At 44.4% G+C, this 57,671-nt stretch carries 49 protein-coding genes, 9 tRNA genes, 3 rRNA genes and 1 riboswitch (2 of these 62 cut by a window edge); of the genes, 12 read left to right on the top strand and 49 right to left on the bottom strand.

Translation table 11 applies throughout. The annotated features are described in order from the left end of the window. The 6 genes from MHI53_RS01195 to MHI53_RS01170 form a co-directional block, all read right to left on the bottom strand. Positions 1-574, bottom strand: partial view of an ABC transporter ATP-binding protein gene (locus MHI53_RS01195; protein WP_061143792.1) — the 5' portion only. 536 nt of this gene lie to the left of the window's left edge; 574 of the gene's 1,110 nt are visible here — the first part of the coding sequence; the start codon lies at positions 572-574; the stop codon falls past the left edge of the window. Positions 575-648: 74 nt separating this feature from the next. Next, positions 649-1,191 (bottom strand): XRE family transcriptional regulator, encoded by a 543-nt coding sequence (locus MHI53_RS01190; RefSeq protein ID WP_061143793.1) that lies wholly within the window; start codon positions 1,189-1,191, stop codon positions 649-651. 166 nt (positions 1,192-1,357) lie between these two features. After that, positions 1,358-2,743 (bottom strand): protoporphyrinogen oxidase, encoded by a 1,386-nt coding sequence (locus MHI53_RS01185; protein ID WP_340372591.1) that lies wholly within the window; start codon positions 2,741-2,743, stop codon positions 1,358-1,360. A gap of 275 nt (positions 2,744-3,018) precedes the next feature. Beyond that, a complete protein-coding gene (locus MHI53_RS01180; protein ID WP_340372590.1) occupies positions 3,019-3,330 on the bottom strand; it encodes a hypothetical protein in 312 nt (103 codons plus the stop codon). Positions 3,331-3,386: 56 nt separating this feature from the next. Next, positions 3,387-5,420: a Na+/H+ antiporter gene (locus MHI53_RS01175; protein ID WP_061143796.1), complete on the bottom strand. Its 2,034-nt coding sequence runs from the start codon at positions 5,418-5,420 to the stop codon at positions 3,387-3,389. Between the two features lie 375 nt (positions 5,421-5,795). After that, entirely contained in the window at positions 5,796-6,695 is a 900-nt protein-coding gene (locus tag MHI53_RS01170) for a diacylglycerol kinase family protein (protein ID WP_061143797.1), read from the bottom strand. A gap of 464 nt (positions 6,696-7,159) precedes the next feature. On the opposite strand from MHI53_RS01170, the gene MHI53_RS01165 reads away from it, so the two are divergent. Genes MHI53_RS01165 through yhfH (MHI53_RS01150) form a run of 4 tightly spaced genes read left to right on the top strand, consistent with a single transcriptional unit; the run spans position 7,160 to position 7,792 of the window. Next, complete coding sequence (locus MHI53_RS01165) at positions 7,160-7,294, top strand: hypothetical protein (protein WP_260320315.1); 135 nt, start codon at positions 7,160-7,162, stop codon at positions 7,292-7,294. A 27-nt stretch (positions 7,295-7,321) separates the two neighbouring features. Further along, a complete protein-coding gene (gene yhfH / locus MHI53_RS01160; protein WP_340372589.1) occupies positions 7,322-7,459 on the top strand; it encodes a protein YhfH in 138 nt (45 codons plus the stop codon). 24 nt (positions 7,460-7,483) lie between these two features. After that, positions 7,484-7,624 (top strand): protein YhfH, encoded by a 141-nt coding sequence (gene yhfH / locus MHI53_RS01155; protein ID WP_340372588.1) that lies wholly within the window; start codon positions 7,484-7,486, stop codon positions 7,622-7,624. Positions 7,625-7,651: 27 nt separating this feature from the next. Next, positions 7,652-7,792, top strand: a complete 141-nt coding sequence (gene yhfH / locus MHI53_RS01150) for a protein YhfH (RefSeq protein WP_081092535.1) — start codon at positions 7,652-7,654, stop codon at positions 7,790-7,792. 135 nt (positions 7,793-7,927) lie between these two features. On the opposite strand, the gene MHI53_RS01145 is transcribed toward yhfH (MHI53_RS01150), so the two are convergent. The 17 genes from MHI53_RS01145 to mmgD form a co-directional block, all read right to left on the bottom strand. Continuing rightward, positions 7,928-9,562, bottom strand: a complete 1,635-nt coding sequence (locus MHI53_RS01145) for a PucR family transcriptional regulator ligand-binding domain-containing protein (protein ID WP_340372587.1) — start codon at positions 9,560-9,562, stop codon at positions 7,928-7,930. Positions 9,563-9,788: 226 nt separating this feature from the next. Then, positions 9,789-10,004: a hypothetical protein gene (locus tag MHI53_RS01140; RefSeq protein ID WP_057915016.1), complete on the bottom strand. Its 216-nt coding sequence runs from the start codon at positions 10,002-10,004 to the stop codon at positions 9,789-9,791. A 17-nt stretch (positions 10,005-10,021) separates the two neighbouring features. Next, positions 10,022-11,500 (bottom strand): NCS1 family transporter, encoded by a 1,479-nt coding sequence (locus MHI53_RS01135; RefSeq protein ID WP_340372586.1) that lies wholly within the window; start codon positions 11,498-11,500, stop codon positions 10,022-10,024. A 44-nt stretch (positions 11,501-11,544) separates the two neighbouring features. After that, positions 11,545-12,963 carry a dihydropyrimidinase gene (hydA, locus tag MHI53_RS01130; RefSeq protein WP_340372585.1) on the bottom strand — a complete coding sequence of 473 codons (1,419 nt, stop codon included), beginning with the start codon at positions 12,961-12,963 and terminating at the stop codon, positions 11,545-11,547. Between the two features lie 14 nt (positions 12,964-12,977). After that, positions 12,978-14,264 carry an NAD-dependent dihydropyrimidine dehydrogenase subunit PreA gene (gene preA / locus MHI53_RS01125; RefSeq protein ID WP_061143801.1) on the bottom strand — a complete coding sequence of 429 codons (1,287 nt, stop codon included), beginning with the start codon at positions 14,262-14,264 and terminating at the stop codon, positions 12,978-12,980. Between the two features lie 26 nt (positions 14,265-14,290). After that, entirely contained in the window at positions 14,291-15,649 is a 1,359-nt protein-coding gene (locus MHI53_RS01120) for an NAD(P)-dependent oxidoreductase (protein ID WP_340373630.1), read from the bottom strand. A 660-nt stretch (positions 15,650-16,309) separates the two neighbouring features. Then, entirely contained in the window at positions 16,310-17,572 is a 1,263-nt protein-coding gene (hflX, locus tag MHI53_RS01115; RefSeq protein ID WP_340372584.1) for a GTPase HflX, read from the bottom strand. A 374-nt stretch (positions 17,573-17,946) separates the two neighbouring features. Continuing rightward, positions 17,947-18,678 (bottom strand): anti-sigma factor, encoded by a 732-nt coding sequence (locus tag MHI53_RS01110; protein WP_061143805.1) that lies wholly within the window; start codon positions 18,676-18,678, stop codon positions 17,947-17,949. Next, positions 18,671-19,234 (bottom strand): sigma-70 family RNA polymerase sigma factor, encoded by a 564-nt coding sequence (locus MHI53_RS01105; RefSeq protein WP_061143806.1) that lies wholly within the window; start codon positions 19,232-19,234, stop codon positions 18,671-18,673. Before MHI53_RS01105 ends, MHI53_RS01110 begins: the two co-directional genes overlap by 8 nt. Before the next feature lie 198 nt (positions 19,235-19,432). After that, positions 19,433-21,556, bottom strand: a complete 2,124-nt coding sequence (locus tag MHI53_RS01100; protein WP_340372583.1) for a heavy metal translocating P-type ATPase — start codon at positions 21,554-21,556, stop codon at positions 19,433-19,435. Beyond that, positions 21,549-21,917, bottom strand: a complete 369-nt coding sequence (locus MHI53_RS01095) for a metalloregulator ArsR/SmtB family transcription factor (protein ID WP_061143835.1) — start codon at positions 21,915-21,917, stop codon at positions 21,549-21,551. Before MHI53_RS01095 ends, MHI53_RS01100 begins: the two co-directional genes overlap by 8 nt. Positions 21,918-22,371: 454 nt before the next feature. After that, positions 22,372-22,572 carry a cold-shock protein gene (locus MHI53_RS01090; RefSeq protein ID WP_034304915.1) on the bottom strand — a complete coding sequence of 67 codons (201 nt, stop codon included), beginning with the start codon at positions 22,570-22,572 and terminating at the stop codon, positions 22,372-22,374. A gap of 446 nt (positions 22,573-23,018) precedes the next feature. Next, the gene (locus MHI53_RS01085) at positions 23,019-24,713 is read right to left on the bottom strand and encodes a methyl-accepting chemotaxis protein (protein WP_061143808.1); all 1,695 of its coding nucleotides are present in this window, start codon (positions 24,711-24,713) and stop codon (positions 23,019-23,021) included. 13 nt (positions 24,714-24,726) lie between these two features. Next, positions 24,727-25,896, bottom strand: a complete 1,170-nt coding sequence (locus tag MHI53_RS01080) for an ATP-grasp domain-containing protein (RefSeq protein ID WP_081092536.1) — start codon at positions 25,894-25,896, stop codon at positions 24,727-24,729. A 270-nt stretch (positions 25,897-26,166) separates the two neighbouring features. Continuing rightward, on the bottom strand, positions 26,167-27,075 hold the full coding sequence (prpB, locus tag MHI53_RS01075; protein ID WP_340372582.1) for a methylisocitrate lyase: 909 nt from the start codon (positions 27,073-27,075) through the stop codon (positions 26,167-26,169). Between the two features lie 13 nt (positions 27,076-27,088). Next, the gene (gene prpD, locus MHI53_RS01070; protein WP_340372581.1) at positions 27,089-28,525 is read right to left on the bottom strand and encodes a 2-methylcitrate dehydratase; all 1,437 of its coding nucleotides are present in this window, start codon (positions 28,523-28,525) and stop codon (positions 27,089-27,091) included. A gap of 90 nt (positions 28,526-28,615) precedes the next feature. Beyond that, positions 28,616-29,743, bottom strand: coding sequence for a citrate synthase (gene mmgD, locus MHI53_RS01065; RefSeq protein WP_340372580.1), 1,128 nt, complete (start codon positions 29,741-29,743; stop codon positions 28,616-28,618). A gap of 218 nt (positions 29,744-29,961) precedes the next feature. Next, positions 29,962-30,160: riboswitch (cobalamin riboswitch) on the bottom strand. Positions 30,161-30,376: 216 nt separating this feature from the next. Here mmgD and MHI53_RS01060 point away from each other — a divergent pair. From MHI53_RS01060 to MHI53_RS01050, 3 genes are read left to right on the top strand one after another with little or no spacing between them, the layout of a single operon-like run. After that, positions 30,377-32,122 carry an ABC transporter ATP-binding protein gene (locus MHI53_RS01060; RefSeq protein WP_061143812.1) on the top strand — a complete coding sequence of 582 codons (1,746 nt, stop codon included), beginning with the start codon at positions 30,377-30,379 and terminating at the stop codon, positions 32,120-32,122. Positions 32,123-32,149: 27 nt separating this feature from the next. Further along, positions 32,150-32,824: a response regulator transcription factor gene (locus MHI53_RS01055; protein ID WP_061143813.1), complete on the top strand. Its 675-nt coding sequence runs from the start codon at positions 32,150-32,152 to the stop codon at positions 32,822-32,824. Beyond that, positions 32,821-33,843: a HAMP domain-containing sensor histidine kinase gene (locus MHI53_RS01050; RefSeq protein ID WP_340372579.1), complete on the top strand. Its 1,023-nt coding sequence runs from the start codon at positions 32,821-32,823 to the stop codon at positions 33,841-33,843. Before MHI53_RS01055 ends, MHI53_RS01050 begins: the two co-directional genes overlap by 4 nt. Positions 33,844-33,960: 117 nt before the next feature. Here the strand turns inward: MHI53_RS01050 and MHI53_RS01045 are convergent, their stop codons facing one another. Then, positions 33,961-35,373 (bottom strand): PLP-dependent aminotransferase family protein, encoded by a 1,413-nt coding sequence (locus tag MHI53_RS01045; protein WP_340372578.1) that lies wholly within the window; start codon positions 35,371-35,373, stop codon positions 33,961-33,963. A gap of 106 nt (positions 35,374-35,479) precedes the next feature. On the opposite strand from MHI53_RS01045, the gene MHI53_RS01040 reads away from it, so the two are divergent. Both MHI53_RS01040 and MHI53_RS01035 read left to right on the top strand, forming a co-directional pair. Next, a complete protein-coding gene (locus tag MHI53_RS01040; protein ID WP_340372577.1) occupies positions 35,480-36,022 on the top strand; it encodes a pyridoxamine 5'-phosphate oxidase family protein in 543 nt (180 codons plus the stop codon). Between the two features lie 83 nt (positions 36,023-36,105). Beyond that, positions 36,106-36,825 (top strand): diphthine--ammonia ligase, encoded by a 720-nt coding sequence (locus tag MHI53_RS01035; RefSeq protein ID WP_340372576.1) that lies wholly within the window; start codon positions 36,106-36,108, stop codon positions 36,823-36,825. A 1,145-nt stretch (positions 36,826-37,970) separates the two neighbouring features. Here MHI53_RS01035 and MHI53_RS01030 read toward each other — a convergent pair. The 8 genes from MHI53_RS01030 to sigW form a co-directional block, all read right to left on the bottom strand. Beyond that, positions 37,971-38,381, bottom strand: coding sequence for a DUF4275 family protein (locus MHI53_RS01030; RefSeq protein ID WP_340372575.1), 411 nt, complete (start codon positions 38,379-38,381; stop codon positions 37,971-37,973). 152 nt (positions 38,382-38,533) lie between these two features. Further along, positions 38,534-40,336, bottom strand: a complete 1,803-nt coding sequence (gene glmS, locus MHI53_RS01025) for a glutamine--fructose-6-phosphate transaminase (isomerizing) (RefSeq protein ID WP_340372574.1) — start codon at positions 40,334-40,336, stop codon at positions 38,534-38,536. An 83-nt stretch (positions 40,337-40,419) separates the two neighbouring features. Then, the gene (locus MHI53_RS01020) at positions 40,420-40,614 is read right to left on the bottom strand and encodes a hypothetical protein (RefSeq protein WP_100530926.1); all 195 of its coding nucleotides are present in this window, start codon (positions 40,612-40,614) and stop codon (positions 40,420-40,422) included. A 189-nt stretch (positions 40,615-40,803) separates the two neighbouring features. Continuing rightward, entirely contained in the window at positions 40,804-42,153 is a 1,350-nt protein-coding gene (gene glmM / locus MHI53_RS01015; protein ID WP_061143821.1) for a phosphoglucosamine mutase, read from the bottom strand. 52 nt (positions 42,154-42,205) lie between these two features. Beyond that, complete coding sequence (locus MHI53_RS01010; RefSeq protein ID WP_340372573.1) at positions 42,206-43,561, bottom strand: CdaR family protein; 1,356 nt, start codon at positions 43,559-43,561, stop codon at positions 42,206-42,208. Next, positions 43,554-44,378, bottom strand: a complete 825-nt coding sequence (gene cdaA / locus MHI53_RS01005) for a diadenylate cyclase CdaA (RefSeq protein WP_061143823.1) — start codon at positions 44,376-44,378, stop codon at positions 43,554-43,556. The genes MHI53_RS01010 and cdaA overlap by 8 nt, the downstream gene beginning before the upstream one ends. Positions 44,379-44,601: 223 nt before the next feature. After that, positions 44,602-45,225 carry an anti-sigma factor gene (locus MHI53_RS01000; protein ID WP_061143824.1) on the bottom strand — a complete coding sequence of 208 codons (624 nt, stop codon included), beginning with the start codon at positions 45,223-45,225 and terminating at the stop codon, positions 44,602-44,604. Between the two features lie 16 nt (positions 45,226-45,241). Continuing rightward, positions 45,242-45,805, bottom strand: coding sequence for an RNA polymerase sigma factor SigW (gene sigW, locus MHI53_RS00995; RefSeq protein WP_100530923.1), 564 nt, complete (start codon positions 45,803-45,805; stop codon positions 45,242-45,244). Between the two features lie 172 nt (positions 45,806-45,977). On the opposite strand from sigW, the gene MHI53_RS00990 reads away from it, so the two are divergent. Then, positions 45,978-46,160, top strand: a complete 183-nt coding sequence (locus tag MHI53_RS00990; protein ID WP_061143826.1) for an aspartyl-phosphate phosphatase Spo0E family protein — start codon at positions 45,978-45,980, stop codon at positions 46,158-46,160. Positions 46,161-46,299: 139 nt separating this feature from the next. On the opposite strand, the gene rocF is transcribed toward MHI53_RS00990, so the two are convergent. The 14 genes from rocF to MHI53_RS00920 all read right to left on the bottom strand — a co-directional run bounded on the left by rocF (position 46,300) and on the right by MHI53_RS00920 (position 53,687). After that, positions 46,300-47,202: an arginase gene (gene rocF / locus MHI53_RS00985; protein WP_340372572.1), complete on the bottom strand. Its 903-nt coding sequence runs from the start codon at positions 47,200-47,202 to the stop codon at positions 46,300-46,302. 187 nt (positions 47,203-47,389) lie between these two features. Next, positions 47,390-47,465 (bottom strand) — tRNA-Ala (locus MHI53_RS00980). Between the two features lie 20 nt (positions 47,466-47,485). After that, a tRNA-Gly gene (locus tag MHI53_RS00975) sits at positions 47,486-47,557 on the bottom strand. A 3-nt stretch (positions 47,558-47,560) separates the two neighbouring features. Further along, positions 47,561-47,635, bottom strand: a tRNA-Gln gene (locus MHI53_RS00970). 103 nt (positions 47,636-47,738) lie between these two features. Next, positions 47,739-47,822, bottom strand: a tRNA-Tyr gene (locus MHI53_RS00965). Between the two features lie 18 nt (positions 47,823-47,840). Further along, a tRNA-Thr gene (locus MHI53_RS00960) sits at positions 47,841-47,916 on the bottom strand. A gap of 15 nt (positions 47,917-47,931) precedes the next feature. Further along, positions 47,932-48,007: transfer RNA gene (locus MHI53_RS00955), tRNA-Val, on the bottom strand. An 18-nt stretch (positions 48,008-48,025) separates the two neighbouring features. Next, a tRNA-Glu gene (locus tag MHI53_RS00950) sits at positions 48,026-48,100 on the bottom strand. 31 nt (positions 48,101-48,131) lie between these two features. Continuing rightward, positions 48,132-48,204: transfer RNA gene (locus tag MHI53_RS00945), tRNA-Thr, on the bottom strand. Positions 48,205-48,207: 3 nt separating this feature from the next. Next, positions 48,208-48,282: transfer RNA gene (locus tag MHI53_RS00940), tRNA-Asn, on the bottom strand. 45 nt (positions 48,283-48,327) lie between these two features. Beyond that, positions 48,328-48,443 (bottom strand): 5S ribosomal RNA (gene rrf / locus MHI53_RS00935). Between the two features lie 72 nt (positions 48,444-48,515). Beyond that, positions 48,516-51,448, bottom strand: a 23S ribosomal RNA gene (locus MHI53_RS00930). A gap of 171 nt (positions 51,449-51,619) precedes the next feature. Next, a 16S ribosomal RNA gene (locus MHI53_RS00925) occupies positions 51,620-53,170 on the bottom strand. The 16S, 23S and 5S rRNA genes sit together here with 9 tRNA genes alongside, the layout of an rRNA operon. Before the next feature lie 283 nt (positions 53,171-53,453). Further along, positions 53,454-53,687 carry a hypothetical protein gene (locus tag MHI53_RS00920; protein ID WP_340372571.1) on the bottom strand — a complete coding sequence of 78 codons (234 nt, stop codon included), beginning with the start codon at positions 53,685-53,687 and terminating at the stop codon, positions 53,454-53,456. Positions 53,688-53,819: 132 nt separating this feature from the next. On the opposite strand from MHI53_RS00920, the gene pdaB reads away from it, so the two are divergent. Further along, the gene (gene pdaB / locus MHI53_RS00915; protein ID WP_061141121.1) at positions 53,820-54,572 is read left to right on the top strand and encodes a polysaccharide deacetylase family sporulation protein PdaB; all 753 of its coding nucleotides are present in this window, start codon (positions 53,820-53,822) and stop codon (positions 54,570-54,572) included. A gap of 69 nt (positions 54,573-54,641) precedes the next feature. Here pdaB and MHI53_RS00910 read toward each other — a convergent pair whose 3' ends face one another. Beyond that, positions 54,642-55,325, bottom strand: coding sequence for a KinB-signaling pathway activation protein (locus MHI53_RS00910; protein WP_061141120.1), 684 nt, complete (start codon positions 55,323-55,325; stop codon positions 54,642-54,644). A gap of 137 nt (positions 55,326-55,462) precedes the next feature. Here MHI53_RS00910 and gerD point away from each other — a divergent pair, with 137 nt between their 5' ends. After that, on the top strand, positions 55,463-56,053 hold the full coding sequence (gene gerD, locus MHI53_RS00905; protein WP_061141119.1) for a spore germination lipoprotein GerD: 591 nt from the start codon (positions 55,463-55,465) through the stop codon (positions 56,051-56,053). 43 nt (positions 56,054-56,096) lie between these two features. Here the strand turns inward: gerD and MHI53_RS00900 are convergent, their stop codons facing one another. Together MHI53_RS00900 and cwlD are read right to left on the bottom strand one after the other, a co-directional pair. Beyond that, positions 56,097-57,155, bottom strand: coding sequence for an Mrp/NBP35 family ATP-binding protein (locus MHI53_RS00900; protein WP_061141118.1), 1,059 nt, complete (start codon positions 57,153-57,155; stop codon positions 56,097-56,099). A gap of 141 nt (positions 57,156-57,296) precedes the next feature. Next, positions 57,297-57,671, bottom strand: the 3' portion of a protein-coding gene (gene cwlD, locus MHI53_RS00895) for an N-acetylmuramoyl-L-alanine amidase CwlD (RefSeq protein ID WP_061141117.1). 342 nt of this gene lie beyond the right edge of the window; only the last 375 of its 717 coding nucleotides appear in the window; its start codon lies beyond the right edge, outside the window; the stop codon is at positions 57,297-57,299.

Genomic DNA, 57,671 nt, shown 5'->3' with positions numbered 1-57,671 from the left:
TGAACGTGATTCCCAGTCTTTGCTGGAGCTCACGCAATTCATATTGCATTTCAGTACGAAGCTTCAAATCAAGGGCAGAAAGCGGCTCATCCAGGAGGATGACCTCAGGTTCATTGACAATCGCCCTGGCAATCGCGACCCGCTGCCGCTGTCCGCCGGACATTTCCCTGATCTCCCGTTTTTCATAGCCGTCCAAATTGACAAAACTGAGAGCTTCCTTCACCTTTTTTTCCACTTCCGAGTTTTTCATTTTTTTGATCCTCAAGCCGAAGGCCACATTTTCAAACACATTCAAATGGGGAAAAAGGGCATAATCTTGAAAAACCGTATTCACTTGCCTCTTATTGGCTGGTACATTATTGATCTTTTTTCCTTCAAAATAAATATCGCCTTTGGACGCTTCCGTAAATCCCGCAATCAAGCGAAGGATCGTTGTCTTCCCACAGCCGGAAGGACCCAGGAGCGTATAGAACTTCCCTCTCTCGATTTCAAAGCTTACGTTATCAAGTACTACCGTATCATCATCAAATTGCTTCGTAACCTGCTCAAAGCGTATTATATTCTCGTTAGCCATTGCTACTCCCCCTCTTTCCATTACCATACTTATCTATCTTTACCCTAAACGGACGGTTGCATTTGTTTAAAAGCCTATAAATATGATTTCGTCACCACAAGCAGTAATTCGGAAGGACCCTCGAAATCGTTGACGATTTGATGTTCGTCAGAAGCATGGAAGTATATCGATTCCCCGGCATGGGCGAAATAGGAATGTGTGCCGAGCTTTACAATGACTCTTCCGCTCAATACATAACCGAACGTTTCCGATAAGGACGGCTCGAATTGTTTGAATTCGCTTTTTTCCTGAAGAGTGAGGCGAATCGGTTCCATTTCCTTCTCATTCGATTCGGGGACGAGCCACTGAATCTGATAGCCCCGTTCCTCATCGATAAAGAATGTTTGGGCTTCTTCTTCATACACCACTTTTTGGACCAGTTCCTCTTCATCGAAGAACTGCGTCGGCTTGCAGCCAAGAACTTCCAAAATATTAAAAAGAGTTTCAATGGAAGGGGAACTTAGATCTCTTTCCAATTGCGAAATATACCCCTTGCTTAGGTCCGTTCTTTCCCCCAGTTCCTCCTGGGTCAGCCCTTTTTTCAAGCGAAGGTTCTTTATTTTCTTTCCAATTTGCATCGTATTACCCTCAATCGGTTTACTTATAGTAAACCTACAGTCATTAAAGTTTGATATAAGTAAACTTTCAGTTTAATTTAACGAATTTTATTATACAGGAAATATAAGAAACTTCAATCGAAATTTCAGCTCAAAAAAAAGGGCCTGCATGTTGGCAGCCCTTCATTTACAACTTCGCATAAATTGCTTGTGCTTTCTTTTCTCCATCCGCAATACAGTCCGGTATTCCGACACCATTGTAAGAACAGCCCGCAAGCAAAACATTCGGATAATCCTTGGCCATTTTCGCTTCTAAAGATTGAACGATTTGAGGGTGTTTCATATGGTAGTTCGGCATATTTTCATGCCATTTGGTCACTTCACTCGTTATCGGCGTTCCGGTAATCGCCAAACTATTTTTAATGTCGTGTAAGGCCACTTTGATTAACTCCTGTTTTGTAAGAGAGCGTAACCGTTCATAGTCAGGACTTGAGCTTTTATAGAAAAGTCTTACCAAAAGTTGACTTTTTTCAGACGTATGTTCCCATTTCCGGCTCGTCCAGGTGCAGGCATTGCAAATCAAGTCACTATTATCACCAGCAATGAAGCCAGTCCCATCATTAGGAAGCATGCTGTCCGGGATATCGAATCCGAGATAAATGCTGATCATCGAGCTATCGACCAAGCCAGCAAAGTCTTGATCCAGTTCCTGATCACCCAATAGTTTCCGGGCAACGGTGTGCGGCGTACTCAATACGATGAAGTCCGTTTCAAGCGTTTCACCATTTTCCAAGGCGACGATATACCCTTGTCCATTCTTGCTTATTTTTTCCGCTTTGACCCCTTTTATGATTTCCACCATCTCAAGGCATTCCTCCATGCGATCAATCAGGACCGACAGGCCGTTTTTGAATGAAAGGAACTTCTTATTTCCCTTGCTTTGGTATTTATCCTTATTTTCCGATAGGCCGCGGATGATGCTGCCATATTCATTTTTATAATCAAGCATTTCAGGAAGTGTTTTCGCAATGGTCAATTCATTTAATTTCCCTGAATACACACCAGATAGGACAGGAGAAATCTGTTTTTGCACCAATTCCTTGCCTAAGAAGCTTTCAAGAAATAAGCCGATCGAGTCATTTTTCGTAAACGTCTCATTTTTTGTATAGAAATCCTTTAAGGCATCGACCTTGCCTTGTGCTGAGACCAATTCACTGCTCGCCAAGGACTCCAGGCTCATCGGGATGCCGAATAAAGCATCTTCAGGAATTTTTTTTAGCACGCCATCCGTATGGATGAATGATTTTCCCGTCGCATTATAGACCACTTGATCTTCCAGGCCCAACTCCTTGAGAAAGGGCTTTATATTCTGCTTCCTCGCTACAATGGAATCGGCCCCTGCCTCTATTTTGAATGGACCGTCATGGACCGTCCTGATTTTACCGCCCAATTTTTCATTGCCTTCTATTAAAATTAATCGTACGGATTGGCTGGCCGTTTTTACTGCTTGCTGTAAATGATACATGGTTGATAGGCCGGTAATGCCCCCACCTACGACTACGACTGTTTTCATCTATGGATACACCTCGATTAACGAAATTTACATTAAATAAAGTGTACCATAATGGAGCCGAATAATTAAAAACGGCCATTCAAATTGGCCATTTTCCCTTGAAGGCATGTAACAATTTAGACAAAGAAAAAAATCCCAACATGGATTGAACCCTTATTCCGAATCCAATGCATTCAATCATCACTCCATGAACTGCATCCACCAGCTTCTGCCTTCCTTCCTGGTCCCTGTATCCCGAAAAACCGATTTCTTATAAAGGATTTTCGCAATCACATTCATTTAAATAAGTGATTCCTTGTCCGGAAATCACGCTTTTGCAAATTCCGTAAGGAGCCGCAAAGTCTTCTTCGCAACCCTTTTCCTTGATATTTTCGATCAATAAGCAATCCGCGAAGCAAAATCGCTTCCCTTTCATTGGTGAAGGAGCTGATGTTACCGCCAACATGTAAAACGAAAAAGCAGGCCGGAATGTCACCTGCCATGTTAACGAAGGGATGCCCATCCTCAGGATTATCTGATCCCGTCTCTCTTAAGGTACGCTCTTCATCTTTAATTATTTTAGGGTCATTCGATGCCGCCTGGAGCATTCCCTCCATATACCAAAGAAGCGCCGCCGAGGAAATCGGCAGCGCTCCTTAAGTTCTTATTGATGTGTGTTTTCATTGATCGTCAATGCTTCACGCAAATTGATTTGATGACGGAGAATATTGGCAACTTCACGGGAAATTTGTCTTGTTTCAAACATCTCCTGTACTTCATCACGCTCTGCCTGAATCGCCTTATAAAATAGCTCTCTTTCATATTCGACCATTTTACTAGGGACTCGGCCTCTATTTTCCCGTTTGCATTTCAAAATCAACACTTTATATTCTTCAATGATCATCGAGGATGTCTCATGGTTTTCGGCATTAATGCCGGCTTGTATCTCTTGAATGGCAGCTTTATACATCCTGACTTTAAGGTCCCTCACCTTTTCCAGCCGCTCGATGTTGAATCTTCTTGTTTCATTTTTATTAGGGAAAAATAATTTAAAGATTCTCAACATACTTCTTTTGAAAAGTGTTACGGATCTCAAAAGGCGGAATTTCATCAGGTTAGTCACCGCGCCCTCCATCCTTTGGATATATTCCTTGCATATAAATGCCGTTTCTTTATCCACTTTCTCATCCTTGATAAGCTTATCGAGGAATCTTTGTTCTGCCTCAAGTGCCTTGAAGCGAAGAACCTTTTCTTCTTCTCTTAATACAGCGGGCTCTTTCTCTTGTTCTACATAGGAAAGTGCATTGATTTTCGTATGGTATCTCGATATGATCGATAACGCCGCTTCACGGTTTTCATCGGTCATTTGCGATTCTATAACTTTGATTGCCGCTTGATGTGTGTGAATCGCAGCCGCTTTCGATTTGTCAGCCTGTTTATCCACGACCTCCTCTTCGTCCGTTCGTGCTACAATCGGCAAAAACACACTTGCGACAACCAATGTCAGCAATATGACCCCGGCTGCAATGAAGATGATCAACGAACGCTCCGGGAAAGGAGTTCCATCTGCCAATACATACGGAATCGAGAATGAACCCGCTAACGTTACAGCTCCTCGAACTCCGGAAATGGTGATGATTCCGGCCGCCTTCATATCTGGTTTTTGAGCTCCTGCTTTTTTCGTGAACCAACCAATCGACCAGGCCGCCAAGAGCCAAATGAATCGTAAAGCGAAGAGGAAAAGTGTGATGATCACGATATAAATAATCACTTGTCCGTTATTGAAGGCTGGATCTTCGAATATGGTCTGCGCCACGCTTGGGATTTGCAGGCCCAGTAATACGAAAACCAGTCCATTCAGTACATACAAAATAACAGACCATGTGCTTTTGGAAACAACCTGCAACTCCACCGTCGGTGATATTTCCCGATCCCGTTCTATTGCATGGACAATCCCCCCGGCAACAACTGCTAAAATACCAGAAAGGTGAAAATGCTCCACAGCGAGGAAAATGATAAAAGGAGTCAGGATTTGGATCAGCATGTGCATCGTAACATCTTCCATGCCAAGGCGGCGAAGGAACACACGCAGTCTGATAATGATGAAGGCAATGAGGGCACCTCCTGCAAAACCGCCGATCGCAATCCATATGAAACTAAACGTTGCATCCACCAAGGAGAAAACACCAGTGACTGTAGCTGCCACAGCGAACTTAAATGCGACAAGGCCCGAAGCATCATTCATTAGCCCTTCCCCTTCAAGAAGATGCAGAATGCTCTTCGGCAGCTTAACACGGCTTGCCATCGCGCTGACCGCCACTACATCCGTAGGGGACAAAATCGCAGCTAAAGCGAATGCAGCCGGCAATGGAATCGAAGGGATCAACCAGTTAATTAAATAACCGCCAGACCAAACCGTCAAGAATACGAGGCCCAATGCAAGCATGAGAATGGGCGCCCTCAGCTTCCAAAGCGCTGTACGCGGCACGTTCTTCCCATCATTGAATAAAAGGGGTGCGATGAACAACAGCAAAAACAGCTCTGTCTCCAACTCGACGTGGATCCCAAGCAGGACCTCCAGCAAAACCCCCAATGAAATTTGAATTAATGGTACAGGTATAAAGGGTATAAAATGGTTAATTACATTGGACATTCCAATTAATATTAGAAGGGCCAATATAATAAGAAAAAACTCCATACAAACATCTAACATCCTCTCTCATCTATTTTCATAACTATAAGCGTAACATATTTAGAGCGATTCATTCATGCAATTACTATTCTTGCCTAGAATCGCCCGGAATAAAGATGCCATTTCCCCCGTCTAATCAACCGTCATCGAAGTCAGGGAAATGACGTCCTGCCCAACAGCTTAATCTCGCTTTTTTGTCCCGCTCATAGCGTGATCGAGACGAATTAAATTGGACACAGGTCGAATTATTGCCGGCGGTGGACGAAGTATTATCGGTATAAGCCGAAAAAAGCTGAGCGGGCAGCATCGGCCCGAGCAGCTTTTCCAACATTCATGATTCGTGTGATACATATCCAGGATTCCAGGCGGGTACACATTTCCTCATTCAGCTGATGCCGTATCCGGGACAAGCAGACGAAGATGTTTATGCAATACAGTTGCCTGGACAGGAAGGAGGAAGCCTTCATCTCCATCAATGTTGACTTTAATGTCCTCGGGAGTGGATAAGTGGAGCTTGGATGTTTGAATATATTCTACTTCATCATGTTCCTTGATCTCGCCCTTTATTAAACTAGGGATGATCTTGAGGAGAAGGGGGAGAGACAAGTCTTTAATGATGAAGGTGTGCAGCTTTCCATCATTCACTTCCGCGTCTGGTGCAAGCCGCTCGAAGCCGCCGACAGAGTTAGTCATTGTCGCGATTAATAAATGGGCCTCACCGATCCATCTTCCTTGGTCATGTTCAACCGTTAACGGAAATGGATTCTTCTTGATGACGGCTTTTGCTCCTTCCATGAAATAAGCAAAGGAGCCGAGGCGGGTTTTTTGTTCAACGGATACATTATAGGTAGCCTCGGCGATCGGACCGACCGCCAAAACATTCATGAAGTAACGATCATTGATTTTCCCGATGTCGGATTCTTTCATTTTCCTATCCTTAATGATGTCTATCGCCGCTTCCGGATTCAGGGGGATACCTAATGATCTAGCGAAATCATTAACGGTACCAAGCGGGATGATCCCGAATGCCGGGCGATGTTCCTGTTCCGCCAGCCCATTCACGATCTCATTCACCGTTCCGTCCCCGCCCATCGATATGACAGCATCGTACCTTTTGGCACATGCCTCCTTGGCAAATTCCGTAGCATCTCCTTCTCCCTTCGTTTTAAGAACGGTCACCTGATCGTACATTTCCCCCAGCACCTTTTCTGCATTCGGCAAAATCTTACCTGCCTTTTCCTTACCTGAAGATGGATTTATGATAATCATCACTTTCGACATAAGCTACCTCCCATTAATTCACTTCTATTAGCAAGTTACCTCTTTACTGAATTACTAAAACCACAATGGCCATATTCTGATTGCCTATTTTTTTCCTCCTTGAAGCTCCTTCATCCAAAGCAAGCCTGCTGCCGGTCACATTCACCTATAAGAAGCATTTCTTTAACTTCTCGATTAACTTGCACCATCTGTTACAGTACTGGCGGTTAAATGGTCTCGATTCCGAGCATTTCTGCATTGGTTTTTCATTTATTAGATTTATTTTTTTGTAATTTCTTGATCTCCGTCAAGAAGAACGAGGAAAACATCGTGCAGTGAATCCTTGTCATCAAAGGGTTTTTACCTTTTCGCAAAATAAATTTGAAATTTTCTGTAAAATACCTATACATTTTCCAAATTCGGGTATATACTGTATTATAACAACAAACAAACAACTTAAACTGTACTATAAGGAGGATCATGACATGCAAGCAAACCAAACAAATTCATTGACGATCGATTCCGTTACACATTGCCCCGAATGTGGTGAAGCACATGTCGACCATTCAAATTCCTATCTATTGGAATGCGATCGCTGCCTTTCCAAACGCGAAGACTAATCGATCGAAATATGAGGAGGAATCATGATGCAAACTAAAAACCCTATGGAGTTTTTCAGGAGCCTGCCACCTAAACAATGTACGGAGTGCGGAACCACCATCACCGAGCAAGCTGAATCGTATCTCTTGGAATGTGATCATTGCCTTTCCAAACGCGAAGACTAATCGACCGAAATATGAGGAGGAATCATGGTGCAAACTAAAAACCCTATGGAATTTTTCAGGAACCTGCCGCCTAAACAATGTACGGAGTGCGGAACCACCATCACCGAGCAAGCTGAATCGTATCTCTTGGAATGTGATCATTGCCTTTCCAAACGCGAAGACTAATCGACCGAAATATGAGGAGGAATCATGATGCAAACTAAAAACCCTATGGAGTTTTTCAGGAACCTGCCGCCAAAACAATGTACGGAGTGCGGAACCACCATCACCGAGCAAGCTGAATCGTACCTCTTGGAATGTGATCATTGCCTATCCAAAAAAGATGAGTATTGAAAAAGGATGCTGACATCCCATTGCCATATCCCCTATTATGATGTCAGCATTTCCCCCTCCATTCATCAGTATATGAGCTCCCATTTCATTTACCATGCCAAAAAGGATGTCCCTTGGACACCCTTCAAGTTTAATTCACTTCCCCATATATTTATTCACATAATTCCCAGTGACGTCCCTGCTGCTGTACTGAAGGAAATCCAATGCAAAAATCATGAATTCCAGGCCAAGACGCTTATCCGATCGCATGAAATCGGATCCTAGCAGTTTCTCTAGCTTCTCGAGCCTATGATATAGTGTTTGCCTGACAATGAATAGTTGTTTGGAAGTTTCCTGTTTAGATCCGTTACATGCCAGATAAGTCTTCAGGGTAGGCATTAACTCTCCATTGTTTTGCTTGTCATATTCAATGACAGGACCTAAAAACTCGTGCACCGTCTCCTCCAGGTTTCCATGCTTATTCAAGAGTGATATCATGCGGTGCATATGTAAATCCTGATAAAAAATGCTCCTGCTCTCCTCTGGTAAACTATCCTGAAGCAGCAGGGTTTCGCGTGCCGTTTCATAGCTTTTATAAATCTCACTTAATCTTTGTACATGCTTTCCAAAACCTATCGAAAGCTGACCCATGCGGTTACGGCTGCCCACATCCATTTTCAGCATGCGATCCACAGCACTTGTCACCCTCGATTTCCAATCTTCAGATGAGCGATTATCCCCTAATATGAATACAAGATGCTGGTGGATTTCCATGGAAAAAATCTGAAAGCCATACTGTTCAAAAACTGTCCGAAACATGATCTTCAGATAGGTTCCATCCAATTTGGCAACACTTTTATTGTTCCTCGAATGCTGTTTGCAAATGCAAACCATTCCGCCACCTAGCTGCATCTTCGGATCGATATAGGAAAGCCTCTCCCGGATCGCTTCATCGCCAATCTCCCCTTCGATCCAGTCGGTCAGCCATTTACTCTCTTCCGACATTTTCTTCTCTTCTATATATAATTCCCTTAATAGATGCTGTGCCAGCGCTGTAGCCGTCCTATCCAAAATAAGCGAATCAAAGTCCGTCAGCTCTCTATCATCACTATATATGTACAGTTCCGCATAATTCTCACCGAGCACTTGAATCGCCTGTTTAAGCATCGTTTTTTTCAGTTTCGTTTTTTCATCATAATCGTCCGCTATCATTTGATAGGTTAATTCTTTCTTGGTTCTTGGAATGGTCGCTATGTCATTTTCATTAAAGATCAGAATGACCTGTACATTCAAATAACTATGGAGAAATTTAAGAATTTGTTCATAATGGTCCATTTCGAGGAGATTTTTATTTAACTGCTGGGAGTAGTTTTCTAAGTTGGAGATCATCTGGTATTGTTTATTGATGATTAAGGTGTGGATATCCTGTGTGATTTTCACAAAAGGCACTTCTTCATGAAATAGGATGATAGGGAATTGGTGTTCATTTGCAAGATCGATGGCGCTTTGCGGCACTGTCAGCATGTTGGAGCCCATTTCTATACAAAGTCCGGCAGCGTTGCATTGAATCAATTGCTTTAAATAGGAAAGAAAGGTGTCATCGCATTTTTTCCAACCCAAGCCGGTGGTCAGAATCAATTCGTTTCCATTTAACAAATGGCTGATTTGGGTGACTTCCATACAGTGGACCCACTTCACTTGACGCTTTATTCCACTGCTTCCAGCAATTATATCGGTCAGGTTGAAATACTTTCGCATAAGAATTTCCTCGATCGTAATCGACGTATTCATCCATTCACATCCTTTCCTTTTATAAAACTGCTTTAAAACCTATTATAAACGGACGTTCTTCAAATCTCCAGTACTTGTCAGAAAATCTAACGTCAAAATTCTACAAAAGTTTTGCCTTTTCCATCTCCTTCTGCTTTCCTATCCTTTAAATCTTAAAAAATGAACGGGACAAGAAAAAGGACCCATTCATCAAGGAATAGGCCCAGGCCAGAAAACTATTTCATGTTCAATTCAACTTCCTGAAAAGCAATGTAGAGAAGTATTTTCTTCCTTCAGGGGTTTTGATATTCAACTGCTTCCATTCCTGTTTCGTCCCCTCGATCAATTCAAAATCGAGAAACGCACCACTTAAATTTTCCGAAACCCGGGTGATTCGATATCCTCTTTCAAGCAAGAAATCGATTTGCTCCCTTTCCAGGCGATACTCTTGATATTCGGACATTTGCACTCCCCCTTTTTTTATACGTTTTCCCCGCCAGTTGCAGCCGTAATGACCATGTCATCTTCAGATTCTAAATCTATTTTCCAATCCCTTCCCACTGATAGGCCCAAATATTTCTCATCACTGGGATCAATGATTTCAGCTTGTTCATATTTGTTGAACCACCAAAACTTAGCCAATACATAATAGCTTGCACCGCCAAGGACAAAACCGATGATAAAGGAGTAATTCGCAAAAATCGTGGCACCGATTCCACCAATCACCCAAGAAATGATTCCTGCCCAATTCACTCCATTTAAGTATCTATATTGACCATCAGCTTCATAGAGATCTTCTACATGAACCCGCCTTTTGCGGAGTAAATAATAATCAGCTACGAGTATACCGACAATGGACGCCAGGATTCCGCCAATGATCAATAAAACTTCTATTATGATACCGAACAGGCTCCATGGCTGAACCACTATCCCGATGCCCCCCGCTACAACGACCCCAGCCCAAAATGGCATCCTCGGACCCATGACATTGGAAAAAATGGTAGCTGCGGGAATGACATTGGCTGTCGTATTCGTCGACCATTGTGCAAAAACGATCATGATCAAGAGGACCCCGAGTGCCATTCCGCTTGCCGATCCCTGTATGGCAACTACAGGGTCATAATTGGAAACGGCCATATAAGAAACAGCTCCGATGATGACCATGAACGTTTGAGTGATGGGATAGGTGATAATATTCCCAATGATTTGCCCTTTATTGCGCTTGAACCAGTTTTTTTCATTTTTCGGTGCCTTTATAAAACGGGAGAGTGTAGGCATATCAGCCGTCAACGTCCCCCAAAAACCCATATTTGCCATGATGACGACCATGAATGCTGTCCCCGCGGCCCCGCCGCTTACCGGGCTTTCGATCCAGGTCCATACTTCCCTGCCTTGGGCTATAGCTTGATCGGAAAGGGTGAAATACATCCAGCCGGAAATCAAAATGATAACGGGCGCTGCCAAGTCGGCAAACCGTTCGATCGACTTGATTCCCATCGCCGTGTTCACCAATTGTAAAACGGCAAAAATGAGGAAGCAGATGAACCAATTATCGAAATCAAAGAGGGTTGCAAAGATGGCATTCATTGCAGTCGCCCCAAAGTAGGTGTTAAGGCCAAACCAGCATGAAGCGACAAACCCACGCACAACCGCGGGAATGTGGGTGCCGATCGTTCCGAAAGGAGCCCTCATGTAGACTGGGAAGGATATGCCATGCTCCACTCCAATATCTCCTGTCATTGTCATCAAAAAACCGAGAACCACACAGGCGATGACCGTTGCAAGCACGACCCAGCCCAGGGATAAACTTTGGACGCCGTTCCCGCCAATCGCGAAGGCAGCCAACACCACTGCCATCCCCACCCAAATGAACCCAAATCCGGCTGCACTTATGTTTTTCTCATTATGAGGTATGGGCAGCAAATCGGGAGACTTTAGATAATCTTTCTTCACACTCATGGAAAAATCCCCCTCTATCCATTTGCCTTCATTTTACCGAAGCTTCAAACCGGCAGCTTTTTTCCTGAAGCGGACTTCAAATCCGCATTGTATTTTGCCCTTTTCAGGAATTGCCCTTTTCCTGCCTCACCTACAAACTGTTTATTTTTAATCACAAATTCCCCTCTGGAAAGGACCGATACCGGTTCTCCAGTAATCTCCATGCCTTCAAAGGCATTATAATCCACCGCCATATGATGTGTATCGACGGATAGCGTCCTTTCCGCCTCCGGATCAAAAATGACGATATCGGCATCCGACCCTACAGCGATCGTCCCCTTTTTCGGGTATAATCCAAAAAGCTTGGCCGCACGTGTAGAAGTCACGTCGACGAATTGATTCAAGGTGATGCGCCCTTTCTTGACCCCTTCGGAAAAAACGATGCTCATGCGGTCTTCAATCGTGGGGCCGCCATTCGGTATTTTCGTAAAATCATCTCTTCCTAAATCCTTCTGACCTTTGAAATCGAAGGAGCATTGATCGGAACCTACCGTTTGCAGCTGACCCATTTTCAAGGCATTCCATAGCACTTCCTGATTCTTCTTCTCCCTTAACGGTGGTGACCACACATATTTTGATCCCTCGAAATGGGGCTTTTCAAGATAAGACTGGTCCAAAACCAAGTATTGCGGACAAGTCTCGCCCCAAATATCAACCCCTTTATTTCTTGCCTCGGTAATCTTTTCTACCGCATCTGCACAAGTGACATGAACGACATAGAGCTGCGCGTTCGCCATCTCCGTCAATTTTGCGGCCCGTCCAGTAGCTTCCCCCTCAAGCTCGGGAGGCCTTGTTAGCGCATGGTAGATCGGATCTGTGTTTCCTTTTTCAAGCGCCTGCTTCGTAAGATAATCGATGACATCGCCATTTTCAGCATGAACCATGACAAGCGCACCAAGCTCTTTCGCCTGCAGCAAAGTGCGGTATAGCGTGGCATCATCGGCTTGAAAAACATTCTTGTACGCCATGAAGACCTTGAACGAGGAAATCCCTTCATCCGCGATGATGCCCGGCAATTCCGCAAGAACCTCATCATTGATCTCGCTGATCATTAGATGGAACCCATAATCTATCGCGGCCTTTCCATTTGCCTTTTTGTGCCATGTACCAATCGCTTCCTTTAATGGTGCCCCTTTTTCGGTCAAGCAAAAGTCTATGATCGTCGTCGTGCCTCCATAGGCGGCAGCAATCGTACCTGTTTCATAATCATCCTTTGTGGTCGTCCCGCCAAACGGCATATCTAGATGGGTATGCGGGTCAATGCCTCCCGGAAAAATATAGGCGCCTTTAGCATCAATGATTTCGGCACCCTCTGCGGTCAAATCCTTGCCTATCATGGCAATCTTCTCATTTTCAATTAATATATCGGCTTGATACGTATCCGCAGCGGTTACAATCGTTCCGTTTTTTATGATTTTCTTCATATTCTTCCCCTCCATCATTTTGCGAAATCAACACTTTCATTTTCAATGCCGCCAAGATAGGCTTGGCGTTCATTCCACGTCATCGGCGGTAATTCATTTGTCAATTCGATCATATCGATTGCCCCATCGGCCGGACATACGATAGAGCAAAGATTACAGCCTACGCAATCTTCTTCACGCACCCTCAGGAAGGAGCTGCCTGCCGAGTCCTTTAACATATCTATACACTGGTGTGAGGTGTCTTCACACGCAATATGGCATTTATTGCAGTTGATGCATACATCATTATTGATGCGGGCCACTACCTTATAATTAAGATCCAAGTTCCCCCAATCGGAATATCTCGGTACGGATCTACCGACAATATCCATCACTGAGGCCATCCCTTTTTCATCGAGGTAATTGGACAAACCTTCAAGCATGTCCTCGACTATCCTAAAACCATGATGCATGGCAGCCGTACATATTTGCACCCCCGTCGAACCCATCAATAAAAATTCCACGGCATCCTGCCAATTGGAAATCCCCCCGATTCCGGAGATGGGAAGATCGATCCTTGGATTTCTTGCACACTCTGCCACCATGTTCAAGGCGATCGGCTTCACCGCCGGACCACAATACCCCCCATGTGCTCCCTTACCGCCAACATGAGGAATCGTATTCCACGAATGGATATCCACACCTGCCAAAGAATTGATTGTGTTGATCATGCTGATTGCATCCGCTCCCCCGCGAACTGCCGCTTCTGCAGTGACCGTAATATCGGTTATATTCGGCGTAAGCTTGACGATGACAGGTTTCGATGCAGCTTCCTTTGCCCAATAGGTTTGCTTTTCCACAAGTTCAGGAACCTGTCCTGAAGCAGCTCCCATCCCCCGTTCAGCCATACCATGGGGGCAGCCAAAGTTCAACTCGTATCCATCAACCCCTACATCTTCTATGCGCTTGATGATCTCATGCCATTTTTCCTGTTGCGGCTCCACCATGACCGAGGCGATGATTGCATGATCGGGGAACCTCTTTTTCGTTTCATATATTTCTTTCAAATTCACTTCAAGGGGACGATCGGTAATTAATTCAATGTTGTTGAAACCGGCAACTCTCTGTCCATTAAAACTAACCGCCGCAAAGCGTGATGAGACGTTCAGGATGGGATCGCCCAACGTTTTCCAAACGGCGCCTCCCCATCCAGCCTCGAATGCCCGCTGGACTTGATACCCTGAATTGGTGGGCGGTGCCGAAGCAAGCCAAAAAGGATTGGGTGATTTAATACCTGCAAGATTTATAGATAAATCAGCCATGATAAGCCTCCTAATTTTCATTATTATTAAGCGATATCCACTGCCTCGCCCATTATGGCCAGATCAATTTCATAAGCCGTATCCTTCCCTTGCTGGGCAGCCGAAACGACCATCGCCTCCCCTTGACCTTTTCCGAAAATCACGTCCCCGCAGGCAAATACTTTTTCATTCGACGTTTTATAGGAGTCTGCCTCCAGCAAAACCACGCCATCTTCATGTTCGATCCCAAATTGTTCAATCAGCCCAATATACCTGGATTGGCCTATGGCACGGATGACCCCATCGACCGGTATCACGAACTCCGATCCAGATATAGGCACGGGCCGGCTACGCCCATCTTCCCCTGCCTCGCTAAGCACCATCTTCACACATTCGATGCCCGTTACATGACCGCTTTCATCCGCTAAGATCCTTGAGGGGGTGGTCAGCCAGTGAAACCCGACCCCTTCTTGTTTGGCAAACTCGAATTCAAAATCATAGGCTGTCATTTCCTTTTGGGTCCGACGATAAATGATCGACACCTGTTCGGCCCCAAGACGAACCGAACAGGTCGCAGCATCAATCGCTGTGTTCCCGGCCCCAATCACCGCCATCTTCTTCCCAATGAATTTTTCGCTGATGGCTCCCGTTTTCGTCTCCTTAACGAAATCGATTGCATCGTAGACCCCAGCGAAATCCTCTCCTTCGATCCCTAGCTTCGGAACTTCCGACATACCGATCGCTAAAATGACCGCATCGAAATCGTCAACCAGCTGGTCAGCAGAAACATCCGACCCGACACGTGTATTCGTTTTAATTTCAACATCCAGGCTTTTGACCTGTTCGACTTCCCAATATGAAATGCTCTGTGGCAACCGGAAGGATACGATTCCGTAAGTATTCAATCCGCCTGGATTTTTTTCCGCTTCGAAAATGGTTACACTGTAGCCAAGCAAGGCTAATTCCCTTGCTGCAGATAAGCCTGCCGGACCGCTTCCTACAATGGCAATTTTTTTGCCATTCTTTTTCCCGGCCTTGAACAGGGCTTGTTTATTTTGGATGGCCCAATCTGTGGAATAACGCTGGAGATTGCCAATCATGATTGGCTTGGTCGAATGGTTGAGGACACATGCGCCCTCACATAACTCTTCGGTCGGACATACCCGGGCGCAGCTGGCACCGACGGGATTGGCTGTCATGATTGTCTTTGCCGACCCTTTATAATTGCCTGACGCAATTTTCTTAATGAAGGTTGGAATGTCTATCCCTGTCGGACAGGCCTGAATGCATGGGGCATCATAGCAGTATAAACATCGATTCGCTTCTTCCAGGGCTTCACGGCGGGACAACCCCCTCTCCGCTTCCTGAAAGTTCATCTCAAGTTGATCTTTTAACGGACTTGTCATATTCATCCACTATTCTCCTTCCAAACATTTATTTGTAAAAATAAAAAAGGGAGGAATTGCATGCATTTCTCTACTTCATATTTTCTTGGTTTACATGTGTGGATTCTGCGCAGCGCATGTTTCAGCCTTCAGTCCTTCAATCCGTCTATTCATATCTATCATTCTCTAAATTGGCCAAGCCGCGGTCCCTGTTTCCTCCGGCTTTTAACAGCCCCCCCTAACTAAAAAAACTCAAAAACAGATCCTGAACCTGATAATTGAGTATTCTTTATTTTATAACGGTAAAACGCCAGATACATTATACAAAGTGTAAAGTATTACCAGTCGGAGGTTGTGCAAAATGTAATATCCATGTTATATTTCCTAACAACAAACGCTAAACATCGTCATTTTTCTACAATCAACCTCATAAATCTTCACCTATCCGGATGAATATTCATGCAACGGACTTATCAACATTTTGTCCACATAAAAAAAGCCCCAAAACTTTATTCAGGGTTTTTTCGGGCTTTTTTATTTTATCCACAACTTATGCACAAATCTGATCATTCTAATCTCAGTTCCTTAGCGGAACAAAAGCATTTTCACCAGAGTTATCCACAAAACCATTTTTGTTTTTCCACTTATCAACAAACAACAAACAACTTATCAACAGCCCCTTCATTCGGACTTAATGATGTAACGAATATATTTCTCATAATCCGCTTTCTTGCACTCAAGCTTAATTCGATATCCGCTCTCCTCATATTCGGTATCCGTTATATGACCATTTTCATTGAAGAAAGATACGAGCTGCCCTTGATCAAAGGGAATCAACATCTCACAGCGAATATAGTCCGTAAAAATTTGCTCGCGAATTTGTTCAATCAATTCCTCGAGACCTGCTTTCGTTTTCGCTGACATATAAACAGAATTGCGATTCACCCGGGGAATCTCCAAATCGGTAAGATCAGCTTTATTATAGGCGAAAATCGTCGGTATCCCTTTAATGCCAATCTCATTTAATGTCTGTTCCGTAATATCCATTTGTTGCTCATGATCCGGATTGGAAAAATCGACAACATGAATCAATAGGTCCGCTTCCACCACCTCTTCCAATGTTGACCGAAATGCCCTCACAAGGTGGTGGGGCAATCTTGAAACAAAGCCCACGGTATCGGTCAGCAGGAATTCCTTCTTATCCGGTAACGGAATGTTTCGCACCGATGTCTCAAGCGTAGCGAACAGCATATCTTTTTCCAAAACCTGCTTCTCCGCATTCGGATGGGACATTTCGATTAAAGCATTCATGATTGAAGACTTCCCTGCATTCGTATATCCGACCAATGAAACGACAGGGATGGCATTCTTTTTGCGCTGCTTCCTCTGCGTTTGCCGGTGTGCCACAAGGAGTTCGAGTTCTTTATTCAAAACGCTAATATTTTCCTCGATTCTCCTGCGGTCAAGCTCTAATTGCTTTTCCCCGGCTCCTTTGTTTGTGCCCACCCCGCCGCTCTGACGTCCCAATGACTCCCTTAAGCCAACGAGACGCGGGAGCATATACTGAAGCTTCGCCACCTCTACCTGGAGCTGAGCTTCCTTCGTTTTCGCCCGATGCGCAAAGATGTCCAGAATTAAAATCGTCCGATCGATCACCTTGCAATCCATATCCCTTTCCAAATTCCGCAGTTGCGAAGGAGACAGCTGATCATTAAAGATCACGACGTTCGCTTCTTTATATTCAACGAGCCTCTTCACTTCCTCGATCTTACCCGTCCCGATGAAATGCGATGAATTCACCCGATGCAAATTTTGGGTGATGGTCCCGACAACTTCCACATCACAAGCCTCCGTCAGGTTGGCCAGTTCCTCCATTGAATACTCAAAATCCCCCTGGCCATTGAGATTGACGCCAACAAGGATTGCCCTCTGTTCCATTTCCATCCCTTCAAATCCCTTCTGTGCATGCCTATTCCTTGAACCATTGCACCTTAAGGAACATATGCATGCCTCACTAAATGTCTGCCACATTGTAGCACATTAACCATTCCAATGCCTGCTGCTTCCTTATTAGAATCCCTTATGCCCGAAAGGACATTCAGCCAAAAAAGGACAGGCTCCCGACCATTTGGATGTTAATCCTTGAATTTGGAGCGTTCACTCGCGAATTCGGATCATGACCTTGAAATCGTGCGTTTTTACTCGCGAATTTCATCCTCTTCAGGATCGTAAAAAACAAACAGGCTTCGGGAAGGAAACCGTTCCGAAGCCTGTTTGGCTACAAACCTCGGACGGGAGCTTATATCCCTGCCCAATTGCTATAATTCACTGCTCAAGATAATATCCCCTTTAGGAATTTTGCTATCATCCGAGGGCTCAAGCGTGATTGCTACGGTATCCCACTCATGCTCACCAGCTTGATCCAGGTGATACGTCACTACGCCCAGGCCATCGTCATTCGGCACGAATGTCCCGGCTCTGTAAGGCTTACCCTTCTCCAGGAGCCAAACCTGATATACCTGTGAGCCTTCTGGCGGTTCAAGATTTTCCGCTTGAATGATCATTTCCGTTTTATCATTTTTCTCTACCATCGTCGCCCTGCCATTGAAAGGAGCGCCTTCACCCGGTTTCAGGGCCACACTCGTCTGAAGCTTATCGATGGTTTCCCGTTTTTCCCCTGCATTGTTATCCGCTTCATCCTTAGAAAGCAAGGTATAGGCATTTCCAAGCAATGAAGCGAATAAGACGGCCGCCAACAATGGCTTCATCCATCCATTTCCTCTTCTTTTTTCAGCCGTTTGCTGTAATGCAGGCTGTTGCTCTTCTTTCTCCGTTTCAAACACATTTCCCAAAATCCGCTGTTTCATTTCACTTGGCGGATCAACCGGTTCAGCTATAAATGCCAAGTCCTTCGTTAGCATCGTTAGTTCATCTAATTCCTCACGGCAATTCTGGCATTGCGCAAGATGGTTTTCAAACTTCCTCCGAGGGACTTCATCCAATTGTCCATTGAAGTAATCTAACAGCCATTCACATGGATTATTATTCATCAAGCTCTCCCCCTTTGCTTAACTTTTGCGGGATAATCTTTCGTAAGTGCTTAAGCGCCAATCTGACTCTCCCTTTAACGGTCCCGAGCGGAATTTCAAACTCCGAGGCTATGCTTTGCTGTGACAGGCCTTTAAAATAAAATAGGTGAATCATTTTTCGTTGTTCCTCACTTAATTCCGAAACGGCCTGCCTCAGCATGGCGCCTTCTTCCTTCCACTCGATGAGATTTTCTACGCTGGGATTCTCACTCGGAATCTGTTCATATTCAAAGTCGGAGGGTATATCTCTTCTTTTTCTTAACAGATCTATACTTGCATTCCGGGTCATCGTCATGATCCAGCTGGAGAACTTCCCTTTGGATGCATGATACGTACCCTTTTTCGTCCAGATTTTTATAAACACTTCCTGTACCGCTTCCTCGGCCAATTCCTTCTGCCCAGTAACTTTATAGGACAGGGAGTATAGGATCTTTTCGTAGCGATCATATATTTTTTCGAGGGCCTGCTTATCCCCCAGATGAACTTTCTCGTATAGCTCTACATCTATATCGTTCATTGAAGTCCCCTTCCTACCATAATTACTTATTATAGCAATATTTGGATCATCCATAACAATTTCTATGCTCTAATCTATGTACGTTTTGAAAAGGGAAATGGATGCATCATTTTAAAGTTTCACATGAAACAATCGGAAAGATCGAATAAAAAAACTCCCCGCACCTAAAATAAGCAACGGGGAACATATTTTAAACTACTATTCTTTTATTCTTAATAATCTAAGACTGTTCAACGTTACTAATAAGGTCGCACCCATATCGGCAAAAACCGCCATCCATAAGGTTAACCAGCCGGGAGCGATCAATAATAAGGCCACGATTTTGATCACCAAGGAAAACGTGATGTTCTGCTTAATGATTTTCAATGTTTTGCGGCTTAAGCGGATCGTATATGGAAGTCTCGATAAATCATCACCCATCAAGGCAATATCGGCTGTTTCAAGCGCAGTATCAGTGCCCGCGCCTCCCATCGCAATCCCCACAGTCGAAGCTGCCAATGCCGGAGCATCGTTGACACCATCGCCCACCATGGCCACTCGCCCATATTTTTGCTTCCATTGCTTGATGATCGTCAATTTACTCTCGGGCAATAGCTCCGCCTCAATTTCATCCACGCCCGCCGCCGCTCCGATCGCCTTTGCCGTACCGCTATTGTCGCCCGTCAGCATGATCGTTTTTTCGATACCGAGTGCATGCAGTTTGCGAATCGCTTCTTTGCTGCTTTCCCTTATTTCATCAGCAACTGCAATAAGCGCCAGGAGCTTCATTTGATCGCCAAGCAACATCACCGTTTTCCCTTCATTTTGCAAGCCGCTGATTTGCTCCAGCACATCATCAGGAAAAACTAATCCTGCCACTTCTTCAAAGAGATGGGGTTTGCCAATGTAATAGGTTTCTTGATTGATGTTTCCTTTTATCCCTTTGCCAGTGATGGCAGTGAAATCCTCTACCACTAAAGAGCGATACTCCGCACTTTGTTCATCCGCCTTTTGAAGCACTGCCGTGGCAAGGGGATGCTGTGTCCTGCTTTCCAAAGCAGCGGCAATGGCCAGCACAGCTTCTGGACTGAATCCTTCAGCCAACAGTTTGAAATCCGTTACAACAGGAATGCCCTTTGTTAACGTACCCGTCTTATCAAACGCAATCGCCTTTAAGGCTCCCGCTTCTTCCAGATGGATTCCGCCTTTGATCAAGACGCCATTTTTCGCTGCATTTCCAATTGCTGTGACTATGGCAATCGGGGTGGAAATGACCAAGGCACACGGGCAGCCGACAACCAGTACAGCCAATCCCCTGTAAATCCACTCGGCCCAATCCCCGTTCACAGCAAGCGGCGGCAAGACCGCAATCGCCAAGGCAATGAGCATGATTGCCGGTGTATAGTATTTAGCGAATTTATCCACGAAGGCCTGGGAGGGCGCTTTTTCAGCCTGTGCTTCTTCAACTAGATGGATGATTTTTGCAATCGTCGTATCCTCGACGCGCTTCGTGACCTCCACTTCCAGCAGCCCCTCGCCATTTAAGGTTCCTGCAAAAACCTCGCCATCGACCGTTTTATAAACCGGCTCCGATTCCCCTGTAATGGCTGCTTGATTAAGTGTCGAGGCCCCCTTCAAGATCCTGCCGTCCATAGCAAGCTTCTGACCTGGTTTCACGATCATCGTGTCGCCGACCTCGATCTCATCGACTGCGATCATCATTTCGTGATTGCCTCTAAGGATCAAGGCTTCTTTAGGTGCGATATTCATCAAGGATTCAATGGAATTCCGGGCTTTATCCATCGAATATTTCTCCAATGCTTCACTGATGGCAAACAAGATGACGACAGTCGCCCCTTCGCCCCATTCACCGAGCACCGCCGCACCGATGATGGCAACTGTCATCAAGGTGTGCATATCGAAGCGAAGTTTAAAGAGATTCTTCAAGCCATTGAGAAATAACGAATACCCCCCAATTATGATGGCCGCCGCATACCCAATTACCGGAAAGATGCTTCCTTCCCCAAATTGGTTTTCCAATATCCAGCTGATCAGCAACAGGATGGCCGAGAATGCCACCTTAATATTTTCTTTTTGTTTCCAAAAGGGCTCCTTAAGGGATACCTGTTCCTGCTCTCCCCGGATTCTCAGGTTATCGAAGGCTCCTGCCTTTTCTATCTCTTCAATCGTCGCAGTTCCCTGTACCGAAATCTTTGAAGCGCCAAAATTGATTTTAGCGTCCCTTACTCCTTCCAGTCCACGAACATTATTCTCAAACTTAGCCGCACAATTCGTGCAGGATAGACCTTGGATGCGGTACGTTTTCGAAGCCGATTCAGCCATCGGACCTCACCTCCTGCTGGTGTTCTGATGCAATGAGAATCAATTGCTTGATATGGTGATCATCCAATGAATAAAAAGCTAGCTTTCCTTCTTTTCGATATTTAACGATGGCATTCTTATAGAGGGTACGAAGATGATGAGACGTTGTCGCCATCGAGGCACCGATGATATGGGCCAGATCGCACACACATAATTCCTCGTCTTCACAGAGCGCATAGGCTATTTTCGCCCTATTATCATCACCTATCACCTTAAACAGCTTTGATATGCTGGAAATATCGACCTGGTTCATTTCTTTCTGAATGCGATTGACCTTTACTTGATCATGCAGATGGACATCACATACATCTTTTTGTTCCATCATCTTCCCACACCCTTCATTCAAATCTTCATTTGATTAAAATATACCATAATTTGTTGAATATTCAAACCTATATTTGAATGACGACTTCCCCCTCATCGTGAAAGCGGCCTATATGTCTTTATATGTACCCTATCGGTTTTTGTTTCATTTCCAGCGTGGCTACCTGCACAAAAAAGGAAGGAGCCTATTTTTGGGGGCTTTCCTTCATGCTTTAAATAAGGGTCAGGGGGAACTTATTATTTCCCTATTCCTTCCTCGAAACGTACATTATATTTAATTTACTATTTTCTTGGAGAACTATGATATACTTAGTCAAACCTTTTAAGCGATTTACTTTACTTGTACCGCTTTCCCCGCTCAATGCTGAGCGGGGTTTTTTTGTCATCGGATTTTTCCACAAAATAAAAAAGGCAGACCCCGCAAACGGGATCTGCCTTTATTTGTTTTGAAATTATGCTTTTTGAACGTTAGAAGCTTGTGGTCCACGTTGACCTTGTTCTACTTCAAAAGTAACTTCTTGACCTTCGTCTAAAGATTTGAAACCTTCGCTTTGGATAGCTGAGAAATGTACGAATACGTCGTCTCCGTTTTCGCGTTCGATGAATCCAAAACCTTTTTCTGCGTTAAACCATTTCACTTTACCTTGTTCCATTGTTGTTGCCTCCTAGTGCATATGCACATTGTTATTACTATCCTTGCTCTAAGTCATCATCGAAAACGAAAAGTAGTACTTTTAGTATCCTTAGTACCGAACAAAAATAATTAAGACTAAGCATAACATTAAATGGCAGCGATTGCAAATGGTTTGCCCAAACTTTATTCAAGCAATTTTTAATACTCTTTGAATTCACTGACAAACTAAACCCATTCACATCAGTAAAAAAAGTGCAAACACATTTAATTTACGCACAAAACTCTCCCGACAGCAGTGAAATAGCGCCTTATCTTGGAAAGCTAAGCACCTGCATTGGAATGCCATCTTCATGTTCAGGCCAAGTTGAATGCAACGTTCAGCTATCAGAAAAAAACTGCAGACTAACTCGAGCGGAGTTTGTCTGCAGTTCGTTCAGACATCATAGATAGCCTGGCATGGAGCGATTATTTTTCGGTGGTGAATTTTTCAACCATTTCTTCCAAGATGGCCGATTTGTTTGCCAACTCTTCATTTTGTTCCTTCAGTCCATTCATGATCGTACTTTGTTGGATGGCTGCCGCTGAGATTTGTTCAGTGGTTGCGACTCCCTCTTCCGAAATCGCTGCAATCTCCTGGATCGATGCTAAACTTTCATCAGATGACTCATTGATTTTTTTCGAGTGGGTGGCCAATTGTTCCGTGCCCTTCAGCAATTTCTCTACGGAATCGAAAATCTTATTGAAAATCTCGCCATTGTTTTCCACTAAGGAAACACCCTTGACTATATCCTCAAAGCTTTCATCGTTATTTTGGATGACCTTCGCCGTTTGTTCATTGATCCGCGTAATTGATTCGGAAATGATATCAATCGATTCATCCGTTTGCACAGCCAATTTTTGCACTTCCTGGGCGACTACCGCAAAGCCTCTGCCGGCATCCCCCGCCCGTGCCGCTTCAATGGAAGCATTCAAGGATAGCAGGTTCGTTTGGGAAGCAATGACCCTGATTAAACCGATCACTTCATTTATCTTCACTACATCCTCTTCAAGGCTCACCAAATTGGCTTTATTCGCTTGGCCGTTTTCCATGATTTTACCCATCTGGCTCGTTACATCCTGCACTTGTTCACTTCCTTGCTCAGCAAGTGTGTTCGCATGCATCGTAAATTCATTCATCTTATTCGTTTGCTCATTCATTAAGCGGATGGTCTCCGTTAAGTCACTGATCATATTGGAAATCCGATCAATATGATGGGCACGTTCTTCTGAAGCCTTCGCTTCTTCCGTTGTCCCCGTGACGATCTGGCTATAGGACTCCACCATCTCCTCAAAGGATTGATGGATGGAAACGGTGGTTCGATTCATCGTATGCGCGTGTTCACGCACATTATCGATGATATGGGATAAACTTAATCTCATATCCTCAAAGCCATTGGACAGATCTCCAATCTCATCTTGCCTGCCAACCGGAATCGATTTACTTAAATCCCCTGCCGCCATTTCATTCGTGTAGCCAACAAGTTCATTGACGGGACCCGAGATCTTCCTCCCGATGACAATGGCACACAGTACGCCTAATATAATGGCACTCGCAAGAAATAAAATATTATAGAATATCATTCTGCTTTTCAATTCATCAATGAACTTCGCATCCATATCAATCCCTACAATGGCGTCCGTGCCATTGATTGGCGTAAAGTATGATTTGTGCGTTCCCCATTTATCTTTATATATTTCACTTAATACGTCTTCTTGTCCATTTATCGATTGAGCCTGCTCCGGCGTGAAGGGCGATTGCACCATGTAATCATCGCTTCCATTCAAGGCTACGATCGTATCTGCATCGTTCTCCCGCTTCAGCACATACACATATTCAATACCCTTTTTGTCTTCAACGAAGGCATCTAATTTCTGCCTGATATCTTCTCCCCGTTCCGCAGATTTGTTGATCAAAGTCGGGTTGAGGCTTGCTGCGAGACTACGGGCATTTTCAGAAAGACGCTCATCGAATTGCGGAAGGACATTCTCATTGATCATTTTATTCGTAATATAGGAAAAGCAAAGTCCCATGGCTCCTGCAAAAAGCACGAATGGAATGATATAAAATAAGAATAGTTTTGCCATTAGTGAATTTTTAGGATTCAGCTTTGAAAATCTCATTCTCATGACCCCCTTAGGTTAAAGCCAGTTGTTTTATCGTCAAGTATGGAAGTAAGTCCAAGTGAAGCAATTGACGGTTCTTGTTCAAATCCTCGCTTCTATAAAATATGATCGACATGCTCCGGTCATTTTGAAAAGGAAGTTGCCTATATTCCAAAATCTGTTCGAATTCATGTTGCAGCCCTTCATGATCGATATTCGCCACTTCCTCCAGGTTTATTTCCAGCGGAACCTCTGCAAAGAAAAAGCTGTAAACCGCATCATCCATTTCTTCCAAAATCGAATTCCAATCTGGTTTCGTACCTAAGAAATAGTGTTGATACATGTTCATCCCATATGCATGGTAGCCTAAATCAGTTGTACCCGCACCGGCAAAACGAAGTGGGTTGATTTCAATCGGTATTACCCTATCCCCATTTTTGCGAATTTCAAAGTGTACAGCGTAGTTCCTAAGCGGTAGGACCGTTTGAATATTCTTCATGAACCTTCTTGCATCATCATAGATTTCGTTGATGGCTGCCTTCGAAGTATAATAAATGCGATCGGATGTATCATAATCGTCCTTGAATAATCGTTTAAAGACATTCAGAATAACCGGCTCACCATCTTGATCGTAATAACCATCAATGGCGAATTCCTCCCCCTGTATCCACTCTTCTATCAAGATGGTCTGGGAACCGACCACTTCGGAATCATACAACCCATCCGAGAGAAGCAGGTCCTCTTTAAGCTGGGCCACGGCTATATCCCAATCCTGCTCATTCTTGACTTTGTGTACGCCAACACTTGAATAGCCGATATTTGGCTTGATGACGACCGGAAACGGTATTTGGTCTTTATCCAGATCATCTATCATGGATAAATCAATATCATGGAAATGGAAATCCGGATATAATGACTTCGTTAACTTACGTACCTCACTCTTATCCTTCAATAATTTGGACCATATGTATTCATTGCTATCTGGTTGGAAATGGCCTAATACCGTGATGCCATTTTCAGAGTTTGTAAGAATTCTTTGCTCCATCCCCATGGACTTGAAAAATTCTGTATCGTTTTGAACATTTAACTTTTCAGGTGTTATCGCGTCTCCCCATTGCCCTTGTTCCAATACTGGAATTTGCTGTTCGACTAACACCTTTAGAAGAATCGGTGACACAATGGACTCATTCAAAATAATCATGTTTTCCACCTAACTTATACTGTTTTTTATATCCCCATATTTAATCGGCTAAAAGAACCATTTTTAAAGTCCGAATTAGCCTTTTGTGCCTATTTATTGTTTTAGAATAGTAAAATCAGCTAAAATTCGACATTATTGCACCTCTCTCCCTTCCTGGACCGATCTCTGGAACCAGTCTATAAAAATTAGACCTGAACCGTTGGTTTTTTTTGCACAGCGGAAAGCCCGGAGCTCTAACCCCGGGCCAACTTTCTATATTTTAACATGATATTATTGTTCCTTGGTCAATACCGTTTTTGCAATTTCTTGATCCAAGCCTTCAAAATCATGATAGGAGATCGTTTCATATAATTCACTTCGTGTTTGCATGTCCTGCAAGGCGCCTGCCTGTGTTCCATGCTGCATGATTTGTTCAAAGACTCTCTCATATGCCTTTGCGGCCACCCTTAGGGAAGTGACCGGATAAATCACCATTTGATAGCCCATTTCTTCAAATTCCTTAGCCTTATAATAAGGCGTTTTACCGAATTCCGTCATATTCGCAAGTAACGGCACAGTAACGCGCTTGGCAAATTGACGGAACTCCACTTCCGATTGCAGCGCTTCAGGGAATATCGCATCAGCTCCTGCTTCGATATAGGCCGCGGCTCTTTCTATTGCTGCCTCCACCCCCTCCACAGCCCTTGCATCCGTACGTGCCACAATGACCAGCGAAGGGGCGGTTTGTTTTATCATTTTTATTTTTTGTGTCATCTCATTTATCGCTATAAGCTTCTTACCGTTTAAATGGCCGCATTTCTTTGGAAGGTCTTGGTCTTCCAGTTGTACAGCGGCGATGCCCGCTTCCTGCATTTCCCTAGCCGTACGCGCCACATTCAGGACACCGCCAAAGCCTGTATCAATGTCTACAAGCACCGGTAAGTCCGTCGCCCGAATAATATCCCTGGCCCGCTCCGCCACTTCAGAGGATGTGACAATCCCTAAGTCGGGCAGGCCCCTGCTTGCCGTGTATGCTGCACCTGAAAGGTAAAGGGCGTCAAAGCCTATTTTCTTCGCTATAAGACCAGCCATCGCATCATGGGTGCCTGGGATTTGTAAGATGCCCGGTGCTTCCATGAACTTCCGAAAACGAGCTGCTAATTCCGCTTGTCCCGATTGTTGATTTACGATCCATGTCATCTCTCAGTCCCCCTTAAATGATGAATAAGTCCATAAATTCGTTTACCTTCAAGTTCGAAAGAGCATCGGGCTCCAAGCATGCTTCCTGAATTCGGATTTGCTGTTTGTGCGAATAGTGCGTACTAATGTTATCAATGAATTTATTGGTTATTTTCGGAAATGCTTCTTCTCTTCTAAACCGGTGCCCAAGCGGATATTCGCATTCGACGAACTCCGATACCGATCCGTCCTTATAGTAAATTTGGATGGCATTGGCGATCGAGCGCTTGCTCGGATCCAGATAATCCATTGTGTATTGCTCATTTTCGACGATCAGCATCTTATTCCTTAAGCGATCGATTCTCTCGTCGGCCGCCGCCTCATCCTCATAGTGGTCAGCTGTCACATCGCCGTGGATCAAACCGACTGCCGTAATATATTGGATGCAATGATCGCGATCGGCCGGATTGTTCAATGGCCCTTCCTTATCAATGATGCGAATGGCAGATTCATGTGTGGTGATTTTGATTTTATCTATTTCTTCAAGGCGATCCTTCACTTCCGGATGAAGTTTCACTGCACACTCCGCTGCCGTTTGCGCATGGAACTCCGCCGGATAGGATACTTTGAATAAGACATTTTCCATCACATAGGAATCGAGCTTGCGTGAAAGCTTCAATTCCTTCTTATTGAATAATACATCCTGGAACCCCCAGCCTGGCGCCGAAAGGGCTGTTGGATATCCCATTTCTCCTTTGAGGGCCATCATGGCCAACTGTACGGCCCTGCTTGTGGCATCGCCAGCTGCCCAAGATTTGCGCGATCCGGTATTTGGAGTGTGGCGATACGTACGCAGGCTTGAATTATCGATCCACGCATTGGATAATGCATGGATGATTTCTTCCCTCGTTCCGCCCAAAGCTTTTGTGACTACCGCCGCCGTAGCCACCTTTACAAATAGGACATGGTCTAGGCCAACCCGGTTCAAGCTATTTTCCAGCGCCAGTACGCCTTGAATCTCATGTGCTTTAATCATCATTTCCAGGACGTCTCTAACAGATAATGCTTTTTTCCCCTCTGCCATATTCACACGGCTTACGTAATCAGCCACCGCCAAGATCCCTCCCAAGTTATCAGAAGGATGTCCCCATTCCGCCGCCAGCCATGTATCGTTATAATCCAGCCAGCGAATCATGCAACCAATATTGAATGCACCCTTCACTGGATCCAGTACATATGAAGTCCCTGGAACGCGGGTCCCATTTGGAACGACCGTGCCGGGAACGACGGGTCCTAATAATTTGGTGCATTCAGGATAGTGAAGCGCTAAAATCCCGCAGCCGATTGTATCGAGAAGAACGTAACGAGCCGTTTCATATGCTTCATCGCTAATGATCTCTTTTTTCATTACATAATCCGCAATGTCTTCCAATAACACATCCGTTTGATTGATACCATTCGTTTTTAGCATTCTCATCTTCCCTTTCGTGGCAAATTTGTTTATTATAATGATGGACGTTGGTCAGAACGTCCATCTGGCGGGCTAGTAATCTACATTTCCTTAGTTGGAAATGACATTGCGGTTATGACGCTCGCCTATATAACTCACACGAGGTCGGAAGAGACGGTTGTTTGCGTGCTGCTCAATCACGTGAGCACATAAACCCACTGTTCTCGCACTGAAGAAAATCGGTGTATATATGGCAATGGGAAGGCCCAGCATATAGTAAACCGGCGCTGCATAGTAATCGAGATTCGGATAAAGGCCTTTTTCCCTTTCCATGATCACTTCCCCCGCTTCACACATTTTATAAAGACGGTCGTCCCCTTTGGCATCACAAAGCTGCTTTAATGCTTGCTTCATGATCAATGCCCTTGGATCCATTTTCTTCATATAGACGCGATGGCCAAACCCCATGATTTTTTCTTTATTTGCCAATTTCCCATCAAGCAGCCGCTCGAATTTCGCGACGGTACCCGCCTCCAATAGCATGTACATGACCGCTTCATTGGCTCCTCCATGCAGGTTGCCCTTTAGGGAAGCTACAGCTCCCGTCAAAGCCCCATATAAATCGGAAAGCGTCGAGGCGATTACTCTTGCCGTGAAAGTGGAATTAGGCATTTCATGTTCGCTATACAATAATAATGATTGGTCAAAGATTTTTTCTTCCATTGCCGATGGAACCTTGCCCGTAATCATGTAGTAAAAATTGGAACTATAAGATAGATCCTTATTCGCAAGAACAACCTCTTGCTTATTCAGGATTCGATAACTGTTTGCGACGATGGCAGGGACATTCCCTAATAATTTGTAAGCCCGCTCTCGATTCACCGAGGAGGAACGATCATCAATGTTTGCATCATATCCAGCCAATGCTGAAATGCCTGTTCTGAGAGCATCCATCGGATGTGTTTTCCCCGGCAATAGCTTTAACAATTCCAGGATAGCTTCCGGGATTTCATATTCATTTTTCAAAGCCTGTTCAAGCCGCCCCTTTTCCGCAGCATTCGGGAGCCTATCGTGAAGCAGCAAATGGACAATCTCCAAGTATCCCATCTTTTCAGATAAATCGATAAGATCATATCCTCGTATAACAATCTCACTCTGAACTGTATCCAGGAAAGATAGCTTTGTTTCAGCTGCTACAATTCCATCAAGCCCAGGGGAATAAGTTCCTTGTTCCTTCATCTTTCATTCCTCCTCTGAATAAGCTACTTTTTTGAAAGCGTTATCAAAATTTGTCGGAATCTCTTGTAATTCAACGATTTTCCCATTAAACTGACATAAAAAAAACAACTTCCAGAGGAAGCTGTTAATTTACGAAGAGTACTCAAATAAACATGAGAAATGATCAAAATTTTTCATGCCAAAAAGTCCGCAATTAACACCCCCTATCCTCGTAGGTACTTGATGCACATTAATTAGGCAGGTCTCCTGGCTTATGATCTTCGCTCTTCGAACCCTTCCCATTTCCAGTGCAGAAACAGTGGATATTTTTCGAATCGCTCCCAAATACAGTTGCGGGACAGCGTCGGAATCTAACCGACTTCCCTTTTAAGCAGATAAACAGATAAATTCATCTGCACCTATTAATTTCATTATTTAATTTTCTACTTAAATATAACAAAATGTTCCAAATATTACAATTACCTTTTTCAGTATCAAGCTCATGTTTGCATCGGCGCCTGCCTGTCCACATTAAAGGTAGCCAGGTGGTTCTTTTACCCATAACAAGCAAGTTATTAAAAATAGTTCATATTCAATTCATAACTTCTTTGTATACTACCGTTTATAATGAAGCTCAAGAAGGGATGTTAATAAATGAAACCAGAAAAAAAACAAAAAGGCTGGAGCCAGTTCATCCGATTGGTCCAACAAACGAAGCCTTCTAAAATAATGATCGGGATTGCATTACTATTAAGCTTAAGCACAACTGGCGTAAGTTTATTGGTCCCATTATTCACAAAAAATCTTATCAATGATTTCTCCCTCAGTTCGCTAAATGCGGAACGGGTCACACTTCTCGTGCTTGCCATTATCGTTCAAGCATTGGCCAGCGGATTTTCCATCTATTTATTGAATAAGATCGGTCAATCTGTTGTCGCCGGCATCCGCGATCAACTATGGAAAAAATTGCTCGTATTACCCGTGGATTACTTCGATGAACATCCATCGGGCGAAACGGTCAGTCGGATGACAAATGATACAACGGTAGTGAAAGGCTTGATTTCGGAACACCTATCCAATTTCGTCACCGGCATCATATCCATTGTCGGCGCCATGATCGTGTTATTTTTGCTTGATTGGAAAATGTCACTGTTGATGTTCATAGCCATCCCGCTCTCCGTTTTACTATTACTGCCACTGGGGAAGAAAATGCACCGCATATCGAAAGGGATGCAGGATGAGACAGCGAGCTTCACCGCCGTCCTCCAGCAGGTGCTTACGGAAATCCGGCTTGTTAAAGCATCGAATGCAGAAACCTTCGAATATGAAAATGGAAAAAAGGGAATCACCCAATTATTCCATTTTGGTTTAAAGGAAGCAAAAATCCAAGCGCTGATCGGTCCGTTGATGAGTCTCGTCATGATGGCCCTACTCGTACTCATTTTAGGATATGGCGGGATGCGTGTTTCATCAGGGGCCCTGTCAGCAGGAGCACTAGTTGCATTCATCATGTATCTTTTCCAGATCATCATGCCCATGGCGCAATTGGCAGCATTCTTTACGCAATTCCAAAAAGCTACCGGTGCCACGGAACGCATCATTGCCATCTTGGATTCTGAAGAGGAAGAAGATGCAAAGATGGAAGTTCAAAATTCCAGTCAAACCATCACGGTAGATCACCTGGATTATCGTTATCACGATGGTGAACAAGTGCTAAAAGATATCAACTTCACGGTTGAAGCAGGCAAGGTCACCGCGATTGTCGGGCCAAGCGGCAGCGGGAAAACGACCCTTTTCTCTTTGTTTGAGCGATTTTATAAACCACAGCAGGGCTCGATATCCATAGGCGGGACATCGATAAATGATTTCACGCTTTACTCATGGAGAAGCCAAATCGGCTATGTTTCACAGGAAAGTCCGATTGTATCCGGTACGATTCGTGATAATATTTGCTATGGAATCGACCGGGATGTAACAGATGAGGAGTTAAATCAAGTCGCTAAAATGGCGTATGCAGATCAGTTCATTTCCGATCTTCCAAATGGCTATGATACGGAAGTTGGCGAAAGAGGGATGAAACTCTCAGGAGGTCAAAGGCAACGGATCGCCATTGCCCGTGCTTTTTTAAGAAACCCCAAAATCTTGATGCTGGATGAAGCCACCTCCAGCCTGGATAGTAAATCGGAACATGTCGTTCAACAGGCATTGAATGATTTGATGAAAGGCAGGACAACGATCGTCATTGCCCACCGCTTATCGACCGTTATTGGTTCCGACCAAATCATCTTCCTCGAAAAGGGGAAAATTACAGGCAGCGGAACACATAAAGAGCTATATGAAACGCATGCATTATACCGTGAATTTGCACAGCAGCAATTACACAAGCTCGAGCTTGCTTAATTCATTCACCGAAAGGACGGAAGAAGGATGACAAAGATATTGATCGTCGATGATGATGCCCATATCCGTGAACTGATCCAGCTCTTGTTAAGAAAAGAAGGATTCGATCTGTATGTCGCCCCGGACGGACTTCAAGCATTGAGCATGATGGAGAAGGTGAAAATCAATTTAGCCATCATCGATATCATGATGCCTAACATGGACGGATGGCAATTATGCAAGGAATTGCGTGAGTTCAGTGATATCCCGGTGTTAATGCTGACGGCCAAGGGCGAAACATCGCAGAAGGTGAAGGGATTCGAACTCGGGGCCGATGACTACCTTGTTAAACCATTTGAACCGATCGAATTGGTCATTAGAATAAAGGCCTTGTTAAAACGCTATAAAATCACCAGCTCCCAAACATTGAATATCGGTGATTTACAAATGAACCGCAACACACATCAGCTGTCATTCAAAGGTGCAGAATATACGATCCCACTTAAAGAATTCGAAGTGCTATTTAAATTGGGAAGCTATCCTGGAAAAACTTTTTCAAGGGAAGAACTCATTGAAGACATATGGGGCTATGACTATGAAGGTGATGAGCGCACCGTCGATGTTCATATAAAAAGAGTGCGGGAGCGGTTCCCTGAAACAGGATTCCCGTTTCGGATCCGGACGATCTGGGGATTGGGCTACCGGTTGGAGCTAACCAAATGAATGTCGCCTTTTTTAAACGCATTCTTGGCTTTTTGACATACACTTCCGTTTGTTTTTCAGCAGGTTACTTTATCATTCAGCTATTGCCTGTAAAGCTATCCAGTTATGTCCAGTATTTACTGACAATCCTGACCAGCATCGCGATCATGATGCTCACAGGTTACCTGATCCATGCCTTCAGCCACAATAAACGCGTAAACATCTACTTGGAAATCATTCATGCATTAAGGAAGATTGCCAATGGCGATTATGATGTCCAATTGGACTTGAACACAGGTAAGAAAAACGAAATGACGGAAATCATAAGCCAGTTCAACCATATGGCCAAGCAACTCAAGCAAATGGAGGAAATGCGCCAGGAATTCATCTCCAACGTCTCACATGAAATCCAATCGCCGCTTACTTCCATTGTAGGGTTCGCACAAGCGCTTCAATCAAATAAGCTGACAACGGAGGAAAGCAATCATTACCTCCATATCATTGAGACAGAGAGCAGGAGATTATCCAAATTGAGTGATAATCTTCTGAAGCTTACCTCCCTCGAATCCGAGCATCACCCTTTTGAAAGGGCGAACTGCCGGCTTGACCAGCAAATCCGCTCGATCATCTTGGCTTGCGAACCGAATTGGCTCGAAAAAGAACTCGAAATGGATATCTCCTTGGAAAAGGTTTCGATCTTCGCAGACGAAGATTTAATGAGCCAGGTATGGACCAACTTGATTCACAATAGCATCAAGTTCACCCGGCAGCATGGCACAATCACGATCAGGCTCCAACAAATTGATGATCAAGCTTCGATCACGATATCCGATACCGGCATCGGCATTTCAGAGCAAGATCAGTTCCACATTTTCGAACGATTCTACAAAGCCGACCTCGCACGGGAACGCACAAAAAGCGGCAGCGGCCTAGGGTTATCGATCGTGAAAAAGATCATTGATATGCACGATGGATCGATATCCGTCAAAAGCGAACTCGAAAAAGGGACGACCTTCACGATCCTGCTTCCGATTTCGTGAAGGACACCAATAACCAGCTGACTTGTCAGCTGGTTTAAATCTAATTGTAGAGTTGCGTTTAGAATGTTATCCGCCAATAGCTTTTTGAGGAACATTTTTGAAAATCATTTCAATTCTTTATATTTCAGGAAACCAAGCATTTCGGAGCACGGCAATTCCTTCTTCGATCTCCTCTTCAGAAAGTCCGCCAAAACCGAGCATCACCAATGATGGCTCCGTCTCCTTTCCATCCAGCCAATAAGAAGACGTCTCATATACCCTCACTCCAGCTGCTTTTGCCTTGTCCACCAATTCTGCTGTAGACGTATTTTTAACCTTCACCAACAGATGGACTCCCGCCTTTTGGCCGATGATTTCCACGAGGTTCCCCATATGCTTGTTTAATGCAAGTATAAGAGTTTGATGCTTCTTCTGGTACACTTTTCTCATTTTCCGAATATGGCTTGTAAAGTGTCCCTCGTTCATAAATACATATAATGCTTTTTGAATGATCGGCGAAACCGATTGGCTATAAAGACTGCATCTGTGATGATATACCCCCAATAAACGTTCAGGCAAAACAATATAACTCATTCGTGCTGCAGGTAAAAATGATTTGGAGTAGGTACCTAAATAGATGACGCTCCCATTCGTATCCAAAGCTTTTAAAGATGGGATTGGTTGACCTTGATATCGGAATTCACTGTCATAATCATCTTCTATGATAAAGCTGTCATTATGCTTGGCCCACTCCAATAATGACAACCGTTTCTGGATTGGAAGCACCATCCCATAGGGGAATTGGTGGGAAGGTGTAATGTAGGCAACTTTGGCTTTACTTTTCCTTAGCCTTTCTATATCCATTCCATCCTGTTCAAGACTTATCGGTTCAATGGACCATCCATGATTGTTGAAGACGGCTCGGGAACCGCCATAACCTGGATTCTCCATGGCGACGGATTGGCCTTGGGAATGGAGCAATTGAAGAATAAGGCTGAGTGCATGCTGTGTTCCTGAACAAATCACGATTTGCTCCATCGAGCAACGGACCCCTCTTGATTGAAAAAGATAATTAGTCAATTCAGTACGAAGACCAACATCCCCTTGTCTTGGCCCGTACTGCAATAACTGTTCAGGTTCCTCCAGTAACGCTTTATTCAAGCACCGCTTCCAAAGCTGAAGCGGAAAACTTTCAATATCAATGTCTCCATATTTGAAGTCATACTTAACTGGTGTGTCATGATCGACCGATACTTTGGGATTCATTTGCTGCTCTCGGGAAAAGGGTGACAGAACCGATTGCTCCAAAGGTAGCACTGTTAGCCCGATTCTTGGTCTGCTTTCCAAATAGCCTTCCGCCACCAATTGCTGATAGGCATTATCCACCGTATTTTTACTGATCGTTAATTGGGCTGATAAATAGCGGATCGAAGGTAAGCGGGCCCCCTCCGGTATATCGCCCTCTTCTATCCCTTTTTTTATGTATTGATACAGCTGAACATATATGGAAACGCCATTCTGCTTATTTAGTAAAGGATTAAGCTCTAACATAGTACCTCCAGCTGTCCCTATCCGTTTTAAAGAAACTGTCACTTTTTAGATGGACAATATTTTAATACACTCATTATATCTTATTTGCAATAAAGGAGAGATGGCCATGAAACAATCCATTCGATATAGGCAAAGATCCTGTACGAATCAAGCACAAATCAGCGATTTCTTATCAAAAGCACAAACTGGCTTTCTAGGTTTGGTAGATCAAGAAGAACCTTACGTCATTCCCTTGAACTTCGTCTGGAATGAAGGAAGCTTCTTTTTTCATGGCGCAGCTGCAGGAAGGAAAATAGCCATCATGAATACGAACCCCCATGCTTGCTTTACAGTAAGTGAAAATTACGGAACGATGGTCGATCCCATCCCAGCAAAAACGGATACTGCCTTTATGAGCGTTATCGCGAAAGGAATCGTCGAAATCATTAATGATTTGGATGAAGCTGTCATTGCCATGCAGGCTTTACTGGATAAATATGTACCGAACTACTATGACTCCCCCTTATCCAAAACACATGTGGATAAATACCGCTCATCCCTAGGTAGCAAAACCGTCCTATTCAAAATCACCCCTATCACGATAACGGCAAAAGAAAATGGACTGGATGAACAAAAGAAATACTTTCCTGGGCGAACGATCCATGATTGAACATACAATAATATCTTTTTTAATAATCCATTCATGATAAAATCAAACAAATGAAACGATTACATTTAGGGGGAAAGATGGGGATGACAGAATTGAAGGACTGGAAGAATGGTGCCCACGGACATAAATTCATCGCTTCTTTTAGCGGAGGAAAGGATAGTGTCCTAGCTCTTCATAAAGCGATGAAAGCCGGTGAAGCGGTCGGACTGATCGTCATGCTGGAGGAAGAAGGGAAACGGTCCAGATCACATGGAATGCCGCCTGAACTCATCCAGGCCCAAGCGAGATCGATAGGCTTGCCCGTATACACGGCCGCTGCCAGCTGGACAGATTATGAAAAGGAATTCATGCGCCTTTTGGAAAAAGCTAAAAACAATGGAGCTGAAGTGTTGGTGACCGGGGATTTGGATATGCCTGAACACGGCTGCTGGAATGATAAAGTTGCTGTGAATGCTGGATTGAAGCTCGGGATGCCCTTATGGGAGATGGACCATCGCGAAGCTGTCGAAGAGTTCATAAACCTAGGATTTGAAACGATGATTGTAACGGTGAATCTTTCACTAGGAATGCGTGAGGACGACTTAGGCCGCACGCTGACCCATGAATACGTGCAGGAGCTTGTAGCCCGGGGAATCGACCCTTGCGGAGAAGGCGGGGAATTCCATACCACAGTAATTGATGGGCCGCTCTTCCAAAAACCGATCGCTGTTCGCAAAGGTGAAATCCTCAAGGACGGCGAATATGCCTTTTTACCTTTGGAGCTAGCTGAGAAGGTCGATAGGGAGATTAAGATATTCGAGTAAAACCCTTCATAAGCTCCGTGGGCGGTATTTATAAGCAGGCAAGCTCACAAAAAAATGCTGTACCATGAATCAAGCCCAAAAGCTTATGTTTTGGGCTTGATCCTTTTCCTCGAAATCCTGTAGATGCTTTTATAATATAAAGTGTTAAGAGAATAACTACATAAATAAAAACAAGATAATGTATCTATCAAAGAATTTAACAAATTCACTTTGAAAATGGTTATTTTTTCTTACTTTTATAAATAGGTAAGTTGATATAGATAGAAATAATATTAAACCAGTTATCGTGGTAATTGGAGACACCATTACTTTAATATAAGTTTCAGTAACCTTTACCGGGAAATGCATGATGATCCATTATTTCATTCACTAAAAAATGAAAAAAGATAGCCGGTACGATACTTCCCGTATAGATGGTTAAGAGTGCAAAAGAGATACCCATGACAAATGCAAAAAACAAGTTTCCCACCGTCATATGATATAGGCTAAAAATAAGAGCACTAAAAGTATGGCCGGCTTTATGTTCATTCTCTGATATTGTTTTAATAATATACCTCTAAGGAGAATTTCTTCACTAATCGCCACTGAAAAGCCAATCATGATAGTGCTGTAAAAACTTATGTTTTCTTTACTCTCCATAAGAGTACCAACAATTTTTCCGGCAGTAAGTCATTTGCCCTTTAGTAGATAATATTGGGTCCTATCAAAAAACATAGTGAGCATGTGAGCGTGATGCCCATTAGAATACCAAGAAGAATATATTTTATATGTACCTTTTTTAGCCTAATGCTGGATAGAGTTATTTTTTTCTTTTTCAAGTAAACAAAAAGCATATAGATAATAATCAGTTTACTTATCAAGAAAAATGATAGCTTGCTTATTTGCAAAGAAAGTTCTTGTAATATAAGTTGTGAAAAAGGAAAAATAATCATAATTAGTATCGTTATATATAATATAAAGCGATGAGTTTCCTTAATATCAGTATTCATTTTTACCCCTTTGTAAAAAGACTTCTAAAGCTACTTTTCCATTTCTTTGTTCTGTTTAATGGGAAAGGACATTAGAAAAGGAGGAGATTCTACAGAATTATTATACCTACATCTTATCAATAACCAAGGCATAAGGAGTTTCAAATTTGGAACACCTTAATTCATAATAAAATATGGACCATATTCTTTTTCGTGTGTCATAATAAATGTCCATTTTCCCTCCCAATCCAAAACATAGATATCGCCGTAATACATATCTAAACGATCATGAGGTAAATCTTCAACCACTAAACTTTTTGCATCTTCTATTAAATATGCCTCTTCTATAAATTGATAAAAAATCGCACACTTTTTCTTATGTTGATTTTTGAAAAGCTCTACAGCTTCCATATTAACGGCACAATTGGTAGCTCCCCAACTACATAAATGCCATAGGAAACTATCTAAATAAATACTATCCTTCTCTGCATTGGTTAAGTGATTGGCAAAGGTATTTTCCCATGACTTACGCAAATATTTACCCCATTTAGGAATTTCCAGTATTTTTAATTCTTTTCTAAAGCTCATACTTATCCTCCCTCCCTCGAATGACTGGCTACACTCTTTTCAAAAAAATAAAAATAACCTCTATCAGCCATAATGCCGAAGAGGTTATTTACATTATCTATCATCAAACTTTTTTACAATGCGACAACAATTACGCTGCACTCATTCCAAGCTTACTCAACCGTTACACTTTTTGCAAGGTTACGTGGTTTATCCACGTCGCATTCGCGGTGCAGGGCGGCGTAGTAGGCGATGAGCTGCAACGGGATAACAGAGATAAGGGGTGTTAATAGTTCGTGCACTTCCGGGATGACGAAACGATCATCCTCTTCTTCAAGCCCCTTCATCGAAATGATGCAAGGGTTGGCGCCTCTCGCAACGACTTCTTTGACGTTGCCGCGGATGCTTAAGTTGACGCCTGCTTGCGTGGCAAGGGCGATGACGGGTGTGCCTTCTTCTATCAAGGCAATCGTTCCGTGTTTAAGCTCGCCGCCAGCAAAGCCTTCCGCCTGGATGTAGGAAATTTCCTTCAGCTTGAGCGCGCCTTCCAGGACAACATAGTAGTCAAGGGAGCGGCCGATGAAGAAGCAGTTTCTTGTAACGGACAGGTATTCATGGGCAATGGCCTCCATCTCTTCTTTCGAGTCGCATAGGGCTTCCATGGCTGTCGCTACGATTCCAAGCTCTTTTACAAGGTCGAAGTCATATTCCAGGTTACGGAATTGGCCAGTTACATTTGCAAGTATGGACAACACGGCCACTTGAGCTGTATAGGCTTTTGTTGAGGCAACGGCAATTTCAGGGCCGGCATGCAGCAAGAGCGTATAATCCGCTTCACGTGATAATGTGGAGCCAGGTACGTTTGTAATGGTCAGGGCTTTATGGCCGAGTGCTTTGATCGAAACCAATACGGCACGGCTGTCAGCCGTTTCCCCGCTTTGCGATATGAAGATGAAAAGTGGTTTTTTCGATAATAACGGCATATTGTATGTGAATTCCGATGCCACGTGGACTTCAACCGGAATTTGAGCCATATTTTCGAGGAATTGCTTACCAATCAATCCTGCGTGATAGCTAGTTCCGCAAGCGATGATATAAATGCGGTCCGCCTCACTTACAGCTTCAGTAATATTATAATCGATTGCAAGTTTGCCTTCTTCATTTTGGTACGCTTGAATGATTTTACGAATGACAGCAGGCTGCTCGTCGACTTCTTTCAGCATATAGTGAGGGTACGTTCCTTTTTCAATATCACTTGCATCCAGTTCGGCAGTATATGGAGCACGCATAACTTCTTCATTGGAAAGATTCTTGATCGTTACCTTTTCCTTCGTCACGATGACCATTTCTTTATCCATCAGTTCAAGGAACTGATCTGTGACTTGCAACATGGCCATTGCATCCGAGGCGACAACGTTAAAGTCTTTTCCGACACCGATCAGCAGCGGGCTTTTATTTTTCGCGACAAAAATGGTTTCATCATTTTTGGTATCCAATAGGGCAATCGCGTATGATCCTTCCAATAACGTGAGTGTTTGACGGAATGCTTCTTCCACTTCCATGCCATCATTTACGAACTTCTCGATAAGTTGAACGATGACTTCCGTATCCGTTTCACTTTTAAAGGCAACATCCTGCAAATATTCACGCTTTAGAATCGCATAGTTTTCAATGACCCCATTATGGACTAATGTCAAGCGACCTGAATTGCTTTGGTGAGGATGGGCATTTTCGCGGCTTGGAATACCATGAGTGGCCCAGCGCGTATGTCCAATTCCCGTATGTGCAACCGTATTTTCGTCCACGGCTCCACGCAGGTCGGCGATTCGTCCCTTTTCCTTAAAAACCGTTACGCCCGATTCATTCTTCACGGCAATACCAGAAGAGTCATATCCGCGGTATTCGAGCTTTTCAAGGCCTTTTAATAGGATTTCCTTCGCATCATTAAGTCCAATATATCCAACAATTCCACACATAATTTCCGTTCCTCCAACCGATCCGAGGGAACAGGAATGCACGGGGGCATCCCTGCCCCCTCATCTCTAATATATATTTTTTATTAAGGAAATGCCCAAAAGCATTTATCCCATTGTGCATTTCCAATCCTTTGTGCAGTAAGTTGCCCCACTGTTTTAAAATTGGAATTACTGCGGCTGTGCACTTCAGCCGGGAGGTATCCGCCGAACATTCGATAAACCTCCTCCTCGTCAACTAAGCCATTCTCGACCAGGCTCAGTTCAGGCGCTTTTGTCAATCATTTCTCTCCTTGCCTACCCTCCTTTTTGATACAACCTTCATTTTGAAGAGCGGTTGTAAATCAGGATAATCATACCTTAAACAAGGGACAAAGGTCAATTCTTTATTATCATGGCTCATGAAAAAAACCATTCTTTATAAAAATATGCATAAAAGGATTTTTCGTTCCTTTTATGCATAAGATTGGTTATTCGTTCAATCCCATTTCCGCTCTAACAACTGCGACGATGCGATCGACATAATTCGTGCATTCCTCAGCAGTCGGTGCTTCGGCCATTACACGTACAAGCGGTTCAGTGCCGGATGGTCTCACCAAAATGCGGCCATTCCCGTTCATTTCCGTTTCAACCTCCTTAATGACTGCCTGTACCTTCTCATTATCGGTAACAGCATGCTTATCGGTTACTCTGACATTGATAAGCGTTTGTGGATACTTCTTCATCTCACCGGCAAGCTCGGATAGGGTTTTTTTGGTATCACTCATGATATTAACCAGCTGTAAGCCCGTCAATAGACCATCACCCGTCGTATTATAGTCGAGGAATATGATGTGTCCGGACTGTTCACCGCCAAGGTTATAGCCGCCTTTTCTCATTTCCTCAACCACGTAGCGGTCTCCCACTGCCGTTTGGGCACTTTGGATATCATGCTCTTCCAGGCCTTTATAAAAGCCAAGGTTGCTCATGATTGTAGAAACCACAGTTCCTTGTTTCAGGCGATTATTTTCTTTCAGGTATTTCGCACAGATATACATGATTTGGTCGCCGTCCACTACATTTCCCTTTTCATCGATGGCAATGACGCGGTCCCCATCCCCGTCGAAAGCAAGGCCAACATCCGCCCCTTTTTCTTTCAGGAATTCAGCAAGTGCTTCAGGGTGGGTCGAGCCGACCTTATCATTAATGTTCAGGCCATTTGGCGATGCGCCCATCGTGGAGATGTCCGCATCAAGGTCCGCAAACAAATGCATGGCCAAGGAAGACGTTGCTCCATGTGCACAATCAAGCGCAACATGTATGCCCGTAAAATCTTCGTCCACAGATTGTTTCAGGTACTGCAAATACTTTTGACCGCCTTCGAAATAATCGTTTATATGGCCTAGATCGCCGCCGACGGGACGAGGAAGTTCATCCTTATCCATATCCAACAGTGTTTCAATTTCCGCTTCTTGATCGTCGGATAGCTTGAAGCCATCAGGTCCAAAGAATTTAATGCCATTATCGGCGACTGGATTATGCGAAGCTGAAATCATGACGCCAGCTTCAGCACTAAGGGCCTTTGTCAAATAGGCAACTCCCGGTGTCGAAATGACGCCAAGGCGCATCACCTCTGCCCCAATCGATAAGAGACCGGCAACAAGTGCACCTTCCAGCATTTCACCTGAAATGCGTGTATCGCGCCCTATTAGCACTTTGGGTTTTTCTGTATTTTTAGTAAGGACGTAGCCACCAAAACGGCCTAGTTTAAATGCCAACTCCGGTGTTAATTCGCTATTCGCTATACCCCTAACTCCGTCTGTTCCAAAATATTTACCCATCTTAATCGCTCCTTCTTTAGATCTTACTGAATTAAATGATGTTAAAGGAAGTTCATGTCTCTTCGTCTTTTGGAGTTATGGAAACAGAGATCGTTTTAGAACCCAGCTCCCAATCCAATCCCGCAGGCGCATTTACCGCCACATCCACATCATGCGTACCTTCATCTAAATTACTTAAATCTACTGTAAGATTAATGTCGTCTTTCGTGATATTCTTCAATTCGTCGGCCTCGCCTTGAAGCGTGATGCTCGTGGCATCGGATTCCAATTTAGCATCTTGGCCCTCCTGTATGCCCACAGGCTCTATTTTGACATTGTTGAATGTCTTGGATTCAATGGCAGCCGGTTCATCTTCTTCGACTGGTTTTTCTTCCGGTTCATCTTCTTCGGCCGGTTCTTGCACTACCTCTTCATCATCGACTGGATCTTCAGTCTCCTGATCGACATCGACTTTTTCCGTGCGAATTTTGACCTTGGCCTTACCTAAGGACATTTTTTGAACACTTTCCGGTTTTGTAAGATCAAGCTCCAGTTCTGTATCCCCATCAATTTTGGAGATATTTACAGGAAGCTTCAATTGACTTATTTTTTCCAGGTTCGACTCCGATCCAAATAAGGTGACCTCGGCAGGGTCGACACTAATGCTCTTAATCCTGATGCCATCCTTTGCCTTCCCGGTTTGCTTTGGTGCGATGGAAACCGTTTTGGAAGGGATGCTCACCTTCAAGGAGACGGCAACTGAAGCAGGCTCGATCGTCACGTCCAACTTATTCAAGTCCCGGTCAAGTGCCTTGACGGTTGCTTTTCCGTTTACCGTTTCGTTCAGGCCCTTGCTTATTTCAAGGTTTGCCTTAACATAGGAAATTTGTTCGATGGCGTCTTTAGCGCCCGTTATTTTGACCGTTTGCGGGCTCACTGTCGGCTGCCCAGCGGTATACCCATCTTCAAGCAAGGAGGTATTATACTCAGCCTCAACCTTGAAATCCTTCGTCACTCGTTCCTGAACATTGACTTCTGCATATTCCGGATCGATTGTCGCCACCAGCTTTTCATTCAAATCACTTATTTTGAATGTGACCGTCCTATTCCCCATTGAAATTTCGGGATCTGACAGGTCTACATAAACCTTGAAGCCCCTCTGGTTTTTAGCGTTGATCAATAGGCTTTTTGCTCCCTTTAAAGTCACATCCACCGTTTCCGGCACTCCGCTTACCACTAGGTTTTCACGGTCATAATAGACTTCAACCGGCACATTCTCAATGGTCTCCGTACTGATTTCGGGGGCAGTGGATAAACCAAGGGATTTTTTATCCGACTCCATCTCAAAGTTAATGGAAATGAACAGAAGTGCTGCCAAGGCAAACGCTACGATTCTCATAAACCACGCACTATTGGTGAATTTATCCATTCTTTTTCCCCCTCCAATTCCAGATACCTGAGGAAGTTGTTTTGATGTTCTCCACTACGAGCTCACTTGTCAGCATCGCCCTGAAAGATTCTTGATCCAAATCCCTGTAGAGCTCACCATTTTTAGTAACCGATATCCCGCCCGTTTCTTCTGAAACGACAATCGTGAGACTATCAGTCACTTCGCTCATGCCGATCGCGGCCCTATGCCGTGTGCCGAGTTCTTTTGAGATGAACGGGCTTTCCGATAAAGGAAGGTAGCAGGCTGCAGCGGCCACCTGATTATTCTGCAGAATGACCGCACCATCGTGAAGCGGCGTATTAGGTATGAAAATATTAATGAGCAGTTCTGAAGAAATATAGGACTTTAGAGGAATTCCCGTTTCAACATAATCCCCAAGCTCCGTTCCCTTTTCTATCGTGATCAAGGCCCCTATCCGCCTCTTCGCCATATATGTGGACGCCTTCAGGATTTCTTCTACTAAACGCTCTTGCTGATTCTCTTCCGGTACGGTGCCCCTTGAAAAGAGCTTACCGCGTCCCAATTGTTCAAGTGCCCTTCTCAGTTCTGGTTGAAAAATGACGAGAATTGCCAATACTCCCCAATTCATGACTTGTGCCATTAACCATCCAAGTGTATTGAAACCAAACAGGTTGCTTAAGCTTTTTACAATGACAATCACAAAAATTCCTTTTAGCAGCTGAATAGCCTTCGTGCCTCGAATAATAGTTAACAATTTATATATCACAAACCAAACAAGGAGAATATCAATGAAATTTACTACATAGTCCCAAACATTCAAATTGGATAAAGACATGTTGTTTCCTCCAGTCAGTATTACTCCAAATAACAATTACAATCGTTATGTAATAACCTTAATAGTATACCATTTTTTAAATGAGACTTCTAAAACTAGTGTGAGAAATTTACTTGGCCGACTTCGGCACACGTAAATAATTGTCCCTCCCCACCCTTAAAAGGAAAGCTGAGCGGAGTTCATCGCATATGAAACACGATGTCCCCGCTCAGCTCTATAGCTCCTATTCGTTTTTCCCCTCATGCGAAGGAATCAATGAGGTTGCCGTATCCTTGACCTTATACCACATCCACTCGAAAGCTTGGTCAATGACATGGATGCTTCCTGTCACATTTCCTGCCTTGGACATATACTTATGTCCATTTATGACTGTGACATCTCCCTCTACTTCACCATCTATTTGGATATTGCCATTTTGAACCACGACATTCCCCTCGATTGTTTCACCAGCAGGCACAATGACCGTTTCGCCTTCAACCACTAAATTGGGCTGCTTGGATACCGAAAAATGTTCGTCCTGATTATAAGTGGAAAAAACGGAGCCGGTCATCAAAATAATGAACATGGCTGCCGCTGTCATGAAGGGATGGCTTTTAAACCAGCGTTTGGCACCCGTTGTTTTCGTTTCCTTTGGCAATTGAGCCATAACCTTCGCTGTGAAATCATCCGGCGCCTTAATATGGGAAGTGCTTTGTACAAGGGCTACCGCCTTTTTCATTTCATGAAAGTATGCTTGGCATTCCGCACACTCATGCAGGTGCTCACGCAGTATTTCTTTATGCTCCGGTTCGATGTCTTCATCTAAATAATCATGCATATATTCAATGATTTCCTCATGGCAGTTCATTTTTCTCACCTACTCTTTATAAATGGCGTAGTTGTTTACGCAAGGCTTCCCGACCACGATGTATTCTTGTCTTGACAGTGCCGACTGGCAAATCGAGTATTTCACTTATTTCCTTTAAAGATAGCTCTTCAATATACTTCAATACGATGACCGATCGATATTTCTCGGGCAATTTCATGATTTCCTCTTGAATCGTTTCCTGCAGTTCTAGAGATTCAGCCTCTTCCTCGGGCTTTGCCATATTCGATGCAAGCTGGGAGTACATATTTAATCCCTCTGTTCCAGCAACTTCAGCATCGAGATAATAATCCGGTTTCTTCTTACGAAGGCGATCAATACAAAGGTTAGTCGCAATGCGATATAACCATGTAGAAAATTTCATGTCAATATTGAAGCTGCGGATGTTCACGAAGGCCCTAACGAAAGCCTCTTGCGCCAAATCTTCAGCTTCTTGCCTGTTTCCAAGCATCCTGAAACATATCTGGAAAACTTTGTCCTTGTATATTTCGACAATTTCTCCAAATGCATTATGGTCTCCCTTTACTACTTGATTAATTCTCTCTTTAATGAGTGCATCCATTTTCCAGTATTACCCCCGCTCATGCGGCTATACGATTATTACGAATCGTAAGCTAAAAGGTTTCAAAATTTTAATACATTAATTTTAACAAAGTTTTACATTTAATGTTTAAGAAAAAAAAAACAGGGTTATATAGTAAGAAATTGTAAAATTCAAGGGAGTGGATCTCTTTATGACTGCTGAACAAATTTTAGACCATATTGAACAATACAGACAAAAAATGATGATGTTGGCTTCCCGCTCTTCGATGGTGGATAATGAAGTGGTTGAAGTAAGCAGCAAACTCGATATATTGATCAATCAATACCTTCACTTAACAAAAGGCAGGAGTCTTAAGGACAGACGTGCCCTTTGAAAATGAAAATGTGTTTGCAGCCATTTATGTTTAGAAATGTTCCAATTACATACACCCAGGAAAATAAACTTACGCCTTCTAGCATATAAAAAACAGTAACCCATTACAAGCAGGTTACTGTTTTTTTATATTTCATCGATTATAATAGCTTTTCACCAAATAGGGAACCCATTAGCGCAACGGCAACGATCGCCGTTTTATTTCGCTCATCCAAAATCGGATTCACCTCAACGAACTCCGCCGAAGTAATCAAATCGGCTTCCGCTAGCATTTCCATCGCCAAGTGACTTTCCCGATAACTAATGCCGCCAATAACCGGGGTCCCTACACCTGGAGCATCTGCCGGGTCAACCCCATCCAAATCGAGTGATAGGTGGACGCCGTCTGTTCTTTCCCTTAAATACTCTATGCATTCTTCCATGACCCGTGTCATTCCGATACGGTCGATTTCATGCATGGTGTAGACTTTAATTCCTTTATCACGTATAAGCTCCTTTTCCCCCTCGTCCAAAGACCTTGCCCCGATGATCACGATGTTTTCAGGTTTCACCTTAGGATAGGAACCATGGATATGGATTAGGTCCGGGTGCCCAAGCCCCATACTGACAGCAAGCGGCATTCCGTGAATATTCCCTGATGGCGACGTGTCCTCCGTATTTAAATCTCCATGGGCGTCGTACCAAATCACCCCGACGTTATCATGGTGCTTAGCTACTCCCGCGAGCGTCCCTATCGCGATTGAATGATCTCCACCCAATACGAGTGGAAAAGAGCCGCTTTCGATTATTTCATCTACTCTTGCAGCCAACTCACTATTACTCGCCGCAACAAGTGAAAGGTTTTTTAAATTCGTTCCAGGATCGTTGGCATTCTCAGGGCGGCCCACCGCGATATCTCCTAGATCCTCTACTTCTATATTTAAATGTTCAAGGCGCTCGATAATCCCTGCACAGCGAATTGCACTAGGTCCCATATCCACGCCGCGCCTTGCTTGACCTAGGTCCATGGGCAATCCAATGACTGAAATTTTCTGAATAGACATACAATTCCCCCTTTCCCTCATTTTATATCGTAAACGCCTTATGGTTCAACCGGACACTCCCATGTATAAAAATGCAGGCTTCCCCGTTCCTCCCCTGCCGATCATAGTGATACAAATAGGCTTTTTAAAATAAAAAAAGCCTTAAGCCTGGCAGGCTTAAGACGTAAGTTTTGGTGTATGTAGATAATGGTGGAGCCTAGCGGGATCGAACCGCTGACCTCCTGCGTGCAAGGCAGGCGCTCTCCCAGCTGAGCTAAGGCCCCAAAGGGGTTATGGAATATAAAGCGGAAGACGGGATTCGAACCCGCGACCCCAACCTTGGCAAGGTTGTATTCTACCACTGAACTACTTCCGCATATGGCTGGGCTAGAAGGGATCGAACCTTCGCATGACGGAATCAAAATCCGTTGCCTTACCGCTTGGCTATAGCCCAATATATGTTATGTATTGATTATATTCAACAAAATAAAAAGGTGGTAATCATATATTTCCCCATTAAAGAGAATATATAACTAATCCACAGGATTTCATTGAGATGGTGGAGGGGGGCAGATTCGAACTGCCGAACCCTAAGGAGCGGATTTACAGTCCGCCGCGTTTAGCCACTTCGCTACCCCTCCGCAATATATGGTTGTACATGGTGCCGGCAAGAGGACTTGAACCCCCAACCTACTGATTACAAGTCAGTTGCTCTACCAGTTGAGCTACACCGGCAAATAAAGGTTAAAATGGTGGAGGATGACGGGATCGAACCGCCGACCCTCTGCTTGTAAGGCAGATGCTCTCCCAGCTGAGCTAATCCTCCGGATTTTAAAATGATGAATGGTGACCCGTACGGGATTCGAACCCGTGTTACCGCCGTGAAAGGGCGGTGTCTTAACCGCTTGACCAACGGGCCGGACTTTATTGTGTTCATAGATAGATTGGGAAGCTCCCAAGCGGATTCGAACCGCTGACCTCTTCCTTACCATGGAAGTGCTCTACCTACTGAGCTATGGAAGCATATGGCTCCGCAGGTAGGACTCGAACCTACGACCGTTCGGTTAACAGCCGAATGCTCTACCACTGAGCTACTGCGGAATAATATAATGTTTCCTAAAACCCATTTAAAGATTCAAATGAATAGCCTGGCAACGTCCTACTCTCACAGGGGGAGACCCCCAACTACCATCGGCGCTGAAGAACTTAACTTCCGTGTTCGGAATGGGAACGGGTGTGACCTCTTCGCCATCACTGCCAGACCATATTCATTTTTGAAGAATTTTCATTCCTTCAAAACTAGATAATAAGAAGGTATTTCATTTTTTAAAGCGTTGGTTAAGTCCTCGATCTATTAGTATCAGTCAGCTCCACATGTCGCCACGCTTCCACCTCTGACCTATCAACCTGATCATCTTTCAGGGATCTTACTAGCTTGCGCCATGGGAAATCTCATCTTGAGGGGGGCTTCATGCTTAGATGCTTTCAGCACTTATCCCGTCCGCACGTAGCTACCCAGCTATGCCTTTGGCAAGACAACTGGTACACCAGCGGTGCGTCCATCCCGGTCCTCTCGTACTAAGGACAGCTCCTCTCAAATTTCCTGCGCCCGCGACGGATAGGGACCGAACTGTCTCACGACGTTCTGAACCCAGCTCGCGTACCGCTTTAATGGGCGAACAGCCCAACCCTTGGGACCGACTACAGCCCCAGGATGCGATGAGCCGACATCGAGGTGCCAAACCTCCCCGTCGATGTGGACTCTTGGGGGAGATAAGCCTGTTATCCCCGGGGTAGCTTTTATCCGTTGAGCGATGGCCCTTCCATGCGGAACCACCGGATCACTAAGCCCGACTTTCGTCCCTGCTCGACTTGTAGGTCTCGCAGTCAAGCTCCCTTGTGCCTTTACACTCTACGAATGATTTCCAACCATTCTGAGGGAACCTTTGGGCGCCTCCGTTACTCTTTAGGAGGCGACCGCCCCAGTCAAACTGCCCACCTGACACTGTCTCCCACCCCGATAAGGGGCGCGGGTTAGAATTTCAATACAGCCAGGGTAGTATCCCACCAACGCCTCCACCGAAGCTAGCGCTCCGGCTTCTCAGGCTCCTACCTATCCTGTACAAGCTGTACCAAAATTCAATATCAGGCTGCAGTAAAGCTCCACGGGGTCTTTCCGTCCTGTCGCGGGTAACCTGCATCTTCACAGGTACTATAATTTCACCGAGTCTCTCGTTGAGACAGTGCCCAGATCGTTACACCTTTCGTGCGGGTCGGAACTTACCCGACAAGGAATTTCGCTACCTTAGGACCGTTATAGTTACGGCCGCCGTTTACTGGGGCTTCGGTTCAAAGCTTCGCTTGCGCTAACCTCTCCCCTTAACCTTCCAGCACCGGGCAGGTGTCAGCCCCTATACTTCGCCTTGCGGCTTCGCAGAGACCTGTGTTTTTGCTAAACAGTCGCCTGGGCCTATTCACTGCGGCTTTTCCGGGCTATTCACCCTAAAAAGCACCCCTTCTCCCGAAGTTACGGGGTCATTTTGCCGAGTTCCTTAACGAGAGTTCTCTCGCACACCTTAGGATTCTCTCCTCGCCTACCTGTGTCGGTTTGCGGTACGGGCACCTTACATCTCACTAGAGGCTTTTCTTGGCAGCGTGGAATCAGGAACTTCGGTACTATATTTCCCTCGCCATCACAGCTCCGCCTTAATGGAAACGGGATTTGCCTCGTTTCCGGCCTAACTGCTTGGACGCGCATATCCAACAGCGCGCTTACCCTATCCTTCTGCGTCCCCCCATCGTTCAAACGATGTATAGGTGGTACAGGAATATCAACCTGTTGTCCATCGCCTACGCCTTTCGGCCTCGGCTTAGGTCCCGACTAACCCTGAGCGGACGAGCCTTCCTCAGGAAACCTTAGGCATTCGGTGGAAGGGATTCTCACCCTTCTTTCGCTACTCATACCGGCATTCTCACTTCTAAGCGCTCCACCAGTCCTTCCGGTCTGACTTCAACGCCCTTAGAACGCTCTCCTACCATCGACACCCTACGGTGTCAATCCACAGCTTCGGTGATACGTTTAGCCCCGGTACATTTTCGGCGCGGAGTCACTCGACCAGTGAGCTATTACGCACTCTTTAAATGGTGGCTGCTTCTAAGCCAACATCCTGGTTGTCTAAGCAACTCCACATCCTTTTCCACTTAACGTATACTTTGGGACCTTAGCTGGTGGTCTGGGCTGTTTCCCTTTCGACTACGGATCTTATCACTCGCAGTCTGACTCCCAAGAATAAGTATTTGGCATTCGGAGTTTGACTGAATTCGGTAACCCGTTGGGGGCCCCTAGTCCAATCAGTGCTCTACCTCCAATACTCTCATCTTGAGGCTAGCCCTAAAGCTATTTCGGAGAGAACCAGCTATCTCCAGGTTCGATTGGAATTTCTCCGCTACCCACACCTCATCCCCGCACTTTTCAACGTGCGTGGGTTCGGGCCTCCATTCAGTGTTACCTGAACTTCACCCTGGACATGGGTAGATCACCTGGTTTCGGGTCTACGACCTCATACTCATTCGCCCTATTCAGACTCGCTTTCGCTGCGGCTCCGTCTCATCAACTTAACCTCGCATGAAATCGTAACTCGCCGGTTCATTCTACAAAAGGCACGCCATTACCCATTAACGGGCTTTGACTACTTGTAGGCACACGGTTTCAGGATCTATTTCACTCCCCTTCCGGGGTGCTTTTCACCTTTCCCTCACGGTACTGGTTCACTATCGGTCACTAGGGAGTATTTAGCCTTGGGAGATGGTCCTCCCTGCTTCCGACGGGATTTCTCGTGTCCCGCCGTACTCAGGATCCACTCAGGAGGGAACGAAGTTTCAACTACAGGGTTTTTACCTTCTTTGACGGACCTTTCCAGATCGCTTCATTTACCCCGTTCCTTTGTAACTCCATGTTGAGTGTCCTACAACCCCAAGAGGCAAGCCTCTTGGTTTGGGCTAATTCCGTTTCGCTCGCCGCTACTCAGGAAATCGCGTTTGCTTTCTCTTCCTCCGGGTACTTAGATGTTTCAGTTCCCCGGGTCTGCCTTCAGTACCCTATGTATTCAGGTAAAGATACTGTTCCATTACGAACAGTGGGTTTCCCCATTCGGAAATCTCCGGATCAAAGCTTACTTACAGCTCCCCGAAGCATATCGGTGTTAGTCCCGTCCTTCATCGGCTCCTAGTGCCAAGGCATCCACCGTGCGCCCTTTCTAACTTAACCGTTAAAAAAGTCTTACAGATGCTTTGAAAAAATTAATTGCCTTCTATCTATTATCTAGTTTTCAAGGAACAAAGTGGAGAGAATCCATCACATCGTGATGCCTCTTCCTTCATTGAATGAATTACTCATTCAAAACTGAACAAAACAAAAGCGCACTCGTATTATCCTTAGAAAGGAGGTGATCCAGCCGCACCTTCCGATACGGCTACCTTGTTACGACTTCACCCCAATCATCTGTCCCACCTTAGGCGGCTGGCTCCATGAAGGTTACCTCACCGACTTCGGGTGTTACAAACTCTCGTGGTGTGACGGGCGGTGTGTACAAGGCCCGGGAACGTATTCACCGCGGCATGCTGATCCGCGATTACTAGCGATTCCGGCTTCATGCAGGCGAGTTGCAGCCTGCAATCCGAACTGAGAATGGCTTTATGGGATTCGCTTACCTTCGCAGGTTTGCAGCCCTTTGTACCATCCATTGTAGCACGTGTGTAGCCCAGGTCATAAGGGGCATGATGATTTGACGTCATCCCCACCTTCCTCCGGTTTGTCACCGGCAGTCACCTTAGAGTGCCCAACTGAATGCTGGCAACTAAGATCAAGGGTTGCGCTCGTTGCGGGACTTAACCCAACATCTCACGACACGAGCTGACGACAACCATGCACCACCTGTCACTCTGTCCCCCGAAGGGGAACGCCCTATCTCTAGGGTTGTCAGAGGATGTCAAGACCTGGTAAGGTTCTTCGCGTTGCTTCGAATTAAACCACATGCTCCACCGCTTGTGCGGGCCCCCGTCAATTCCTTTGAGTTTCAGCCTTGCGGCCGTACTCCCCAGGCGGAGTGCTTAATGCGTTAGCTGCAGCACTAAAGGGCGGAAACCCTCTAACACTTAGCACTCATCGTTTACGGCGTGGACTACCAGGGTATCTAATCCTGTTTGCTCCCCACGCTTTCGCGCCTCAGTGTCAGTTACAGACCAGAAAGTCGCCTTCGCCACTGGTGTTCCTCCAAATCTCTACGCATTTCACCGCTACACTTGGAATTCCACTTTCCTCTTCTGCACTCAAGTTCCCCAGTTTCCAATGACCCTCCACGGTTGAGCCGTGGGCTTTCACATCAGACTTAAGGAACCACCTGCGCGCGCTTTACGCCCAATAATTCCGGACAACGCTTGCCACCTACGTATTACCGCGGCTGCTGGCACGTAGTTAGCCGTGGCTTTCTGGTTAGGTACCGTCAAGGTACCAGCAGTTACTCTGGTACTTGTTCTTCCCTAACAACAGAACTTTACGACCCGAAGGCCTTCTTCGTTCACGCGGCGTTGCTCCGTCAGACTTTCGTCCATTGCGGAAGATTCCCTACTGCTGCCTCCCGTAGGAGTCTGGGCCGTGTCTCAGTCCCAGTGTGGCCGATCACCCTCTCAGGTCGGCTACGCATCGTCGCCTTGGTGAGCCATTACCTCACCAACTAGCTAATGCGCCGCGGGCCCATCTATAAGTGACAGCGTAAACCGTCTTTCCATCTTCCTTCATGCGAAGGAAGAACGTATCCGGTATTAGCTCCGGTTTCCCGAAGTTATCCCAGTCTTATAGGCAGGTTGCCCACGTGTTACTCACCCGTCCGCCGCTAATCTCAGGGAGCAAGCTCCCGTCGATTCGCTCGACTTGCATGTATTAGGCACGCCGCCAGCGTTCGTCCTGAGCCAGGATCAAACTCTCCGAAGAAATGTTTGACATGCTCATTTGCTTTTTTATTAGTGTGTGCTCACTTAAAATTTAACGTTGGCGCTTTGTTTTGTTCAGTTTTCAAAGAGCAATTTTTTCGCTTAATCTCTCTTAGCGACTTTAATATCTTAACATTTCATTCTCATGTCGTCAACAACTTTTTTTAAAAAGTTTTTTTCATCTCTTTTTAGAAAGCCTTTATGTTGCAGCAACTTTTATAATATAACAGCGTCCAAATCAATAGTCAATAGGTTTTACGAATAAAATTAACTTTTACCCCTCATCATGGATTAAGCTTCGATAATTTCGTTTTCAACTTCATATAGACAAGGCATTCCTCTTCAGTGCTCACCCTTTTTAACAAACTGAAAAGGAGATTGAATTTCTCGTTCATGGCCCTTTTGATTATGTGATCCATCCTTTCATCCTGAAAATCGGTGAGGATTTCATCCATTTCCCTTTTTAACAGATATTCCAATTCCATTTTTTCTTTGTCACTAATCAATAAACCGAGCATGGCCTACACCTCCAACAGACATCTTTCCCTAAATATACGATTTTTATCAAGCCTGCCGTGATTTTTTTTGCATAACAAAAATCCGCCCGCATAAATTTGAAGACAAGAGTCTTGGACAAGGGGATGGAATTAATGAAATTTTTCATGGTGCTTCAAGCAAAGAACATCAAATTTTATTCGTTAATTTTACTCACGGCACTGTTTACCGCTTGGTTCCTATTTGTACAAAACATTCTCCACGCTCCTGTTTTTTCTACAGAGGACGGACCAAAAGCGGTTTATAAAGGAGAGAAGAATGTTGCGATCACATTCAATATTGGCTGGGGGGATGAAAAGGCGGAACCGATAATCGAAACTTTAAAGAAGGAGAAAATTAAGTCTGCCACTTTTTTTCTTTCAGGTTCTTGGGCAGAGCGTCATCCTGATATCGTTGCCCAAATCGTAAAAGATGGATATGAAATCGGTATGCTCGGGTACGACTATAAGGATTATTCCGAAATGGAGGATCAAGACATCATTCGGGATATCTCTAAAGCCCAGGAAGCATTTAAAAAGCTGAATGTGAAAAATATAGAGCTTCTCCGGGCACCAACCGGTCATTTTGATAAACGGCTTTTAAAGATCAGTGAAAATTTTGGTTATACCGTAGTTCATTGGAGCATTGATTCAAAGGATTGGACCAATCCAGGCGTGGAACGAATTGTCCAGAATATCAACAAGGCCCAAAAGGGCGATATCATCTTATTGCACGCTTCCGACTCGGCAAAGCAAACGAATAAGGCACTGCCGGAACTGCTGGATGAACTTCGCGCAAAAAATTTGACCTTCGTGAACGTATCAGAGATGATATCCAACTCATCGGCAAGCAGTGAGGAGATCCGCTAAACAGACACTCGACAAAATGCAGAGAACGGCGTACCTATAGGTTCGCCGTTCTTATCTGGAACAGTAAGGTTAGCTGCCTTTCCCCAATTCGCCAGCCTTCACATTATTCCCCTTAGCTTCAGCTTGCTTCCGTGCTCTTTTACCTGCCAATTCCTGTTGGGAACGCTCGATCAATTTGCTTAAAACCAATAATTGATAAGCATTGCAGACCAACAAGGGAAACAGCATGAAGTAAAGCCAGCCTTCATCATTTGAATTTAGAACAGGCAACCACTCCAAAACCGTGAATACGACCATGAAAAACAAAGCGGGGATGAACGATTGTCCGTTCGCTTGCTTCATTTTGAAAAAAGCCGTAACCACCGCTGCAGCCAACACAACCAAGGCCAGCACGATGTAGGAGCTGATCCCTTCCCCTGCTCCGAAGTTAAGATACCGCAGATAAACTAAATCGAATACAACAAAAAGGATGAGTACAATTTGTACGGCATTCCAGAGGTAAGCGCTTTTAAAAATCCCCAGACCGAATCGATGTATCGTTAAATAGGCAAAAAAGCCCGCTTGGCTTATGACACTGAAAATTAATCCAACACCGAACAACCAAATAAAGGTTGAAAGGATGCTACTGACTTCAAAAGAAGAAAAATAAGGCTTGAACTCACCCCATCGAGCCAAGAACCCTACAACTCCCCCAGTTATGCCACCGATAAGCAATGTCGTAAAAAACAATTTAACTAAATTACGGCTGTTCATTGTTTTCCCCCATATATTTCTATTTCATTTCTTTAATTGTACCAACCAAATTTGGAAAAATCCACTTATTCTACCAGGGAATAATATCGCCATTTGGAACCATATTAACAGTAAGAAGGATGAAAGGGGACCTGCGTGTGAAAGTGGGAGTTGCTTTGCTATTTACGTCATTCTTACTCATTTGTTCCGGTTGTGCTCAAAATGGGGCAGGTCAAGATAAGATGGAGTATGAAGAGACAAAGAAAATGGTCGTGGATATCCTGAAGACTGATGATGGAAAAAAAGCCATCCAGGATATTATTTCCGATGATCAAACAAAAGCTGAACTTATTATGGATTCCGATGTCATTAAGAAATCCATTGAAGATATGATCACTTCAGATAAAGGTAAGGAGTTTTGGAAAAAGACTTTTAACGATCCAGAATTTGTGGCCGCTTATGCTAAAGCTCTAGAAGATGAACATAAGAAGATATTGAAGGACTTAACGAAAGATCCGCAGTACCGTGGAATGCTCATGGAAATATTAAAGGAACCCGATTTGGAAAAAGAAATGAATAAACTATTGAAAACGAAGGAAATGCGTTCCGTATACAAAGAATTGATTATCGAAACCATGGATAGTCCACTCGTTCAAGCGAAGCTGCAGGAAAGATTGGATAAAGCAGCTACAAAAGCTGCTGAAAAGGAAACTAAAGGCGAAGAAAAAGATAAGAAGGATAAGGAATGACATAATAAGGCTGATTCCAATTTTGGAATCAGCCTTTATTTTTTTATTGAAGCTTTTCAATGACCTTCTTGGCGATATCCTCATAAATCCTGCCTAGCCTATGGTCTGCTGCGTAAATGGATGGGGCGAAGTCCTCTTCATTCCAATCCGGCTGCTGCAGGGGAAGTTGTCCCAAAACCTCTGTTCGGAGTTCTTCAGCAAGCTTCGCGCCGCCTCCTTTACCGAATACATATTCTTTTTCGCCAGTCGTTTTACTTTCAAAGAATGACATATTCTCAATGACTCCAATGACTTCATGCTCTGTCTTGATGGCCATCGCACCGGCTCTTGCAGCAACGAAGGCTGCAGTTGGATGCGGTGTCGTCACGATGATTTCCTTACAGGAAGGCAGCATCGTATGGACGTCCAAAGCAACATCACCCGTACCTGGCGGCAAGTCGAGCACTAAATAGTCCAACTCTCCCCACTCCACTTCATTGAAGAAACTGTTCAGCATTTTGCCAAGCATTGGGCCTCTCCAGATGATTGGTGCATTATCTTCGACAAAAAAGCCCATCGAGATTACTTGAACGCCAAACCGTTCAACCGGGATGATTCTCTCCCCGCGAACGACAGGTCGTTTTGTAATTCCCATCATATCAGGTACGCTAAATCCATAGATATCAGCATCAACGAGACCGACCTTTTTCCCTAAACGAGCAAGTGAAGTAGCGAAATTCACTGAAATCGTCGATTTTCCGACTCCGCCTTTACCACTGGCAATTGCAATGAATTGCGTCTTGCTGTTTGGTCCAAGTAAGCCTTGGTCCCCTTCATCCTGCGGTATATTTTCACGGTGTTTAGCTAGCTCATCTTCTGAAAGCTCCGTGAAGCGAATTCCTACCGATTCCGCTCCATTCGTTTTCAGCAAGTCCACCACTTCCGTTTGCATTTGCATTTGTTCCGCAGTCCCGGTTTTCGCAATCGCAAGTTTAACGCTTACATGATTCTTTTCTGGTTTTATCTTGATTTCAATAATCCCATTTGTTTCTTCAAGGCTTTTATGTAGAAAAGGGTCTTTAAGATCCTTTAGTAAATTCAGTACTTTCTCTTCTGTGAACAAGTCGAGCACCCCTTTGTATTCGTTTTATTTTCCCATTTCAGTATATCATATTCCGGAAAGAAAGCTTATCATCTGCCCTATTTCGATGAACGGCGCATTGGCCCATAGTAAAAAGGCCTTGCACCCCACAAGACCCCGACCTCATTCTTCATCCGCTAGCTTCTCCTCTGTAAAATAACGTAAAATCCCCATATAAATCGAGCTGGCAATCTTTTCTTGATACTTATCACTAATAAGGCGTCCCCTTTCCTCATCATTGGAAAGAAAGCCTATTTCCACGAGTGCTCCCGGCTTCTTCGCATAATTCATTAAATAAACATGGTTGATCGTTTTTGCATCTCGCTTTGTATTTTCAAGATTTCTTATGATTTCAGTCTGAATGAATTTAGCCACTTGTTCATTTTCCTCATATCGCTTCGTATAAAAGGTTTGGGCACCCTTCGATGACGCTGATGGAAAAGAATTCAAATGGATGCTTAAAAATAAGTCCGCTTCCGAATCATTGATCATTTCAAC

The sequence above is a fragment of the Peribacillus sp. FSL E2-0218 genome, assembly GCF_037992945.1.
Lineage (GTDB): Bacteria > Bacillota > Bacilli > Bacillales > DSM-1321 > Peribacillus > Peribacillus simplex_B.
This window is presented reverse-complemented; position numbering and strand designations above follow the sequence as displayed.

Coding starts and splice junctions, on each gene's coding strand:
- MHI53_RS01190 (WP_061143793.1), bottom strand. CDS start 1,191: ATGCAAATTGGAAAGAAAATAAAGAACCTTCGCTTGAAAAAAGGGCTG.
- MHI53_RS01185 (WP_340372591.1), bottom strand. CDS start 2,743: ATGAAAACAGTCGTAGTCGTAGGTGGGGGCATTACCGGCCTATCAACC.
- MHI53_RS01180 (WP_340372590.1), bottom strand. CDS start 3,330: ATGCTCCAGGCGGCATCGAATGACCCTAAAATAATTAAAGATGAAGAG.
- MHI53_RS01175 (WP_061143796.1), bottom strand. CDS start 5,420: ATGGAGTTTTTTCTTATTATATTGGCCCTTCTAATATTAATTGGAATG.
- MHI53_RS01170 (WP_061143797.1), bottom strand. CDS start 6,695: ATGTCGAAAGTGATGATTATCATAAATCCATCTTCAGGTAAGGAAAAG.
- MHI53_RS01165 (WP_260320315.1), top strand. CDS start 7,160: ATGCAAGCAAACCAAACAAATTCATTGACGATCGATTCCGTTACACAT.
- yhfH (WP_340372589.1), top strand. CDS start 7,322: ATGCAAACTAAAAACCCTATGGAGTTTTTCAGGAGCCTGCCACCTAAA.
- yhfH (WP_340372588.1), top strand. CDS start 7,484: ATGGTGCAAACTAAAAACCCTATGGAATTTTTCAGGAACCTGCCGCCT.
- yhfH (WP_081092535.1), top strand. CDS start 7,652: ATGCAAACTAAAAACCCTATGGAGTTTTTCAGGAACCTGCCGCCAAAA.
- MHI53_RS01145 (WP_340372587.1), bottom strand. CDS start 9,562: ATGAATACGTCGATTACGATCGAGGAAATTCTTATGCGAAAGTATTTC.
- MHI53_RS01140 (WP_057915016.1), bottom strand. CDS start 10,004: ATGTCCGAATATCAAGAGTATCGCCTGGAAAGGGAGCAAATCGATTTC.
- MHI53_RS01135 (WP_340372586.1), bottom strand. CDS start 11,500: ATGAGTGTGAAGAAAGATTATCTAAAGTCTCCCGATTTGCTGCCCATA.
- hydA (WP_340372585.1), bottom strand. CDS start 12,963: ATGAAGAAAATCATAAAAAACGGAACGATTGTAACCGCTGCGGATACG.
- preA (WP_061143801.1), bottom strand. CDS start 14,264: ATGGCTGATTTATCTATAAATCTTGCAGGTATTAAATCACCCAATCCT.
- MHI53_RS01120 (WP_340373630.1), bottom strand. CDS start 15,649: ATGACAAGTCCGTTAAAAGATCAACTTGAGATGAACTTTCAGGAAGCG.
- hflX (WP_340372584.1), bottom strand. CDS start 17,572: ATGGAAATGGAACAGAGGGCAATCCTTGTTGGCGTCAATCTCAATGGC.
- MHI53_RS01110 (WP_061143805.1), bottom strand. CDS start 18,678: ATGAATAATAATCCATGTGAATGGCTGTTAGATTACTTCAATGGACAA.
- MHI53_RS01105 (WP_061143806.1), bottom strand. CDS start 19,234: ATGAACGATATAGATGTAGAGCTATACGAGAAAGTTCATCTGGGGGAT.
- MHI53_RS01100 (WP_340372583.1), bottom strand. CDS start 21,556: ATGGCTGAATCGGCTTCGAAAACGTACCGCATCCAAGGTCTATCCTGC.
- MHI53_RS01095 (WP_061143835.1), bottom strand. CDS start 21,917: ATGGAACAAAAAGATGTATGTGATGTCCATCTGCATGATCAAGTAAAG.
- MHI53_RS01090 (WP_034304915.1), bottom strand. CDS start 22,572: ATGGAACAAGGTAAAGTGAAATGGTTTAACGCAGAAAAAGGTTTTGGA.
- MHI53_RS01085 (WP_061143808.1), bottom strand. CDS start 24,713: ATGAGATTTTCAAAGCTGAATCCTAAAAATTCACTAATGGCAAAACTA.
- MHI53_RS01080 (WP_081092536.1), bottom strand. CDS start 25,896: ATGATTATTTTGAATGAGTCCATTGTGTCACCGATTCTTCTAAAGGTG.
- prpB (WP_340372582.1), bottom strand. CDS start 27,075: ATGACATGGATCGTAAATCAACAATCGGGACAAGCGGAATTAGCAGCT.
- prpD (WP_340372581.1), bottom strand. CDS start 28,525: ATGCTAAAAACGAATGGTATCAATCAAACGGATGTGTTATTGGAAGAC.
- mmgD (WP_340372580.1), bottom strand. CDS start 29,743: ATGAAGGAACAAGGAACTTATTCCCCTGGGCTTGATGGAATTGTAGCA.
- MHI53_RS01060 (WP_061143812.1), top strand. CDS start 30,377: ATGAAACCAGAAAAAAAACAAAAAGGCTGGAGCCAGTTCATCCGATTG.
- MHI53_RS01055 (WP_061143813.1), top strand. CDS start 32,150: ATGACAAAGATATTGATCGTCGATGATGATGCCCATATCCGTGAACTG.
- MHI53_RS01050 (WP_340372579.1), top strand. CDS start 32,821: ATGAATGTCGCCTTTTTTAAACGCATTCTTGGCTTTTTGACATACACT.
- MHI53_RS01045 (WP_340372578.1), bottom strand. CDS start 35,373: ATGTTAGAGCTTAATCCTTTACTAAATAAGCAGAATGGCGTTTCCATA.
- MHI53_RS01040 (WP_340372577.1), top strand. CDS start 35,480: ATGAAACAATCCATTCGATATAGGCAAAGATCCTGTACGAATCAAGCA.
- MHI53_RS01035 (WP_340372576.1), top strand. CDS start 36,106: ATGACAGAATTGAAGGACTGGAAGAATGGTGCCCACGGACATAAATTC.
- MHI53_RS01030 (WP_340372575.1), bottom strand. CDS start 38,381: ATGAGCTTTAGAAAAGAATTAAAAATACTGGAAATTCCTAAATGGGGT.
- glmS (WP_340372574.1), bottom strand. CDS start 40,336: ATGTGTGGAATTGTTGGATATATTGGACTTAATGATGCGAAGGAAATC.
- glmM (WP_061143821.1), bottom strand. CDS start 42,153: ATGGGTAAATATTTTGGAACAGACGGAGTTAGGGGTATAGCGAATAGC.
- MHI53_RS01010 (WP_340372573.1), bottom strand. CDS start 43,561: ATGGATAAATTCACCAATAGTGCGTGGTTTATGAGAATCGTAGCGTTT.
- cdaA (WP_061143823.1), bottom strand. CDS start 44,378: ATGTCTTTATCCAATTTGAATGTTTGGGACTATGTAGTAAATTTCATT.
- MHI53_RS01000 (WP_061143824.1), bottom strand. CDS start 45,225: ATGAACTGCCATGAGGAAATCATTGAATATATGCATGATTATTTAGAT.
- sigW (WP_100530923.1), bottom strand. CDS start 45,805: ATGGATGCACTCATTAAAGAGAGAATTAATCAAGTAGTAAAGGGAGAC.
- MHI53_RS00990 (WP_061143826.1), top strand. CDS start 45,978: ATGACTGCTGAACAAATTTTAGACCATATTGAACAATACAGACAAAAA.
- rocF (WP_340372572.1), bottom strand. CDS start 47,202: ATGTCTATTCAGAAAATTTCAGTCATTGGATTGCCCATGGACCTAGGT.
- MHI53_RS00920 (WP_340372571.1), bottom strand. CDS start 53,687: ATGCTCGGTTTATTGATTAGTGACAAAGAAAAAATGGAATTGGAATAT.
- pdaB (WP_061141121.1), top strand. CDS start 53,820: ATGAAATTTTTCATGGTGCTTCAAGCAAAGAACATCAAATTTTATTCG.
- MHI53_RS00910 (WP_061141120.1), bottom strand. CDS start 55,325: ATGAACAGCCGTAATTTAGTTAAATTGTTTTTTACGACATTGCTTATC.